Raw genomic sequence first — 56,775 nt, 5'->3', positions numbered from 1 at the left:
CCGGGCTGAGCAGGGCGACGGCCCGGCGGTTCCTGCTCACGCTCGAGGACCTGGGATACGTGCGCAGCGACGGGCGGCTGTTCGCGCTCACGCCCCGGGTGCTCGAGCTGGGGTACGCGTACCTGTCGAGCCTGTCGCTGCCCCAGGTCGCCGATCCCCACCTGGAACGCCTCGCCGCCGAGGTGCACGAGTCGGCCTCGGTCGCGGTGCTGGACGGGGAGGACGTCGTGTACGTGGCCCGGGTGGCGACGGCCCGGATCATGCGCGTGACGATCAGTATCGGGACCCGGTTCCCGGCCTACTGCACGTCGATGGGGCGGGTGCTGCTCGCCGCCCTCCCACCGGACTCGCTGGACGCCTATCTGGAGCGCGCCTCGCTGCGCCGGCTCACCTCCCACACGATCGTGCTGCCCGCGGCGTTGCGCGCGGAGCTGGGCAAGGTGCGCGGGCGGGGGTGGGCGATGGTGGACCAGGAGCTGGAGGAGGGGCTCCGCTCGATCGCCGCGCCCATCCGCGACCGGTCCGGCCGTACGGTGGCCGCGGTGAACGTCTCGACCCACGCCAGCCGCACGACTCTCCAGGCGGCCCGGCGCGACCTGCTGCCCCCGCTGCTGGCCACGGCCGCCAAGATCGAAGCCGACCTCGCGGCCCTGTCGGCCGCCCGCGCCTGACCGGCCTCTTGCCCGCGCCCCGTCCCCCTGATGGTGGGCACGTTGGCGTCGGCGTGGCGTCCTTCCGCACCCTCTCCCTCCGGGGGGACAGCAACCACCGACGGCGGGAAGAGTCAGCGGTTGCGGTAGCGGTCCGTGGCCTCGCGGGTCGCGCGGATGGCGGCGTCGGCCGAGTCGTACGTCCGCTGCGCCAGCCCCACGAAAATGCAGTCCACGATCAGCAGCTGGCTGATCCGGCTGGCCAGCGCCCCCGGCCGGAAGGCCGTCTCCCGGCCCGCCGACACCAGCGTGTGGTCCGCCAGCTCGGCCAGCGAGGACCGCGGGTTGTTGGTGATCGCCACGATCAACGCCCCGGTCTCGGCGGCCGTCCGAGCGGGCACCAGCACGTCAGGCGTCTCACCGCTGCAGCTGATCGCGACGGCCACGTCCCCTTCCCGGAGCAGCGCGGCGCTGGTCAGAGCCAGGTGCGCGTCGCTGAACGGATGGCTCGACAGCCCGATCCGCAGCAGCTTCTGCGACATGTCCGCCGCCACAAGCCCGGAGGCCGCGACCCCGTACACGTCCACCCGCCGCGCCAGCGAGATCGCCTTGACCACCTCGCCCAGCTGATCGGGATCGAGCTGCGCGGCGGTGTCGGCCAGCGCCTCGGACTCGGCCCGCGCCACCTTGGCGATCACGTCCGTCAGCGGGTCGTCGGGCGCGAGGTCGCCGGGCACGAGCCGCTCCGGCTCCTTGGCCACGGCCGCCGCCAGCGCGAAGCGCATCTGGGAGTACCCCGAGAAGCCCAGCGCGCGGGCGGTCCGGACGATGGTGGCCTCGCTCGTCCCGGAGACCGCGCTGAACTCGGTGATCGTGCTCCGCACCACCAGCCCGGGATCGTCCAGGATGATGCGGGCGATGCCCTGCGCCGCCGGCGTGAGCGACGGCAGCACGGCGCGTACGGCGGCGACCGGGTTGGCGGGTTCGGCGGTCACTGAGTCAGCCATTCGGCCGCGGCCTGCGCGGACACGCGGGAGATCCCGTGAGTGGCCACGTGTACGGCCGCACCCGGGGGCGCGGGCACGCCGGTGTCCACCACGATCGCGTCGGGCCGCATCGCCAGGGCCCTGGTCACCGTCGAGCGCACCCAATCGTGCCGGGCTGCGTCGTGCACCACCAGCACGACCGGCCGTTCGTCGCTCGCGAGATCCGGCAGCTCTCCCGAGGTGTCCAGCTGCAGGCGTGCCGTGTTCGGCAGCAGGGCGGTGAGCGCCGCCGTGATGCCGGTCGGCGTGGCGGCGTCGACGGCCTTGCTGAAGCGGGTGTTGACCTCGACCACCAGCGGCGCCCGGTCCAGGGTGGCGGTGCCCGAGGTGGTCAGCGCCGCCCTGGCCGCCGCCAGGCCCACGCTCTCGTCCACGTCGCCCCTGGCCTTGTCGCGCAGCGCCGCCTGCGCGCCGTACCACTCGGAGAGCGCCAGCACCCTCGCGGCCGCCTCGGCGAGCCGCTCCTCGGGCAGTTCCCCGGAGCGCACGGCGGCGACGATCGCGTCGCGCATCTCGTACACGATCTCCTCGGAGCCCTGCCCCACGCAGATGGCGTCCACGCCCGCGTTCAGCGCTCGCACCGCGATCTCGCCGGGGCCGAACATGGCGGCCACCGCCTGCATGTCGATCGAGTCGGTGACGAGCATGCCGTCGAAGCCGAGCTCGCCCCTGAGGAGCTCGGTCATCGCGGTACGGCTCAGCGTCGCCGGCATCGACGGATCGAGAGCGGGAATGAGCAGGTGGCCCGACATGACAGCGCGCACCCCGGCGTCGATCGCGGCCCGGAACGGCGGGAGGTCGCGCGAGAAGAGCACCTCGCGGGAGGCGTGCACGGTCGGCAGCGCCAGGTGGGAGTCGGTGACCGTGTCGCCGTGGCCGGGGAAGTGCTTGGCGCACGCGGCCACGCCCGCGCCCTGCACGCCGTTCACGTACGCGACCGTGTGGCGGGAGACCAGCTCGGGGGAGGGGCCGAACGAACGGACGCCGATGACCGGGTTGGCCGGGTTGGAGTTCACGTCGGCGTCTGGCGCGTAGTTGAGCGTGATGTCCAGCTCCGCGAGCATCCTGCCGATCTGGCGGCCCACCCGCTCGGTGAGCGCCACGTCGTCCACCACGCCCAGCGCCCGGCTGCCGGGAAAGGAGCTGCCGTCCTGGACCTCCAGGCGGGTGACCGTGCCGCCCTCCTCGTCGATGGCGATGACGGCCGCCGGGTTCTCGGCGCGTATGTGCCGTACGAGCTGTGCGTCGATGGCGTTGCGGGAGAACAGGACGACCCCGCCGAGACCTTCGCCCAGGGCGCGCCGCAGCCAGTCGGGAGTGGAGACCCCCTCGTACCCTGGATGCAGCACGGTCATCGCCAGTCTGGACAGGTCACCGCTCATCGGCATTTTCCTTCACGGTTGTTGATCTGAAGGTAATTTTCTGTCATCGTCGCCTTCGATACAACCACTTTCGAGAGGCCACCCCCCAATGCCCAGCAGAAGGACTCTCCTCAAGGGTCTCGCGCTCGCCGCCGCCTCCGTCGCCGTCCCGCTGCCCGCGTTAGCAGAGGCGGCGGACTACGTTCCGCCGCTGCACCAGATGCGCGGCATGTGGATCGCCTCCGTGGTCAACATCAACTGGCCCTCGAAGCCTGGGCTGACCGCGGAGCAGCAGAAAGCCGAGTATCTCGCCTGGCTGGACGTGGCTCAGCAGCGCAAGCTCAACTCGGTGTTCGTGCAGATCAGGCCGACCGCGGACGCGTTCTGGCCGTCGCCGTTCGAGCCCTGGTCACAGTACCTGACCGGCACCCAGGGGCAGAACCCCGGCTACGACCCGCTCGGGTTCGCCGTGGAGGAGACGCACAAGCGCGGCCTGGCCTTCCATGCCTGGTTCAACCCGTACCGCGTCTCGATGCAGGCCGACCCCGCCAAGCTGCACCCCGACCACCCCGGGCGCAAGCACCCCGACTGGATCCTGCCGTTCGGCGGCAAGCTCTACTACAACCCGGGCCTGCCGGAGGTGCGGAAGTTCTGCCAGGACGCGATGATGGACGCGGTCACCCGCTATGACATCGACGGCCTGCACTTCGACGACTACTTCTACCCGACCAACACCACGGCCTTCGACGACAGTGCCGCGTTCGCCAAGTACGGCGCCGGCTTCCCCGACCTGGCCTCCTGGCGGCGCAACAACGTCGACCTCATGGTCCAGGAGATGCAGCAGCGGGTCCTCCAGGCCAAGCCGGACATCGCGTGGGGCATCAGCCCGTCGGGCATCTGGCGCAACAAGGCCAGCGACCCGCTCGGGTCCGAGACCAGCGGCGGCCAGTCGTACGACGGCCTGCACGCCGACACCCGCGGCTGGGTCAAGAAGGGCTGGCTCGACTACATCGCGCCGCAGCTCTACTGGTACATCGGGCAGCCGCCGGCCGACTACTCCAAGCTTGTCCCCTGGTGGTCGGACGTGGCGAGCGGCACGAACACCCAGCTCTGGATCGGCCAGGCCGCCTACAAGGCGGGCGACCCGGCGCAGGCGGCCCAGTGGCAGGCCCCCGGCGAGCTGTCCAGTCACCTGACCCTCAACCGGGACCACCCCGAGGTCGGCGGCGACATCTGGTACAACGCCAACGACGTCAAGGTCGACAGGATCGGCTCCATCACGACCGCCGTCAACGACCACTACCAGCGGCCGGCGCTCGCTCCCGTGCTGCACAGGCTGGCGGACGGCGAGCCGCCGCACCGGCCCGTGCTGGCGTACGCGCTGCGCCGCTCCGGCGGGGTCGAGGTGCGGGCCGTGGCCACCGGCAGGAAGGAGCCGTTCCTGTTCGCGATCTTCCGCTTCGACGGGCACGCCTCCCTGGAGGCGTTCGCCGACGCGCGCAACCTCGTCGCGATCGTGCCCGGCGACCGTCAGGTCCGCTGGACGGACCCCGACGGGAAGCGCGGCGACCACTACTACGTGGTGGCGGTGGACCGGGCCAACCGGACCAGCAAGCCGAGCAACGGCTTCAGGGTGATCTGAGAGCGCACTGCGCCTGGATCTGAGAGCGCGCTACGCCTGCTCGCGTCGCCGGCCGGTTCTCCCGGCCGGCGACCTGCCCGCCGCCCGTGAATTTTGCGGGGGCACGGTGGTTGCACCAGGGGTTCCGACGCTGCCGGAACCCCTCGCCGAAGCCCCGGTCGCGACCCGGTCCCTAAGAACCGTTCCTGAAGAAGCCCGTCCTCAAGATGCCCTTCGCCCAGCCGCCGATGGCTGCTCGGTCGAGGTGCCCGACGACCGCTGTGGTGGCACCACGGGGGTCGGGCGTACCAGACCGAGCGCGACGACCTCGTTGGCGAGGCGCGTGCGCCGGTTGGTGCCCTCGGGGATCCTGAACTTCTGGTAGAGCCGCAGCAGATGCTGCTTGACCGCGGCCTCGGTCACGACCAGGTCGTCGGCGATCTCGCGTGCGGTCGCCGGAGCGACGAACGCCTCGTCCGACAGCGCCGGCCTGCAGAGCGAGGTGAGCACGTCGACCTCGCGTCTGGTCAGCTCGGGCGCCGCCGCCCTGCGCAGCTCGACCTCAGGGGTGAAGTCCTCACGGGGGACTCCACCGATGCGACCCCGCGCCGCGCCGAACGAGACGACGTCGCCGTCGTCAAGGACCCTCCGGGCGATCGGCCTGCCGTTCACCCGCGTGCCGTTCCTGGACAGACCCAGGTCGACGACGTACAGGTAGGGTCCTCGTCTGACGAACTCGGCATGGAGCCGGGACACGCTGGGATCGGTGAGCCGGATGTCGACTCCCCGGCCCCTCCCGACCGTCGTGATCTCGGGGCGCAACGGGACCACCTCGCCAGTGTCCTCGATGCGTATGAACGGCCCCTCCACTGGCGGTTCCTCCCCTTGTGAGGCAGCGTATGAACGGCACGCCTCCTCCTGGGCACGGCAGTTCCTCCCCAGGTAGCCCGCCGTAACTATTACTACAGCTCCGGCTTACCCAAACGAGGGGATGCGGAATCGCCTTTGCTGAAAGGAGAATCCGGCGTGAAATTGGTCTGGACCTTTGCGGACGGTTTTGCCTGCTCACGGGTAGACTTCGGACGAAGATAAGCGGAGGAAACACTCATGGCGGACAAGCCCACGAAAGGTCTGGCCGATGTCGTAGCGGCGTCCACCGCGCTGAGCGACATTGACGGAAAGGCCGGCCGGCTCTTCTACCGTGGATACGACATCCACGACCTGGCCGGACGTGCGACGTTCGAGGAGACCGCACACCTGCTCCAGCGTGGCAAGCTGCCCAACCGGTCCGAGCTCGGCGCCTACGGCGAGGAGCTGGCGCAGGGCCGGGAGCTGGGCGCCCTCGTCTCCGCGAACATCGCCGAGATCGCCGAGAAACAGAAACCGATGGAGGCGCTGCGCTCGCTGGTGTCGCTCTCCGGCGCGGACGACCCCGACAAGGACTCCATCGCCCCCGACGCCAACCTGCGCAAGGCGGCCCGGCTGACCGCGCAGCAACCCCTCCTGGTGGCCCGTTACCACGCCGCCCGCACCGGCGGCAGCGTCCCCGAGCCGGACCCGTCCCTGAGCATCGCCGCGAACTTCCTGCACGAGATCACCGGCCGCGTTCCCGACCCCCGTGAGGTCGAGATCTTCGACGAGTGCCTGGTGCTCCACGCCGACCACACCATGAACGCCTCCACGTTCGCCGCCCGAGTCTGCGCCGCGACCCTCTCCGACATGCACTCCGCGATCGTCGCGGCCATCGGCACCCTCAAGGGCCCCCTGCATGGCGGCGCCAACGAGCAGGTCATGAAGACGCTGGAGTCGATCCCGTCCGGCCAGGTGGCCCAGACCGTACGCGACAAGCTCGCGGCCCACGAGAAGATCATGGGCTTCGGTCACCGCGTGTACAAGACCGAGGACCCGCGCGCTACCCACCTGCGCAGGATGTCCGCCGAACTGGCTGAGGCGAGCGGCGACGACACCTACTATCGGATGTCCAAGGAAATGGAGGAGGTCGTCTTCGAGACCAAGGGCCTCTATCCGAACGTCGACTTCTACGCGGCTTCGGTCTACCACTATCTCGGCATCCCGACGGACCTGTTCACGCCGGTCTTCTCGGTCAGCCGGATGTCCGGCTGGACGGCCCACGTCATCGAGCAGCATGCGGACAACAGGCTGATCCGGCCCGACAGTGAGTACATCGGAGAGACCGACCAGAAGTGGAAGCCGATCGACGAGCGATGAGCCTGGGCCGGAGAGAGCGAGGCACGATGCCAACGGAGGCCCGCAGCGAATGCGACCATCGGCACGCGCGTTGAGCGAAAGCGTCGAGAGTTGAGCGATCATCGGACTGAGCGCGACAGCTGGGGACCGTACCCGTTGATACTGGCGGGTGCGGTCATCGGCGTGCTCGTGATCCTTCTCGTGGACCTGAACTGGGGCGGGTTCGTGCTGGGCGGCGTGATCATGTTGGCCGCCGCCCTCCGCTTCGCCGGCTACGGCGGGCCGCTGTCGGTGCGCAGCAAGAGGATCGACGTCATCACCCTTGCCGGGTTCGGGTTCGTGTTGGTCCTGACGTCACTCTTGCTTTACAACAACGAGCTCAAGGCGCTGATCCTGTCCCTTTTCGCCCGTTGACCGGACGGTCCGATAGCCTCAACGCATCGATTCATTGAAGGGGAACCATTCGCATGCCCAAGATCAAGGTGGAGGGTCCGGTCGTCGAGCTTGACGGCGACGAGATGACCCGGATCATCTGGCAATTCATCAAGGACCAGCTGATCCTTCCCTACCTCGACGTCGACCTGAAGTACTACGACCTCGGCATCGAGCACCGGGACGCGACGGACGACCAGGTCACCATCGACGCCGCCAACGCCATCAAGAAGTACGGCGTCGGTGTGAAATGCGCCACCATCACCCCGGACGAGGCGCGGGTCGAGGAGTTCGGTCTCAAGAAGATGTGGAAGTCCCCCAACGGGACCATCCGCAACATCCTCGGCGGCGTGATCTTCCGTGAGCCGATCATCATGTCCAACGTGCCGCGCCTCGTGCCCGGCTGGACCAAGCCGATCGTCGTCGGCCGTCACGCGTTCGGCGACCAGTACCGCGCCACCGACCTGAAGATCCCGGGCGAGGGCACGCTGACCCTGACGTTCACGCCGAAGGACGGCTCCGAGCCGATCGAGCTCGACGTGTACGACTTCCCCGGCAGCGGCATCGCGATGGCGATGTACAACCTGGACGAGTCGATCCGCGACTTCGCCCGCGCCTCGATGCGCTACGGCCTGGCCCGCAACTACCCGGTCTACCTCTCCACGAAGAACACGATCCTCAAGGCCTACGACGGCCGCTTCAAGGACATCTTCGCCGAGGTCTTCGAGACCGAGTTCAAGGCCGACTTCGAGAAGGCCGGTCTCACGTACGAGCACCGCCTCATCGACGACATGGTCGCCGCGGCGCTGAAGTGGGAGGGCGGCTACGTCTGGGCCGCGAAGAACTACGACGGCGACGTGCAGTCCGACACGGTGGCCCAGGGCTTCGGCTCGCTCGGCCTGATGACCTCGGTCCTGATGACCCCCGACGGCCGGACCGTCGAGGCCGAGGCCGCGCACGGCACCGTGACCCGCCACTACCGCGAGCACCAGAAGGGCAACCCCACCTCCACCAACCCGATCGCCTCGATCTTCGCGTGGACGCGCGGCCTTGCCCACCGCGGCAAGCTCGACAACACCCCCGCCGTGACCGAGTTCGCGAACAAGCTGGAGGAGGTCTGCGTCGAGACCGTCGAGGGCGGCCAGATGACCAAGGACCTGGCGCTCCTGGTCGGCGGCGACGCCAAGTGGCTCACCACCCAGGACTTCCTGGCGGCGCTGGACGAGAACCTCAAGAAGAAGATGTCTGCCTGAACGCCGAAAACGGCCTCTACCTGCGGTTACGCCGCTAGGTAGGGGCCGTTTCGCATGCCTGGGCCGTTATGGCTTCGGATCGGGCGCGAACACGGCGGCGACGGCGTTCCACGTCCGCTCCTGGCTGCTCGGCATGAGGTCGGTGTAGGTCCGTGGGGCGAACCCCCGGGGAGTGGTGCCCGAGATGCTCGCTGAGGGACTTGATGTTCTCCCCGGCGTCCAGGGGCACCGAGGCGTAGAGCGGGGCAGGTGCCTCCGATACCGGAGGTGCGTCGTGCAGCTCGGCGGGCGACGAGCGTGTTCCTTCGCCTCTCCCGGGAGTACAATAGTATTATTGTGTCTGGAGGGCGGATGGCATATCGACTGGTGTTGACCACCCAGGTACGCGACTGGCTTCACGAGTTGCGCACTGGAGACTCGGTGACGCGGAGGCTGGTGGCCGAGGCCATCGACCGGCTCTTGGATGAGGGCCCGGCCCTAGGGTGCCCCTTGGTGGATTCGGATCAGCGGCTCCGACCTGCACAATCTCAAAGAGTTGCGACCCGGGTTCAGCGGAACCAGCGAAGTACGGATCCTGTTCATCTTCGATCCCCTCCGCAATGCGGTCCTGCTGATTGCGGGCGACAAGTCCGGACAATGGAGCCAGTGGTACCGGCAAGCCATCCCGCTGGCTGAGCAGTGGTATGAGGCGTATCTGAAGGAGTTGCCATGAGCACCGAGTTTCACTCCTACACGCGTGAGGAGTTCATCGCCGAGTTCGTCCACCCCGACGACCGCCAGGCGTTGCAGGAGGCGCGGGAGCGCCGGGTGGCCCAGGTACGCGGGGGGTTCCTGGCCGACATGCGCAAGAAGGTCGGGCTGACCCAAGCCGAGGTGGCCCAGGCGATGGGGGTGTCCCAGCAGCGCGTCTCGGCGATCGAGAACGGGTCCATCGCCGAACTGGCCACCCTCAGTCTGTACATCCATGCCCTGGGCGGAGAAATGAAGGTCATCGCCGACTTCGGGGACACCTGGCAGCGCGTCGCCTGACCGGATCTGGTGGGCGTAGGCCCGCAGGGTGCACCCCGGATCGTGGTGCCCGAGATACTCGCTGAGGGTCGCAGATTCGGATCAGCGCCATCCGGGCAGTACGGCACGTTTCCGAACGATCATGCGACCGCCTGTCCGCGACGGAGCTTTCGCTTACGACGCTTGGCCTCAGCAGCGGCACTGGCCTGCATCTCTCGCCTGTGCTCCTCTTCATGAAGGACGAGCAGCGCCTGCCAGATCTGGCGCGCCTGGCGGTACAAGCCCCTGGCTGCCTCCTCGTAGCGGCCAGGTTCCTGGGAGCGGAGGATCAGGAACTGCCCGCCCTGGCAGGCCCATTCGTACGCGCCGCAGCAGGAGGTTTCCGTGATTCGGATGCGATCCCTAGGTGGGCGCTGGTAGGGCTCCCACCGCAGTCCGGGGATCTCGATCTCAGGAGGCTGACTCAAGGGTCGCGCTCCTCTCGGCGTACTTCTCCAGGTAGCGGTAGACCTTGCGGCGGCTGCGTTGCCATGTGCACTTGTAGGCCAGGTGGAGAGGTGAGTCGGCGACCAGCTCCGTCTGGATGTCATAGGCGATCTCTCCGCGTGTCAGCTTGGGGAGTGGCCTCGCGTGCCATCTGCCGGCGGAGTCGCGCCAGACGTAGAACCGCTTGAAGGCCCCACGCAGGTCAGGAGCGGACAGGGCTTTGCGTGCAGTAGTCATGTGAGATTGCGTCCTCTGTCACCGTTTCGGATACTTGGTGCGCCGAAAATCTTCTCTGTTGAACGTTTGCCCACGTAGATGCTAGGGCCTCATGGCCACAAGCCTCATGGCAATATAGCCCTGTGACACTTGTGTGCTGTGATCGACTACAGCTCTGGGGTGCCGGTCTACCGACAGGTCGCCGCTGCGATCCGCGACGACATCACGGCTGGCCGCTACCAGCCCGGAGCGTGGCTGCCCTCCGAGGCTCAACTGGCGCAGAAGTACGAGGTTGGCCGCGACACAGTTCGCGAGGCGCTGGCCTATCTGCGGGCAGAGGGGCGGATCACGACGGTTCGCAAGCGAGGCTCCATGGTGGCCGTTGAGCCGACGCGGGAGCCGTACGACGTGCCGGACGGAGCCCGGGTGATCACTCGCATGCCGACGCCGGACGAGCGGCGGGAACTGGCGACCTCAGGAGAGCTGCGGGAGTTCGGCGGCATCCCCGAAGGGGTACCGGTCTTCGAGATCATCCCTGGGCCGCGCAAGCACCGTCGAGTGCTCCGTGGCGACCGCATCGAGCTGGTCGTTCGGTGCCCTGGAGGCGACGAATAGCGCTGGACGTTTCTGTGGAATTCTGCGGATTGGGCCGGCTTACGTAGGAGCGTGGCCCTGCCCGGAGGCCGACCTGTGCACTTTCCCTCAGGGGAACGATTCTGCGGATTCTGCGCATAGACGACGCTGAGCGGCGTAGGCGGTCGGCATGGCGAGAGGTGGACGCCGCGGAGCTGCCCTCACCCAGCAACGAGGGCACTGACAAGGACGGCCCAGCGTTCCAGCTCCGAGCGTGATACTCACCGAGCGCTTCCTGATCAGGCCAAGAATCATGATCAAGTTCGGCGGTCCGGCATAGCGGCCGTGATCAACAGCCATCGGACCACGCGCCCGTTCATCCGGTACGTCGCACTCCGTGCCGATCTGATGTCGAAAATCGCTCTTGTAGCAAGATCTTTGCAAAGTTACGCTTTGCCCGTTTGGTAACTGCTCCGAGCCGCACGAGTCAGGGCGCGCGTTCCTGCCGGGTGGGGTGGAGCGACGTCTGGCACCCCTCGTGGGTGCCCCTCGTTGTGGGTCGGAGTGTGACGGCGTATGCGCCGGTATTTGTCGTGGGCTCGTTCTGGGTGGACGTCTGCCGTGGTGGCGGCGATCCTGGTGAGTCTGGTGTCCGGGCTGCTGAGTTTGCAGCCTTTACCAGCGGTTGCCGATGCGGCTGAATCGGTTGCGGCCGTCGGTTTCCATGGCGCTCCGGAGACGCCGAAACAGGCTTTCGGGTCCGCGAAGACCTTGCCGACGCTGGTTTCGTCCCAGGCAACCAAAGCCGTCGATAGATCGGCCAAACGGGATCCGAAGCGACCCAAGGGCGCATTGCCGCTGGAAAGTCCTCACGTTGTGACTGAGGAACCCGCTAAGGGTGGGTTGAAGACGCCCCCACCGTTGACCTGGGAGCCGAAACCTTCTGCCCGGGAGAAGCACGGTGCTGGGGTCTCTCCGGAACCAGCATGGGCGCAGAGTTCCGCAGCAAACACAGCAACTTCCAAGGCGCCATCCACATCGCCGGCCAGCGCCGCGGGGCTGCCACGGCCTGTCATGGCAGTCCGAGCGGCTGGTGAACGGCATTTGCGGCTAACCGTCGATGAACCGACGGTGTCGTCGTTGAATGCGACGCCGGGGCAGTTGGCGTCGGGGGTGTGGGCGTTGTCGGGGACGTCGCCGTTGTTCAGTGCGGCGGTGTCGTATCCGAACAATGAGCCGTATTTTGGTTTGGGTGTTGAGGTGGAGCATGATCCGTCGGCGGCGGGTCAGGGTTCCGGGTTGATCTGGTCGGCGCAGACGCCGGTGACGACGAGCCAGGTCAACAGTGTGATTACTTCGCCGGCGGTGCCGTCAGGGAAGTTGCAGGACGGCTGGCTGATTCGGTGGCGAGTACGTGGCTTGGCGGGTGATAACGGCACGACTTCGCCGATAACGGGCCCGTGGTCGGAGTGGCAGGCGGCGCGGATCGATATCAACAAGCCGACGGTGTCGTCGTTGAATGCGACGCCGGGGCAGTTGGCGTCGGGGGTGTGGGCGTTGTCGGGGACGTCGCCGTTGTTCAGTGCGGCGGTGTCGTATCCGAACAATGAGCCGTATTTTGGTTTGGGTGTTGAGGTGGAGCATGATCCGTCGGCGGCGGGTCAGGGTTCGGGGTTGATCTGGTCGGCGCAGACGCCGGTGACGACGAGTCAGGTCAACAGTGTGATTACTTCGCCGGCGGTGCCGTCAGGGAAGTTGCAGGACGGCTGGCTGATTCGGTGGCGAGTACGTGGTCTGGCGGGTGATAACGGAACGACTTCGCCGATAACGGGCCCGTGGTCGGAGTGGCAGGCGGCGCGGATCGATATCAACAAGCCGACGGTGTCGTCGTTGAATGCGACGCCGGGGCAGTTGGCGTCGGGGGTGTGGGCGTTGTCGGGGACGTCGCCGTTGTTCAGTGCGGTGGTGTCGTATCCGAATAATGTTCCGTATTTTGGTTTGGGTGTTGAGGTGGAGCATGATCCGTCGGCGGCGGGTCAGGGTTCGGGGTTGATCTGGTCGGCGCAGACGCCGGTGACGACGAGTCAGGTCAACAGTGTGATTACTTCGCCGGCGGTGCCGTCAGGGAAGTTGCAGGACGGCTGGCTGATTCGGTGGCGAGTACGTGGCTTGGCGGGCGAGAACGGAACGACTTCGCCGATAACGGGCCCGTGGTCGGAGTGGCAGGCGGCGCGGATCGATATCAACAAGCCGACGGTGTCGTCGTTGAATGCGACGCCGGGGCAGTTGGCGTCGGGGGTGTGGGCGTTGTCGGGGACGTCGCCGTTGTTCAGTGCGGTGGTGTCGTATCCGAATAATGTTCCGTATTTTGGTTTGGGTGTTGAGGTGGAGCATGATCCGTCGGCGGCGGGTCAGGGTTCGGGGTTGATCTGGTCGGCGCAGACGCCGGTGACGACGAGTCAGGTCAACAGTGTGATTACTTCGCCGGCGGTGCCGTCGGGGAAGTTGCAGGACGGCTGGTTGATTCGGTGGCGAGTACGTGGCTTGGCGGGCGAGAACGGAACGACTTCGCCGATAACGGGCCCGTGGTCGGAGTGGCAAACGAGCAAGATTGAGATCAGCAAGCCCGCAGGCTCAGGCCTAGGAGCGATACCGGCAACCCAGAGCTCAGACGCCTGGACCTTTTCCTCGCTGACCCCGCAGTTCTACATGAAGGTGGTCTCTGCTAACGGTGCAGCGTCCTATCTTGCTGCGGAGGTCGAATACGACCCTCTTAGTGGTCAGGGATCGGGCCTGATCTGGTCGGGCAAGGGTACGACCGCGTATGCGTCGGGCTCCAACGCCTGGGTGCAGGTGCCAACCGGCAAGCTGGTGGATGGCATGCTGATCCGCTGGCGGGTTCAGGGTGTTACCACCAATGGCGTGGCTGGTGTCTGGTCGGACTGGCAATCATCCAAGGTTGACCTGAAGAAGCCCACAGTGGCGGGTCTCGGAGTCACACCGGGTACGCAAAGCGCGGGCTTGTGGACGGTCTCGTCGTTGACGCCATGGGCATATGCGCAGGTCACCGACCCAGAAAGCCGCTCGTCGTACCTCAGCGTGCAGGTCGAGCATGACCCGAGCATGCCTACTCAGGGCACTGGGCTGATCTACGCCGGCGCTGGCACGCAGGCCGCTGACTCGGGTTCGAAGGCGTGGGTGCAGATCCCGGCCGGCAAACTGCAGGACGGGTGGCTAGTGCGCTGGCGAGTGCAGGGCAAGACCACCTCCGGCGTGACCGGCCCGTGGTCGGACTGGCAGACCACCAAGATTGACCTGAAAAAGCCCACTGTGGAGGGGCTGGGCATGGATCCGGCCGTCCGCGGAACGGCATCGTGGACCGCGGGCACCTTGACGCCTTGGCTGTATGCGAAGTTCACCGACCCGGAAAACCGGCAGATGAAGCTAGACGTCGAGGTGGAGCACGATCCAGCCGTTGCGAGCCAGGGGACGGGTCAGATCTGGGCCGGCTCATCCGATAAGGAGTACGCGACTGGGACGAATGCCTGGGCGGTCGTGCCGACCAACAAGCTGAAGGACGGCTGGTTGATTCGGTGGCGAGCACGTGCAACGACCGCCTCTGGGGTCAGTGGGGTGTGGTCAGATTGGGTGTACGCGCGTATCAGTGCGCTGCCGTTTGAGACCTTCGCACCTGAGAACAACTCCCAGGTCGGCAGCCTGACCCCGACGTTGTCGGCGCACGCCCGGCCGATCAACGAGGCGCCGGTGCAGTACTGGTTCCAGGTGTGTGAGGGCACCCAGCCGAACTGGACGTGGTGTGAGAGCTCTCCCAACTGGACGACCACGGGCGCCTGGCAGGTGCCCGATGGCAAACTGACGTGGGGTAAGACGTATTGGTGGATGGCCAAGGCGGCGACCAGTACCACCGAAGTGACCTCGGCCTGGCGGACGTTCACTCCGGCGCCGGAGCAGGGCACCATCAACTCGATGCTTGCCGGCGGTACTCAGAACCGCGACTTCAACTACTCCTCCGGTAACTACGCCACCACGGCCACGGATGTGTCGATGCCGGTGGTGGGTCCGCCGTTGTCGGTGACGCGCACCTACAACAGTCTGGACCCGCGAAGCACGGGCGTGTTCGGTGCGGGCTGGTCGACGCGGTGGGATATGCGGCTGGAGCCGGAGCCACAGACCTCCAGCCTATTGATTACCTACCCGTCCGGTGAGCAGATGCGCTTCGCCGCCAAGAGCGACGGTAGCTACGCATCACCTGCGGGCACTTTCGCCACTCTGGCCGCGCAGACGGGGGGCGGCTGGCGGCTGATGGATAAGTCCGCCACCTCCTACTGGTTCAATTCGGCGGGCCGCCTCACCAAGATCACCGATAATCGGGGGCGCAGCCAGGATCTGTCTTACGGTGCGGACGGCAAGTTGGCCAAGGCCACCGCCACTGGCGGCCGATCGCTGACCTTCACCTGGACCGGCGCCCACGTCACCAGCGTGTCCACCGATCCGGTCAACGGCACTCCGATCACCTGGAGCTACAGCTACGACGGCGACAAGCTGGTCAAGGTCTGCCCGCCCACCTCCAGCACGGCCTGCACCGTCTACGCCTACACCGACGCCTCCCGCTACCGCAGCGCCGTCATCGACACAGCACCGGAAGGCTACTGGCGCTTGGGCGAGACCGCGACGGCCACTGGCACGAAGATCGCGAACTCGGCCGGATGGAACATCACCAGCGAAGAGGCCAAGCTCACCGGCGCTACGGCTGATCTGGTTGCCCAGGTGCCGGGTGCGCTGAGCAGCTCGCCGGATACGGCGATGCGTTTCAAGGGCACGACCAGCTCCACCTATGTGGCGCTGCCGCAGGCGACGCTCAGCGGCAAGGGTGGTTACCTGTCGGTGGAGGCGTGGTTCAAGACCACCACGTCCGGCACCGTGATCGGGGAGCAGAACTCGGCCTCCAACACCCCCTCGGCGTTCACCCCTGTGGTGTATGTGGGGACGGATGGGAAGCTGCGCGGTCAGTTCTATACCGGCGCGCATACCCCGATCACCTCGGCCGCCACGGTCAATGACGGCCAGTGGCACCATGTCGTCCTGTCGGGTGCGTTCAACACCCAGACGTTGTTCCTGGACGGCCAGATTGCCGGCACCCTGGCGGGTGAGATCAAGCAGGGCGACCAATGGGAGACCAGGATCGGGTCCGGGTATGGCTCGTCGTCCTGGCCGTACACGACCAGTTCCACGGCGATCTTCCCGTTCAACGGCGACATCGACGAGGTGGCGGTCTACGGCAAGCCGCTGGGCGCGGCCGTCGTCGCCACCCACTACGCGGCCCGGTTGCCGCAGCCTCAGCTGACCCAGGCCACTCTGCCGTCCGGGCGGGTGGATGCGAAGAACACCTACAACGCCGACGGTGGGCGCCTGACCGCGCACACCGACAGCAACGATGGGACGTGGAAGCTGTCGGCGCCGGTCTACATCAAGGAGACCACGGTTTCCACGTTTGCCACCGTCACCGTGACCGATCCGCTGAACGGGACTATCACCTACGTCGCTGACGCCGATCGCGGCAACCGGCAGGTCTCGACGACCGATCAGCTCGGGATGAAGACCAGCTACGGCTACGACACCGGCGGCTATTTGGCCAAGGTGTATGACCCGAATGACAACGTGGTGGAGATGGCCTCCGACGCGCGCGGCAACTTGCTGTCCAAGAAGACATGTCGTACGGCGGGCGTCTGCGCCAGCGAGTACTTCTCCTACTACGTCAACGCCGAGGACCCGTTCGACCCGCGCAACGATCTCAAGATTAGGCATCGCGATGGCCGATCGGCGTCGGCGAGCGATGAGACCTACATGACCAGCTGGTCCTACAACAGCTTCGGCGAGCAGACCAAGGAGACCACCCCGGCCACGGCGGACTTTCCGAACGGCCGCTCGGTCGCCGTCACCTACACCGACGGCACTGAGCCGGCGGTCGGCGGTGGCACCACGCCGGCTGGCTTGATCGCCTCGCAGACGGACCCTAGGGACAACACGTGGACTTACCGCTATACGGCTGCCGGTGATTTGGCTGAGCAGCGCGACCCCGAAGGGCTTCTGGTCAAGCTGAGTTACGACGCGCTGGGTCGGCTGCGGGAGAAGTCGGAGGTGTCGCAGGCCCATCCGGATGGGGTCAAAACCGCCATCACCTACGACGAAGTGGGGCGAGTGGTAACGCAGACCGAGCCGGGTGTGAAGAACGAGGTGTCCGGCGTCACTCACACCAAGCGCACCACGTACGGCTATGACCCGGATAACAACAGGCTCAGCGAAACCATCAGCGACCTGACCGGCGGAGACGTCGAGCGCGCCACCGCCTACACCTACGACACCCACGGCCGAGTCGAAACCGCCACAGACCCCGAGGGCGGTGTCGTCCGCCAGAGCTGGAACGCCATCGGCGGCTTGGCAACGGTGACCGACGCCAAGGGTGCGGTGGTCGAATACGGCTACAGCAAGCGTGGTGAGCTGGCGTCGAAGACGCTGAAGGAGTGGACCGGTAGCCCGGTCAATCCGGAGCCGGCCAAGGACGTGGTGCTGGAGTCGTTCAGCTATGATCCCGGCGGTCGCCTGGCCGCGCACTCTGATGCCATGGGCCGCAAGACCACGTTCACCTACTTCGACAACAACCTGCTGGCCCAGAAGACCGCTACCGCTGTCAAGCTGAACGGCTCCACCACCGCTGCACGCGATGTGGTCCTGGAGGACCACACCTACGACGACGCCGGGAACCAGACCAAGCTGGTCACGGGCGGCGGAAAGGTAACGACCGGCTCCGTTTACGACGCGGCCGGTCGCTTGACCTCGCAGACCCTTGACCCCAGCGACCTGAACCGCAAGACCGTCTTCACCTACGACGCCAACGACAACACGATCAAAACCACCCGTACTGGCACCGGATCCACCCGTACCGAGATCACCGAGTACGCCTACAACAAGACGAACCTGCTCACCAGGACGACCGTCGAAAACGGCGACGTGGACCTCGTCTCCACCGTCACCTACGACGACCGCGGTCTAGCCACCGCCTCCACCGACCCTCGCGGAAACGCTGACGGCGCCAACAAGGCCGACTTCACCACCGAGATGCGCTATGACGCGCTGGGACGTCTGGTCGAGGCCACAGGTCCGCAGGTCAAGGTGGAAAAGGCTGGTAAAGCTACCGACGCACGCCCCACGGTCCACTTCGGCTACGACACACTCGGTGCCAAGACCAACGAGACGGACGCCGAAGGCCGTACCGTAACCTCCGTGTTTGATAAGGCCGGACGTCTGACCGGCCGACGCGCTCCCAGCTACACTCCACCCGGCGGCACCGCGGTCACTCCCACCACTTCGTACTCCTACGACGCTGCCGGGCAGTTGATCTCCTCTACCGATCCGCGCGGCTACACGACCACGTTCGACTACGACAAGCTCGGCCGCCAAGTCCGCATCACCGACCCTGCTCCGGAGGGGCAGACGGCGGGCACGTGGGTGAGCGAGTACGACCTGGCTGGGGAGAAGCTGGCCACCGTCGACCCGACTGGCGCACGCAGCGAGGCCACCTACGACGATCTCGGCCGGCAGATCACCGCCACGCAGATCGAACGCAAGCCCGCCAGCGCCGCTTACACCACGGCCATGGAGTACGACGACGCCGGCCGCCTGGTCAAGCAGACGGCACCGGGCAGCAAGGCAACGTCTTATACCGTGAATGCCGCGGGCGAGGTCAAAACCGTGACGGACCCGCTGACGAACAAGACCAGCATGGACTACGACCTGGCTGGCCGTCTGATCAAGACCACCGATCCGAACCGTAACGCCATCACCGCCGAATACGACCTGGCCGGCCGCAAGACCGCGGTCAAGGACCTGGACTCAACCGGCGCGGTGTTACGCGCCTTCGGCTACGGCTATGACGCGGCGGGCAACCAGATCAGCGCCACATCGCCCGAGGGCCACGTCACCACCCAGACCTTCGACGCGCTGGACCGGACCACCTCACTCATCGAACCGGTCTCGGCCAGTGAACAGATCACCACAAGCTTCGGCTACGACGCCACGGGCGCACGCACCCGGCTCACCGACGGCCGCGGCAACGCCACCTGGACCAGCTACAACACCCTCGGCCTGGTCGAAACGGTGACCGAACCGTCCACCGCCACCCACCCGAACCCGGCGGACCGCACCTGGACCCAGATCTACGACAAGGCAGGCAACCAGGTCGCCACTGTCCAGCCCGGCGGCGTACGCATCGACCGCACCTTCGACCACCTGGGCCGCCTCACCAAGGAAACCGGCGCAGGCGGCGGCGCCACAACAGCGGAGCGCACCTTCGGTTACGACCTGGCCAACCGCCCAACGACTGCCGGCGATTTGACGGTCGACTTCAACGACCGTGGCCTGCCGTTGAAGGTTTCCCGCGGCACCACACAGGAGACGGCCTACGGATACGATGAACTCGGCAACCCCAACCAGCGCATCGACGCCGCAGGTACCTCCACCTTCACCTGGGACAAGGCCAACCGCCTCGAAACCGCCACTGACCCGGTCACCGGCCGTACTCTGACCTACGGCTACGACCCGGCCAGCCGGCTGAAGACCATCACCGCCACCAGCGGCACGGCCAGCACCCAGACTATCGACTACGACAACATGGACCGCGTCACCGGCCAGACGCTGAAGAACGGCTCCGGCACTCAGCTCGCCCAGATCACCTACGGGTGGGACAAGGACGACAACCTCACCACCAAGACCACCACGGGCCTGGCCGGGGCGGGCACCAACACCTACGGCTACGACCACGCCGGACGCCTCACCTCCTGGACCGCCCCCGGCGGCGCCACCACCGCCTATGAGTGGGACGCCGCCGGCAACCGCACCAAGGCCGGTAACGCGACGTTCACCTACGACGAGCGCAACCGTCTCACCAGCGGCGACGGCACTGACTACACCTACACGCCGCGCGGCACCCTGGCCACCAGCACCAAGGCGGGCGCCACCACCAACTACACCTTCGACGCCTTCGACCGGCTCATCGCCGACGGCGACAGCCTCTACAGCTACGACGCCCTCAACCGGACGACCAGCCGCATCCGCGGCACCACCAAGCAGACCTTCGCCTACGCCGGGCTGAGCAACGACCTGGCCGCCATCATCGATAGCAGCGGCGCCGTCCAGGCCAAGTACGCCCGCGATGCCGGCGGCGGACTGCTCGGTCTCAAGGAAGGCACCAGCGCGGCAGTGGCGGCGCTCAGCGACCTACACGGTGACCTGGTGGCCACCTTCACCACCAGCCTGCAGACCTCTACCGCCTACGACCCGTTCGGCACGGTCACCGCCCAGACCGGCACCAAGGTCGGCCTCGGCTACCAGGGGGAATACACCGACCCAGATACCGGCAAGGTCAACATGCACGCCCGCTGGTACCAGCCCAACACCGGCACCTTCACCAGCCGCGACACCGCCGCCCTCAACCCCAACCCCTCCATCCAGGCCAACCGCTACACCTACGCCAACGCCTCACCCCTCACCGGCATCGACCCCACCGGCCACTACACCGTCATCGACAGCGGCTCGCTCGCCGGATCTGGCTACGGTGGCTCCAGCTACTCCGGATCGAATGGTAGCTACACCACCATCCCTGCAGGCGGCTACAGCAGCTCCGGCTCGTTGGGAGGCGGACAGTGCATCGGCCCCTGCGGCAGAGAAGAAATCGGGGGTGGGGCTGTGGCCTGCGACATCTGGGGCTGTGCTGGCGCCGTCGTCGATCCAAGCTGGTCCCACATGATCCAACTGGAGAACGAAAAGAAATTCTGGCTTGGCGACGACGAAATCGCGAGGTTGGGCATGAGAGTCATGCCCAACGGCCGGCCCGTGCCGAAGAGGGCGGACGGGCTGGTCATCGACTTTTGGGACGCCAACTGGGCAGCTCAGCTCGACTTCATGAGCAAGTATGATCCGAGCGTCGACGATGAAGCTCTCGGAGTTATGTGGGCAATTACTGCCGCATATCACAACCAATTTCCGACACACCCAGACGGCTGTTATATAACTTGCGCGGAGGGTCCCCCGGTCAGCACTTCGAAATCGGCTGAGCATCGAGCGGCCGATGAGTTTGCGCGCCTTTGGGCGAAGGTGGAGGGGCCGGAGTGGACCAGCTGGGATGCGGCCAAGTATAAAAACTGGTTGATGATCGGCAGTAAGGAGAAGGCTCGTAAGTACGTGACGGATTTCAAAGAGAGATGGATCAAAGCGTACAAGAATGTCATTGCTGGTGCGGCCGCCTACTGGGGCGTGCCGGGCTATGTTCTCGCTGGTATTGCCTATCAAGAAGTAGGCGGGGCGCCTCCGCTCGATCGGCAGGCTTTCAATATTCGAACGCTCACGGGCAACAAAGAGGCGGCTTTGAATACATCTTTTGGTCCGCTCTCCATTCAGTTCAGGCTCGCGAAATCTCTCTTGGGCTATAAATCAGTGGATGCGACCCTGGCGGAGCAGATCATGGATCTGCTTGAGAGTCCGGCGGGGGGTCTGTTCCTTGCCGCTAAGAATTTGAGGAACCTGCACGACCAAAAGGGCGGCGCCTGGACGGAGTCGGAGCTGCGCCGAGTTGCAACGGCCTATAATGGCTCCGGTCCGGACGCACGTGCGTATGGTGATCGCTTCATGAAGTCCTTGCCGACTGTAAAGCACCTTATCTACGGTGCCACTGTGAGCATCTGAGGAGGGTTATGTGACTACGCCTGTTAACGGGATTCGACCCGGCGGTACCGCAGGGTTGGTCGTCTGGAGAGTCCTCTGGGTGTTGCTTTTTTTGGTGGCTTCTCTGCTCGCCGTATCCAGCCAGCTAATTCCCGTTTACGAATATGCATGGTGGGATGACATGTCTCCAGGCAAGATAGACGAGGATATGCTAATAATCGTCCGTTGGATGCTGCAGTCGGCCTATATTCCTGCAATTGTCTCTTGTGCTCTGCCGGTTCGATCGCGCGTCATGCAGATTTTTTCGGCTATCTTGGGTATCGCTATTTCGGGGCTTCTATTCGTGCTTCCTGAATAGGCTGTGATTGCCGGTCTGGTTGCCCGCAGGAGTCTCACCCAGGGGCTCCCGCGGCACCGTGCGTAACCGTCTTCTATCGCAGGGTTCTTGTCATCCTTAGGGCCTGCAGCGGAATAACCCGTAGCTTTCCGGGATCTCGATCGTTGCTGCGGTATGGGTGTGGCAGCAGAGACGGTGACGATGCTGCTGTATCTGCGCCAGGAGTCCAGCGCGCACGTCCGCGCATACCTGTGGGAGGGTCGCTTTTGGGCCCGCTCCTACTACACCGACTCCACCGGCGAAATGCGCCACCAGCGTCGGTGGCGAGGTGCTGGCGGCCTACGGGTGTGGACCGGCCGGCGGCTCTTGGGGCGGCATGATCGCCGATCGGATCCGCGTCCCGTTCGCCGACCACATGCTCGTCCCGGTCCCCGACGGCATCCCCGCCGCACGCGTCGCGGCGGCCAGTGACAACCTCGCCGACGCCTGGCGGGCCGTCGCCCCCTTGGCCCGGGACGGCGGCACGGTGCTGATCCTGGGCGGCGGCGCCAAGAGCATCGGCCTGTATGCCGCGGGGCTGGCCGTGGCCCTCGGCGCGGACCTCGTCGACTACTTCGACGACGACCCCGCGCGACGGCGCATCGCCGAGTCCTTCGGCGCGCGGGCCCACGCCGGCAGCCGGCCGCGCCGGGCGTACGACGTCGTCGTGGAGGCGATCTCACGGGCCGGCGGGCTCCGGACGGCGCTGCGCTCGCTGGCGCCCGGCGGGGTCTGCACCGCGGTCGGTTACTACCTGGCCACCGGCACCCGCCTGCCTCTCATGCGCATGTACGCCACCGACGCCACCCTCCGCGTCGGCGTCTCCCACGCCCGCGCGAACCTGCCCGCCCTGCTCGACTTCGTCCACCGCACCGGCTTCCCCGCCGAACGCGTCACCACCCTGACCGCCGACTGGGACGACGCCCCGACCGCATATGCCGCGAAGACCACCAAACTCATCCTGGCCCGCGACCCCCTCCCTGACCTGCGTGGTTCCCAGACCATCTCTTGACGGTGGCGCGGCGTGCCGTAGTTGATCAGCTGGGTAAGAGCCCCCACAGCAACAGTCGTACGTGTCTCGGGGGGTTCGGATGCGACTGCGTATTCTCAGTGGACTGGGCCTGCTGGCCGCCGCGGCGAGCCTGACCGGGTGCGACTCGCAGCCCAGCACCGTCAAGATGGCCGACACCAAGGTCGACGCCGCGGCGAAGCTCAAGGCGGCCAAGGTCGCCAAGGCCCAGTTCGCCGCCAAGGTCAAGGCGAACGAGCTGGGGCAGATCCCCGTGCTCATGTTCCACCGGGTCATCGACAAGCCGTCCACGACGGACGACAGGACGCCGCAGCAGTTCCGCGCGGACCTGGAGCGGCTGGCTCGGGAGGGGTACGTGCCGATCACGGCCACCGAGATGGTGACCGGCAAGATCGACATCCCGGCCGGCAAGCACCCCGTGGTCCTGACATTTGATGACTCGTCCCCTTCGCAGCTCACCCTCAACGAGGTGGGCGTTCCCGCGCCCAACACGGCCGTCGCGATCCTGAAGGACGTGGCCGCCAAGAACCCTGGCTTCCGCCCGAAGGCGACGTTCTACGTGACCCGCGACATGTTCGGCAAGACCGTGCGTGAGGAGCAGGCCGAGACGCTGGGCTGGCTCAAGGAGAACGGCTTCGACATCGGCAACCACACCCGCGACCACATCAACCTGCGCGGGCGCTCGCACAAGGAGGTCGAAGAGCAGATCGGCTCGATCGCCAAGCAGATCAACTCCCTGACCGGCATCAACCCGACCACGATCGCCCTGCCGTACGGCAACGCGCCGACCCAGAGGGAGTGGGCCATGCACGGCGGCAAGGAGTACAACCACCAGGGCGCGTTCCTGGCGGGGTACACGCCCGCGGCGTCGCCCTTCAGCAAGGCGTTCGACCCGGTGGCGATCCCGCGGATCAAGGTCATGGAGAAGAAGGGCGACTGCAAGCAGTTCTGCTCGGAGGCCTGGCTGGACTGGCTCAAGAGCAACCCGGACATGCGGTACACCTCGGACGGGGACGTGACCACGGTGGCGTATCCGAAGTTCAAGACGCCGTATCTGCGCAAGACGTTCGCGAAGTGGGGCCTGCCCTACTGACGGACGCGCGCGTTCCGGGTGGTGAACGTGATGCCCGCCGCGCGCAGCCGGTCGATGAGCGGCTGCCCCATGGCCGAGGCCGTCGTGAGCGGGCCCGCCCGGTCCGGCAGGTCGTCGAAGGCCAGGCACAGGGCCGACTCGGCGAACATCTTCGCCGTGTCGCCGTAGCCGGGGTCGCCGCCCGCGACCTCGGTCACCACGCGCTCGCCGCCGCCCTCGCCGAGGAACGTGACCTTGAACCAGTTCCGCGCGCGCTGCTCTGCTGAAGGGCCGTCGCCGGGCCGTACGCGGCTCTGGATCCAGCCGCGTACGGGCGGGATCTGGGCGAGCGCGGCGAAGGCGCCCGCACCGGCCGCCGTGGCCAGGGCCGCGGGGAGTGTCCTGACGGCGTAGTGCTGGCGATAGGTGAAGTCCGGGCCGTAGCGGTCGAGGAGGCGGGCGGAGTAACCGACGATGAACGGGTCCACGGTCGGCATCGGAAGCGCCCAGCCGCCCACGTAACGGACGCCGCCGGGCAGGGAGCTCACCTTGCGGCCGACGGGCCTGGGCTCGGCGGAGCGGCGCTGTGTGCCCTGCTCCACCGCCTGCCGGGCGCGGCCGACGATGGACGCCATGGTGGCCAGCGTGCCGCCCGACGGGCTCATCCGCGCCCGCAGGAAGCCCCGCACCTTGAGCGGGACGCCTTCGGGCAGATGGCCGACGGTGTGGAGCACGCCCAGGTCGAACGGGATCGAGTCGAAGCCGCAAGCGTGCACGAGCTTGGCGCCGCTCCTGGCCGCCCTGTCGCCGTAGCGGACGTAGACCAGGTCCACGAACTCGGGCTCGCCCGTCAGGTCCAGGTAATGCGTGCCGGCCTCGGCGCAGGCCGCCACCAGCGGCTCGCCGTACGTGACGTAGGGGCCGACCGTGGTGGCCAGGACGCGCGTCTGACGGGCGAGCCCGGCCACCGAGGCCGGATCGGTGGCGTCGGCGAGCAGGATCGGCACGTCGAGCCCGAGCCGCTCCAGCTTGGCGCGGTCCCGCCCGGCCAGCGCCCACCGCGTGCGGGGGCCCGCGGCGGCGGCAAGGTAGGCGGCGGTGAGCGCGCCGGTGAAGCCGCTCGCTCCGAAGAGCACGATGTCGTACGGGCGGTCCATGATCCTCACCCTGCCACGTAGATCGGCCGGACACCCGACGAGTCGAGTAAAACCGTGACGTCACGAACGGTTAACGGATCCCTGAGAAGTTGCTGACCGTCGTAAAGTTTGCGTGATTGGGGTTCAGCACACGTGGGGATGACGAATGCCGCAAATCTCGCCGCTGGTCACCGGCGATCCCGCCCATCTGGGGTCCTTCCGGTTGTCCGGACGGATCGGAGAAGGCGGTCAGGGCATCGTTTACCTGGGCGTCAACGACAAGGGGGAGCGCGCCGCGATCAAGCTCCTGCATGTCAAGTTCAGCGGTGACACGATCGCCAGGTCGCGTTTCGCGAGGGAGCTGAAGGCGGCGCAGCGGGTGGCGTCGTTCTGCACGGCCCGGGTGATGGAGGCCGATCTCGACGGCAACACGCCGTACATCGCGAGCGAGTACATCGACGGCCGGCCGCTCAGGGAGATCATCGAGACCGACGGGCCGCTCACCGGCACCGTGCTCGACCGGCTGGCCATCGGCACCGCCACCGCGCTCACCGCGATCCACCACGCCTCGATCGTCCACCGGGACTTCAAGCCCGACAACGTGCTGATCGCCGCCGACGGGCCGCGCGTCGTGGACTTCGGCATCGCCCGGATCATCGACTCCACCGGCACGATCACCAGCCGGGCCATCGGCACGCCCGCCTACATGGCGCCGGAGCAGATCGCCGGCGACGACGTGGGGCCGTATACGGACGTGTTCTCGTGGGGCGCCACCATCGCGTTCGCGGCCACCGGGAAGCAGGCGTTCGAGGGCAACTCCATCGCGGTGGTGCTCAACCGCATCCTCAACCACCAGGTCGATGTCGGCATGATGCCGGAGCCGCTGCAGGGCGTGGTGCGCTCCGCGCTGGCCAAGTCGCCGGCCGACCGGCCCTCCGCCGACCAGATCCTGCTGCGGCTGCTCGGCCAGCCGTCCACGGTGGGGGCGTCCACGGCGGTGCTCACCAGGGGCGTGCAGGTGGCCAGTGACGACACCACGCCGTTCAGCAGGGTGTCCGCCGGGTCGATCACGGACCTGCCCTCCCGGAAGGACGCCGCCCCGGCGGCGCCGCCCTCCCCCAACCAACCCGCCCCCAACGAGCCGGCACGTAACCAACCCGCCCCCAACGAGCCGGCACGTAACCAACCCGCCCCGAACGAGCCCGTACGTGGCGAGCCCGTGCGTAACGAGCCCGGGCGTAACGAGGCGGCCGTGACGACGCCGCCGGAGGCCGCGCCGTACCAGCTGACCGAGCCCGCCGCCCCCGCGCGGTCGCGCCGCGCGAAGGTGTGGATCGCGCTGGCCACCGCGATCGTCCTGCTCGCTGCGGCGGCCGTCGCGCTGGCGATGAAGGGCTGGCCCCTGGCGTTAGGCGAGCAGCCGGAGCCGAGCGAGACGGCCAATCAGGAGGTTCCCGGCACGTTCGCCACAGTTGTCGACAAGGTTGCACAGACCGGCAAAATCGCGATCGGCGTCAAAGCCGACCTGCCCGGCGTCGGCCTGCTGGACAGCGGCGGCTTCGAGGGCTTCGACGTCGAGGTCGCCAGGCGCATCGCCGCGGAGTTAGGGGCGAAGGATCCTGAGTTCGTCCAGGTCACCAGGGACACCCGGGCCAGTGCCCTGGCCGACGGCGAGGTCGACCTGGTCGTGGCCACGTACTCGGTCGACAACAGCGAGACGCAGTTCGCCGGGCCGTACTACCTGGCGCACCACGACGTCCTCGTCCGCGCGGGCAGCGGCATCGACTCCCTCGACGACCTGGAGGGCAAGAAGCTCTGCGCGCCCGACAGCCCGTCCGTCGGCGAGGTACAGGACAAGGTGAAGGTCGAACCCGTCAGCGCCGGCAACTACGCCCTCTGTATGGACCGGCTCAGGAGCGGCGAAGTGGACGCGGTCCCCGGCGACGACCTGATCCTGGCCGGGTTCGCCGCCCGCGAGAACATGCGTTACAAGATCCTCGGCGCCAAGCTCGACAACGAGCGTTACGCCGTCGGCATCAGGAACGGCGACGTCAAGACCTGCAAGGCGGTCAAGGCCGTGATCGCCGACCTCTACCGTACGGGCTTCATGAAGCAGCTCCTCACCAGGCATTTCGCCAGGGTCGACTTCAAACCCGAGCTGAAGGTCCCCGCGATGGAAACCTGCTGATGACAAGCGGGTAACATCCCAAAGCGTCAGCGAATATCCCGCGAGTGAGGGGAAGGCCATGGGGCCCGTCAAGGTGACCGTCACCGGAGCAGCCGGCCAGATCGGCTACGCACTGCTGTTCCGCATCGCGTCGGGGCAGCTGCTCGGTGCCGACGTCCCGGTCAAGCTCAGCCTGCTGGAGATCCCGCAGGCGGTGAAGGCCGCTGAGGGCACCGCCATGGAGCTCGACGACTGCGCGTTCCCGCTGCTGTCCGGCATCGAGATCACCGACGACCCCAACGTCGCCTTCGACGGCGCCAACGTCGCCCTGCTGGTCGGCGCCATGCCGCGCAAGGCCGGCATGGAGCGCGGCGACCTCCTCGGCGCCAACGGCGGCATCTTCGGCCCACAGGGCAAGGCGATCAACGACCACGCCGCCGACGACATCAAGGTCCTGGTCGTGGGCAACCCGGCCAACACCAACGCCCTCATCGCCCAGCAGAACGCGCCCGACGTGCCTGCCGACCGCTTCACCGCGATGACCAGGCTCGACCACAACCGCGCGCTGTCCCAGCTGGCCGCCAAGCTGCAGGTCCCGGTCACCGAGATCAAGAAGATGACGATCTGGGGCAACCACTCCGCGACGCAGTACCCCGACCTGTTCCACGCCGAGGTCGGCGGCAAGATCGCGGCCGAGCAGGTCGACCCCGAGTGGCTGCGCGAGACGTTCATCCCGACGGTCGCCAAGCGCGGCGCCGCCATCATCGAGGCCCGTGGCGCCTCCTCGGCCGCCTCGGCCGCCAACGCGGCCGTGGACCACGTCTACGACTGGGTCAACGGCACCGACTGGACCTCCGCCGCCGTCGTCTCCGACGGCTCCTACGGGGTTCCTGAGGGGCTCATCTCGTCGTTCCCCGTCCGTGCGGCGAACGGCAAGTTCGAGATCATCCAGGGGCTCGAGATCGACGCGTTCTCCCGCGACAGGATCGACGCCAGCGTGCGCGAGCTGGCTGAGGAGCGCGACGCGGTGAAGGAGCTCGGCCTGATCTGATGCCCTGCCCGCCCCCCGCGCAGAGAGCGGGGGGCTTCAGGGTGGACAGGACACGCGCTGCTCGGCGGGTGCGGCCTGCGGCGTGGCGAAGATCACGCCCGCGGAGGCCAGCAGGCTACCGGTCACGATGAGGACACCGAAGAGCAGCTTCGTGACCCTTGGTGAAAAGTTCCTCACATTTCGGTATCACAGCACATTTCTGGGTGCCGTATCACGCATTTGCGGAAAGCGCGTCCCACGCGTCGGACACGATGTCGCGTAGCGACGGCCGCTCGGCCTTCCAGCCCAGCTCGCGCTGGATCCTCGCGGACGACGCGACCAGCACGGCCGGGTCGCCGGGGCGGCGGTCCGCGACGACGGCCGGGATCTCGTGCCCGGTGACCTCGCGGCAGACGGAGATCACCTCCTGCACGCTGAACCCGCTGCCGCTGCCCAGGTTGTAGATCTGGTGCCGGCCTGGCACGATCGCCTCCAGCGCCAGCAGGTGCGCCCGCGCGAGGTCGACCACGTGGATGTAGTCGCGCACGCAGGTGCCGTCGGGCGTCGCGTAGTCGGTGCCGAAGACGCTCACGGACTCCCGCTCGCCGGTCGCCACCTTCAGGACGTTCGGGATGAGGTGGGTCTCGATCGTGTGCCGCTCGCGGTAGCGGCCGTAGGCCCCGGCCACGTTGAAGTACCGCAGGCTCACCGCTCCCAGGCCCCGGATCCCCGCGAACGCGCTCAGCGCGGTGTCCACGGCCAGCTTGGAGGCGCCGTAGGGGTTGGTCGGGCGCGTCGGGTCGTCCTCCTCGATCGGGGAGCGTTCGGGCTCGCCGTACGTGGCCGCCGTCGAGGAGAACACGATCCTGCCCACCCCCTTGTCCCGCATGGCGTCGAGCAGGGCCAGCGTGCCGCCGAGGTTGTTGGACCAGTAGAGCCCCGGCTTCTCCACGGACTCGCCCACCAGCGACTTGGCCGCGAAGTGCAGCACCGCGTCCATGCCGTCGAGCGCGTCATGCGCCTCCGTGATGCTTTTTTGGACAAATCTGGCACCTTCCGGGACCGCGTCCTGATGTCCCGTTGACAGGTCGTCGAGTACGGTCACGTCGTGCCCTGCCTCGATGAGCTGTGCCGCGACGACACTGCCGACGTATCCGGCACCTCCGGTGACCAGTAGCCTCATGTGCGCTCCTGTTCAAATATGTTTGATTTTGTACGGCTTGCCGTTCAGCATACGCGGGAAAGTCGCCGAGTACGCTGCCAACCACCATGTTTGACACCGTCGCGGCCAACATCGCCCTGGTTCTGCTGTTCATCCTGATCGGGGGCTTCTTCGCCGCCGCCGAGATCGCGATGGTCTCCCTCCGGGACAGCCAGGTTCGCAAACTCTCGCAGCGGGGCCGACGGGGCGAGCGGGTGGCCAAGCTCGCCCGTGACCCCAACCGCTTCCTGTCCGCCGTCCAGATCGGCGTCACCGTGGCCACCATGCTGTCGGCCGCGTTCGGCGCCGACCGGCTCTCCGGGCAACTGGTGCCCCTGCTCGAGCAGTGGCGGGTGCCCGCTGCCGTCGCGCCCGTGCTCGCGCTCGTGCTGGTGACGCTGGCGATCTCGTACACGTCGCTGGTGCTGGGCGAGCTGGCGCCCAAGCGCCTGGCGCTGCAGCGGGCCGAGGGCCTGTCGCTGTACGTGGCCCCGTTCCTCGACCGGATCGCGTCCCTGTCGCGGCCGATCATCTGGATGCTGTCGAAGTCCACCGACCTCGTGGTCCGGTTGCTCGGCGGTAACCCGGAGGCCGGCCGTGAGGAGGTCACCACCGAGGAGCTGCGCGACATGGTGGTCGGGCACACCGATCTCACCGCTGACGAGCGCAAGCTGATCGCCGAGGTGTTCGCGGCGGGGAAGCGGCAGCTCAGGGAGGTGATGCTGCCGCGTACCGAGGTGGAGTTCATGGACGCCGACACGCCGCTGGACGATGCGGCCCGCCTGGCCGCCGGGCTGCCGCACTCGCGCTTCCCCGTCTACCGGGACACGTACGACGAGGTCATCGGGTTCGTGCACGTACGGGACCTGCTGGACCCCGAGCTCAACGGGCGGACCGAGCCGATCAGCGCGGTGGTGCCGATCCGGCCGGCGAAGTTCGTGCCCGCGTCGAAGCGGCTGCTCAGCACCCTGAACGAGATGCGCGACGAGGGGCAGCACCTGGCGATCGTGGTGGACGAGTACGGCGGCACGGCAGGCATCGTGACCATGGAGGACCTGGTCGAGGAGCTGATCGGGGACATCAGGGACGAGTACGACGTCGAGGAGGACGTCGTGATCCTGCCCGCCGGGGAGATCGAGATCGACGGCCTCACGAACCTCAACGACTTCGCCGGCGAGACCGGCCTCCGGCTGCCGGACGGCCCGTACGAGACGCTGGCCGGGTTCGTCATGGCGATGCTGGGGCATGTGCCAGCCGTCGGGGAAAAGGTGGAAATAACGGGATTTGAGATGACAGTAACCGAGCTGGACGGCCGCCGTATCTCCAGGGTTAGAGTGAAACGACGTTCCGTGACCGAGTCGCCGCCTGAGCGGGATTCCTGACACAATTGGCTGCTATGGCCAGACCTCGTGTTCTCTCCGGCATCCAGCCCACAGCGGACTCCTTCCACCTGGGCAATTACCTGGGTGCGGTCCGCCAGTGGGTCACGCTGCAGGAGACCCACGACGCCTTCTACTGCGTGGTCGACCTCCACGCGATCACGGTGCCGACCGAGCCCGCCGCGCTGCGCCGCCGCAGCCGCGTGGCCGCCGCCCAGCTCTTCGCCGCCGGCCTCGACCCGGAGCGGTCCACCGTCTTCGTGCAGTCGCACGTACGCGAGCACACCGAGCTCGCGTGGATCCTGATCTGCCTCACCGGCATGGGCGAGGCGGGCCGGATGACCCAGTTCAAGGACAAGTCGGCCAAGTTCGGCGAGAGCGCGGCCAGCGTCGGCCTCTTCACGTACCCGATCCTGCAGGCCGCCGACATCCTGCTCTACCAGGCCGACCGCGTCCCCGTGGGGGCCGACCAGAAGCAGCACCTGGAGCTCACCCGCGACCTGGGCCAGCGCTTCAACCACCGCTTCGGCGAGACGTTCACGCTGCCGGAGCCGTACATCCTCAAGGAGGTCGAGAAGATCACCGACCTCCAGGACCCGACGGCGAAGATGTCGAAGAGCTCCTCGAGCCCCGCCGGCATCCTCGACGTCCTGGAGCAGCCCGGCCCGCTGCGCAAGAAGGTCATGCGGGCGGTCACGGACACCGGCTCCGAGGTGATCTTCGACGAGGAGAACAAGCCCGGCATCTCCAACCTGCTCCGCATCCAGTCCGCGCTGACCGGCACGCCCATCCCCGAGCTGGTGGCCCGCTATGAGGGGCAGGGGTACGGCACGTTCAAGAAGGACGTGGCGGAGGCGGTGGCCGACACGTTCACGCCCATCAGGGAGCGCACGGAGAAGCTGCTGTCGGACGAGGCGGAGCTCGACCGCCTGCTCGCCATCGGCGCGGAACGCGCGTCGGCGGTGGCCAGGCAGACCATGGCCGACGTCCGCGACAAGGTCGGCTTCCTCCCCACGCTGTAGGTCGCGCGGCTCCACCCACCCGTTGCCCTGTTACCGGGTGAGCCTGCTGGAGCCCGCCCCGAGCGGTCCTCGCTGTCGCTCGGGCTGCCCTCCCTCAGGCGGCCTTCGGCCGCGCTATCGCCCAAGGCCGCCCTGTCGCCCGAGGAGATCGGCGGCCCACTCTTCATCGCCGGAACGGCCAGGAACCAAGGCAGGTTCTATCCCAGGTTCGACCATGTCATCTTGTTCAGCGCACCCCTTGAGGTGATGCTCGAGCGCATCGCCACCCGTGAAACCAACCCGTTCGGCAAGACCCTCGACGAACGCGAGAGGATCATCAAAGACACGGCCGAGGTCGAGCCGCTGCTCCGCGCATCGGCGACGATGGAAATCGACACACGTCAGCCGCTCGCCGACACTGTAAGGCAGTTGAGGGATCTCATCGGCCAGGTCAAGACCGGCAAGTCCGCGGCATGTGAGTAAATGTGCAGGACCTGCTGGATCGCTGACCTGGTCACGTGGGGCGGCATAGGGCGCGTTCGGCGGCGTCGGCCAGCAAAGTGGCGACGGCGTCGGTCGGCAGTGACCGTCCGCTGAACAGCAGGTCGAAGGCGTCGAAGCTGGTGTGAAGCCAGAGCAGGTGACCGGCGTGGTCCACGGTGACCTCGTCGCGGAGCGCGCCTTGATCGTGGAGGCGTCGGGCCAGATCGTTCATGCCTTGGGCGCGGCCGTCCTCCAGGCGGCGTACGGTGCCGCCGACGGCGTCGGCGTCGAGTTGCGCCATGGAGAACAGGGTGCGTAGTACGTCGCGGTGCGCGGCGTACATGTGCACGTTTCCGGTGATCCCGTCGCGAAGTCCGCGCCGGGCGTCAGGTTGCAGTACGGCGTTGACCATGTCGGCGAAGCCTCCGCGGTGGAGCAGGTCCATGCCGAGCGCATCGAACAGCCCCGCCCGTGATCCGAACACGGTGTAGATCGTCGAGCGGGACACTTCGGCGAGCTTGGCCACCGTGTCCATGCCGACCTGCTCTGAGGGGGCCTCGATCAAGCACTGGTAGACGGCGTCCAGGATGCGCCGCCGGGTCTGGTCGGCGGCCTTGGCCCGTAGCCGCTGCTCGTATTTGCGGGTGGGAGGCATGCATAGGAGCCTACCACTTCACTTGACAGTATGTTCATCGAAATACATCATGTCCATCGAAAGACATGCTGTCCGATGAAATATGGCATGAGCCCGTCCTGCCTTCGGGAGTCCCTCCATGCGCGTGATGATCACCTACACCGTTCGGTCCGAACTGGTCGACCACAGCCTCGAGCTGCTTCGACAGGTCTATGCGGACCTGGAACGCTACCGACCGCCACGGCTGCGTTATGAGACCTTCCGTTTGGAGGGCACCGGCCAGTTCATGGCCATCATCGAGTCCGACGGCGGTCCGGCCGAAGCCGCCCACCACCACCTGCCCTCCTTCCGGCGCTACCGGGCCGCGCTGAACGAGATCTGTGCCCAACCGCCGACCGTGAACCACCTGGAGCACGCCGGCGCCTACCAGTCCCGGTGAAGCCGCTCCACCACCAGCCCATGGAGACCTTGATGATCCGCATCGCCCTTGTCGTCGGCAGTACCCGCCCCGGCCGTCGCGGCACCGCCGTGGCCCGCTGGGTCCTGGACACGGCCGCCACCCACCCAGCCGTCGCGGGTGGCCGCGCCGTCCTCGACCTCCTCGACGTGGCCGACTTCCAATTGCCGCTGCTGGACGAGCCGGTCCCGGCCGCCTTCGGCGCCTACACCCGCCCGCACACCCGCCGCTGGGCAGCGGCGGTCGCGGCGTTCGACGCGTTCGTGTTCGTCACCCCCGAGTACAACCACTCCTTTCCTGCCGCGCTGAAGAACGCCCTGGACTACCTGTACGCCGAATGGCAGGACAAGGCCGCCGGGTTCGTCGGCTACGGCACCAGCGGCGGCACCCGCGCCGTGGAACAGCTACGCCAGGTCATGGGAGAGCTGAGAATCGCTGACGTGCCCACCCAGGTCGCGCTGTCGATGTTCGCCGACTTCACCTTCACCGACCCGACCGACCCGACCCAGCCGGGCACCTGTACTCCCGCCCCGCACCACGCCGACGCGTTGAGCCGGATGCTGGAGGAGATCATCGCCTGGTCTGCGGCGCTGGCACCGCTGCGTGCCCAAGCCCAGCCGCTGCCCGCCTGACCCCTGACACTCGAACGGAAACGGAGCGGCCGAGGACTACATCAACCACCACCCCTATCTCCATGACGGAAGGAGATCGATCTCCGGAACCCACACCCGCGCGTCGGACGGCGCCGGCAAGGCCGGCGTACGTAGCTGTCGTAGAAACGTACGCAGCAGTGGTCGCGGATTGTGCCGGTGCCAGACCACCGACCAGGGCATGAGCGGTGTCGGATCGACGATCGGGATGCGCCGCAGGCCGCTGTCCCCTGGGTCGATGCTCATCTCGCCCAGCCCCACCGCCGCCTTCTCCGCCAGGAACTGCTCCACCAGGTGCCGCTGGCCGATCGCCGGGGCGTTGAACCGCAACGGCACGTCGAAGCGGGCGGCCAGCCGTTCGAGATAGCGGCGCCACTCCACCGCGCCTGCCGGGTCGGGCATCGCGATGCCCGACTCCCGCAGATCGGCCGGTCGCAGGACGTCCCTGTCCGCCAGCCGATGGTCCTCAGGCACGAACGCGTGCAACGGTTCCAGATGTACGAGCCGGTAGGCCAGGTCGGTGGGCCAGGGCGCCGGTGTGTCGTGCACCCGGCCGAAGGCGGCGTCGATCTCCTGACGCCGCAACGCGGGCAGCGCCACCGAGAGTCCCTGCCGCATACTCAGCTCGACCCGTATCCGGGGGTCGAGTTCGCTCGCGCGGCGGACGATCCGCAACGGTGTGAATCGCTCGTCGTAGACATCAACCCGCAGCGGCTCGTCGGCCGGGCGCACCACCAGGACCGCCAGGTCGAAGGCGGACACCGCCTCGACGGCGTGCGGCAGCAGCCGCCGTCCCGCGTCGGTCAGTTCCACGGCGCGGGTGGTCCGCGCGAACAGCGGCGCCGCCAGTGCCACCTCCAGCCGGCGGATCCGTTTGGACAGCGCCTGCTGGCTGATGAACAGCCGCTCGCCGGCCCGCCCGAAGTGCAGTTCCTGCGCGGTGATGATGAACGCGCGCAAACCTTCGATGTCCGCCTCCATCTGCTGAGCGTGGATTCACCACCGTTGGTTGTCAATTCGGCCCCTATCGCTGTTGGACACCCCCGCCCCGTGGCGGGTTGGCTGGCTTCTGCTGAAAGGGGCCATGACATGAAAACGGTGGAGATCCGTCCCGACCTGTGGCTGCTCATGCTGGAGTTCGGCCAGTCCTATCTGTGGAACGACGCAGGCGCGCTCACCCTCGTCGACACCGGCATCGCCACCTCCGGCGGGGAGATCGCGGCCGCGATCGAGGAGCTCGGCCACCGCAAGAGCGACGTCAAGCGTGTGGTGCTCACCCATTTCCACGAGGACCACTGCGGCGGGGCAGCCGAGATCAGCGGCTGGGGAGAGGTGACTGTGCTGGCCCTCCGACTGGAGGCCGCGGTGATCCGGGGTGAGCAGCCCGCTCCGCCGCCGAACCTCACCGAGCAGGAGCGCGCCCTGCACCGCAGTCTCGGTGCCCACCTGCTGCCGGCCGCACCTGCCTGCCGGGTGGACGGCGAGCTGGAGGACGGCGACACGATCGACTTCGGCGGCGGAGCACAGGTGATTCACACCCCCGGCCACACCGACGGCAGCATCGCCCTCCACCTGCCCCGCGCCGGCGTACTGTTCACCGGGGACACGGTCGCGCACGTCAACGGGCAAGTCATGCCCGGGGTGTTCAATCTCGACACGGCGCAGATGCTTCGCTCCTTCCGCCGGCTCGCGGAGATCGACGTGTCGCTGGCATGCGTCGGCCACGGTGAACCCGTCCACAACGCCCACGCCGCCCTGGCCGCGGCGGTGGCCACCACCGGCTGAGTGCGTGCCGCGGTCACGGGATCGCCCCGGACCACGGCACGCTTACCTCCCGGGCGGTCGCGCTCGGAGACGAGGATCTCGTCCACAGGGCTCTCGCCACCGAGGCGGCTGGGGATACAGCCCGTCCCGAGCGGTCCTCGCTGTCGCTCAGGTGCCCTCCCTCGGACGGCCTTCGGCCGCCCTGTCGCCCGAGGAGACCGGCGGCCAGTGGGCGGGTCGTGATGGTGCCGCCGTCCTGCGCACGTTCGGCTGGGATCCCGCTCATGTTCTGGCTGCGCTGACCCGCTCAAGGGCATCGGCGGCATCGGTGCAGTGAGGCGAGTTCGGTGAACACCCGCGCAGCGCGAGCGAACAGGCCTCTTGCGGTCTCCTCGTAACCGCCGTCCACGGTCGGCCGGAGGGCGAAGAACTGGCCGCGCCAAAGGTGTGATTTCGCAGGCTGAGTCCGTTGCACGGCGGTAGAAGAGTGGTCCCGCCCGATCCGCCTATCCGTTCACGCGGCGATGTATCGTTCCCGTGCCGTGCCGTGGAGGTGTCCCGGCGGGAGCTTGCGGCCGTAGGCGGCCAGCAGGAGGTCCTGGGCGGCGCCGGTCAGGGGTGTGCCGGTGCCGAAGGACCAGTCGAGGTCGTCGGCGCGCAGTTCGACGCCGTCGAGATCGGCTCCGAAGAATTTGAGGGTCCGGGGAGTGACGTGCTCCAGGAGGAGGCGCACACGGTCTTCCGGGACGCGGCGTTCGATGCCGAGGGCGACGGTGATGTCCAGGCCGTGGATCACGTCGTGGCCCAGGGCGGCCGTGATGCCGCCGACCGGTGGTTTCCAGGGATGGTCTGCGTTGTCGCGGATCGCGCTGACCAACTCGGCCGTGGACAGGACGGCCGCGTCCTGGCGGGCTCGCCGGTCTGCCATCCGGTTGACGTCACCCCGCGCCTTGATGAGTTCGAGCACCATCCTGGGCAGCGTGTAGCGGAACCCCATCGACATGTGAGTCGCGACCTCTCGTACGCGCCATCCGGCGCACAAGGTCGGTGCGTCCCACTGGGCGGGTGCCAGGCTGTCCAGCATCGCCGCCAGTTCCCGGCGTTCGGTCGCGATTGCGGTGGTGATGTCCATGGTTGCGCTCTTTCTTGGGAGTTCAGTGCACCTACTGGCCGCTCCGTGATCGGTTGGCTCGCCACGATCAGCGGTGGCCAGGACCAGGTCGGCGGTTGCTCAGCCATCGAGGAGGAAGGTCAGCGCGTCTGACGCGAACCGCATCACGCCGTCCGTTCTGCCAGGTGGAGGGCGGCGGTCAAAACGGCACCCAGCTGGACGGCGACCAGTTTGCGCAACTCGACCGGCGGGCCGGGAGGGTCCGCTTCGGCCTGGCCGCACCACGTCTCAAAGCGCTCGACGAGCAGGCGTCGTTGCTCGCGGATGGCCGGAGTCAGGTTGCCCGCGGCGATCTCCGCGTCGAGCATGCGCAGGAATGTCCCGAGCAGGCGCAGCCGCATCAGGTGCAGCATCTGGCGGTTGCCGAACTCCTCGGCGACCGTGGCCGGGCGGTTCGGACCGGGCATGGTCTCTTCCAGTTCGCCGAGCTTGCGGAAGGTCTCCATGGTGTTCTCGGTCGAGCGGCGGAACGGCGAGCGCACAGTAAGGTCGCCGGCGACAGCCCGCATGCCCGCCTGGATGGTGTCGATCAGCGCACGCCGGGCCGCTGCTCCCTCGGCGAGGACCTGCCCGTAGGTGCGGCCGGTCGGGCTCTGGTCGGCCACGCGTTCGTCGGCCCACGTCGGCACCTCGGTGACCATGTGGAGCGCGCCGAAAGCGGCCGCATAGTCGGCGCTGCTGCCGCCCGCGCCAAAGGCCTTGCCCACCTGCGATCCGGGCGGGGTCAGGTAGACAGCGGGGACAATCGGTTCGGCGCCGGGCAGTTCCGGCTCGCCGTGGTGCAGGGAGAGGCCTTCCAGGCCGGGCAGGGCGGCCAGCCGCTGCGCCAGCGTCGCATCGTGACGGTCGAGGTAGAAGAACGCACCCTGGTACTCACCGTTGTGCAGCGAGCAGACCAGCGACGGGCGGACCTCGTCCATGAGGCGCATCAGCGCCTGTGTTTCCGGCAGTGGGCGGTCGAAGCAGTAGTCCCCTGTGGTCAGGGGGAAGGTCCATTCGACTTGGTCGGCCAGGTCGGGGCGGTAGAAGTGCTTGGCGTAGGCGCGGCGGTCGCCGGGCCTGCCGTACCAGCCCTCGTTCAGCCGGGCCCCGTCCGGATCCGCGCACGCCACGACGTGCCAGCGAAGGCCCAGCTTTGCCTGCAGTTTCGAGTCCTCGCAGAGCAGTTTGATCAACGTAAGGGCGGTCAAGGCCCCGACGGGCTCGTTGGGATGCGGCCCGGCGATGACCACCGCGTCCGCCGGCCCGTCGCCGACCGTGACAGCGTGCAGCGGCTCGCCCAGCCGCGAGGCGCCGATGCGGCGCGACCGCACAAGATCGGGATGGGCGGCTGCCAGTTCCTGCAGCTCGGCCTGGAGCGCGTCGACGGCCGGGAACACGGCACAGCCGGGGACACGGTTCATGTAATCAGCAACATTCATAACGAGATTACGGTAATAATAAGATTATGCGAAAGACAAGGGCTGAGGCCAAGGAGCACAACCGGCGGGCCCTGCTGGCCGCCGCGCGCCTGATCGTCGCCCGCGACGGCCACCGGGCCAAGCTGGAGGAGATCGCCGAGCAAGCCGGCCTGACCACCGGCGCCGTCTATTCACTGTTCGGTAGCAAAAACGGACTGCTCGTCGCCCTGGTCACCGACTATCTCGGTCCGCACTACGACGGCATTGAGCAGGCCGTCCCCGCCGGCATGGGCCTGATCGAGGCGGTGGAGGTCTTCGCCCGCCATTACCGCCGCCTGTGCGACGAGCCCGACGCGCTGCGGCACCTGTCGTTCGAGATCAGCCTGCAGGACCTGGCCCTGCGCGACCCCGAACTGGCCCCCAGGCTCGCCGCCTCCGTCCGGGCACACGAGGAGCGCCTGACCGCGCTGCTGACCGGCAGGCTCCAGGACGGGAACGCACTCACACCGCGCCAGGCGCAACGGCTGGCCACGGCGCTGCGCGCACTCCTGGTCGGCCTCAGCCAAGGTGTCATCCTCGGCCTCGCCGACGCCGCCCCCGGCGACTATTTCGCCGCCACCGCCCGCGCCCTGATCACCCCGGACGTGCTCGGACCGCCCTGACTTCTCCGCCCGAAGCGCGGGGAGCGGTCCGACGTAGCCGTGCCACCGATCACGCCGGCTGCTCGCACTCTGTCCTCGTCCCCTGCAACGGTCCCTCCGGTGGCAGCGCCCGACTCGGGCAGCGCCGCCGCGCCCAGCGGTCTGTCGAGATGTTCGGCGCCTTCTTCGGTGGGCGCGACATCGCCCTGGTCCGGCGGTAGATGATCCAGTCAGACCGCGTTCTGCTCGTCCAGGTCCAGGGGCTTGCTCGTGTCGAGCTCCAACTGGCCGTACAAGTGTGGACAGATGGTGGTCGCACAGATAGTCTCTGCGGAGATTAACTGGCCGGTTGAAAGGACGTCCCCCATGTGGACCTATGAGCACAGTGTCGAGACCAGCGCGAGCCCCGAGGCGATCTGGCAGAGGTGGGCGGATATAGCCGACTGGGGGTCCTGGAACACCGACATCGAGGACATCCAGATCAGCGGCCCGTTCGCCGCGGGCACCGAGATCACGATGACACCGCGCGGGCAGGACCCGGTGCGGCTGCGCATCGCCGAGGCGACCGTCAACGAACTGTTCGTCGACGAGGCCGACATCGACGGCCTGCTCCTTCGTACCGTCCACCGACTCGACTGCATCGACCAGCACCGCACACGAGTCGTGTACCGGATGGAGATCACCGGCCCCGCGGCCGACGAGATCGGCCCGCACATCGGCCCGGCCGTCACCGCCGATTGGCCTGAAACCATGGCAGCTCTGGTCAAGGTGGCGCAGGGCTGATGGCCCTCAACCCCGGCGACAGCCCCGGATTCCTGCTCTGGCACGCTACCCTGCGCTGGCAGCGCGACATCACCGCCGCCCTCAGCCCTCTTGGCCTGACCCATGTCCAGTTCGTCCTGCTCGCCTGCGCCTGGTGGCTCAACACTCACGGGGAGCAGCCCAACCAGCTGGTCCTGGCCCGTCAGGCCGGGACCGACGTCAAGATGACCTCCCAGGTGCTGCGTGCCCTCGAAGCCAAAGGTCTGGTCGAACGCGAGGTCGACCTCGCCGACACCCGCGCCAAACGGGTGCGTGTCACCGATGCCGGCGCCGAGCTGGCTCCGCGTGCCATCGCCGCCGTCGAGAGCGTCGACGCGTCCTTCTTCCAGCCGGTGGCACGTGACGACGCGTTGGCCTTGCTCAGCCGCCTGGCTCATCCGGACTCCTGAGGTCCCGAGCGCGCGGGCTCGTGCGCGCACACGACGCGCACGAGCCGCACCTCATCCTGAGATCATCCGGAGGTCATCGGGAGATCAGCTGAAGAGCCCGGAGAACATCCACCCCGGCGTGCCGGGAATCGGTCTGACGGGCTCGTGGAACGTCTGGACCTCGGCAGGCGGGACGGCCGGGCATCGGGCGCCCGGCGACGGCAGGGTCCGCGAGATCAGGTAGGCGTCGACGGCCTCGGTGACGCACGTACCGCGGCGGTAGGCGATGTGGCCCCAGCCCTCGTACGTGAGCAGCCGGCCCGAACGGCCCAGCTGGCCGGCGGTGCTCAGTGCCCACGGGTACGTGGTGGCCGGGTCGTGCAGGGAGTTGACCACCAGCACCGGCGTGTCCGTACGGACCTTCAGGCGATGCTGTGGGTTGGGGATCGGATCAGGCTGTCCGAGGCACGAGACGACCGGGCCGAGCGCCAGAGAGCTGTAACGCATGTCGGGCGCGATCTTCGCCAGCCGGCGCAGGTGCCTGGCGTACTCCTTGTAGTCGCGGACGGGCAGCCGGAAGTCCAGGCAGAAGATCTGGAACGGGTTGGGGCTGACCTCCTGCGTGGTGCCGACTGCCGTGGTGCCGACTGCCATGGGCAGAGCACCGGGGCTCGGCGCGCGGCCGCTGTCGAGATCGGCGAGCAGTTGCGAGAACGGCTGCCAGTTGGCCGGATCGTAGAAGTGGCCCCTGGCGGTGCTGATGAGCATGAACGCGGTCACCTGCGTGCCGGGCTCTCCCGGCATGGGCAACTCCCCGCGGTCGGCGCGGGCCAGCAGGCCTCTCCAGAACGCACGGACGTCCTTCCCGTGCTGCAGGCAGCGGCTGTCCCGGTCGCACCAGGCCACGAACTCGTTGAACGCGTCCTGCGCACCCCAGGTCTCGGTGTCCATGAACGCCTGCGTGCCCAGACTGTGGTCCATCGTGCTGTCGAGGACGAAGGCGCGGACCCGCTGCGGGTAGCGCTCGGCGTACAGCTGGCCGAGGAGGGTGCCGTAGGAACCGCCGTAGAAGGTCAGCTTCTCCTCGCCGAGCGCGGCGCGGAAGGCGTCGAGGTCGGCCGCGGTGCTGAGGGAGTCGACGTGGTCGAACAGCGGGCCGGTGCGGGCCCTGCAGTCGGCACGCAGGCGCTCGTTGTAGTCCAGTGCCCGGTCGAAGTCGGCCTGGCTCTTGAAGATCGGTTCCGGGGCCTGCGTGAGCAGGTCGGTGGAGCAGACCACGGGGTGGCTGCGGTTCGTGCCGCGCGGGTCGAGGCCGACGATGTCGAAGCGGCGCAGGACCTCGGGGGTGAGCATCCGTGTGCTCTGGAGGACCAGGTTCACCCCCGAGCCGCCGGGGCCGCCCGCCCCGAGGACGAGCGAGCCGATCCTGGCGGCCGGATCGGCGGCCTTGCGGCGAGCGACGCCCACGTCGAATGTGCCGCTCGCCGGCCGGCTCCAGTCGACAGGTACGGCGAGCGTCCCGCATTCGACGGCCGGGTCTTCCTGGCAGGGTGTCCAGGAGATCGTGTCCGAGGCGGCCGGCGCCGTGGCTGAGGCCACCGGGGTGAGAAGGGCGAGAGGGGCTATGAGCCCGAACAGTAATGCGGAGAATCTTCGCATGAACTGATCTTCAACCGGCTCCGAGCGGCTGAAAATCGGGCGGAAGTATGGATTGGCGGGTCCTTCGGGAGGATGACGGGAGTGGGCCTATGGTCCTAACCGCACCGCCTGCGAACCGAGGAGAATCCACCGGACGAGCAGTAGCCGCCATCCCTTAGCGATGCTAAGTTCACCTTAGCGTCGCTAAGGAGGTAGCTGGTGATCAAGGTGATGACGGCCGACGGCACCGAGGCGCAGGCTGTTGACGACGGACGGGGCCCGATCGTGCTCGTTCTCCACCCCGGCCTCGACGACGGCTCGTCCTGGCGGGACGTGGCCGCCCGGCTCACCACGCGCCACCGGGTCGTGCGGCTGCACCGCCGCCGGTACCGGCTCGATCTCGGCGGCGCGTCCTGCACGGTCGCTCAGGAGGTCGAGCACGTCCTGGCGGTGGTGGCGGCGCTGGGCGGCGGGCCGATGGTGCTCGTCGGGCACTCCTCGGGTGCCGTGATCGCGCTGGAGACCCTGGTGGCCGACCCGTCGGCGTTCGCGGGGGCGGTCCTGTACGAGCCGCCCACGGTGATCGGGGCGCCGCTCGGCGGGCCGCACGGTGAGGTTCACGAGCGGGCCAGGGCGGCGATCGCGGCGGGTCGGCCGGGGAAGGCGTTGAGTGTTTTCCTGCGGGGCTCCGTGCGGGTTCCCGCGTGGGTGGCGTTCCTGGCCGGGGTGTTCGTGACGGTGGTGCCGAGGATGCGGGCGCTCGTTCCGTCGCAGATCGAGGACAACGCGGGCATGGACTCGCTCGGGGTGCGGCTCGACGCCTACTCGGGGATCGAGGTGCCCACCGTGCTGCTCGGTGGTGATCGCAGTCCGGCGCATCTCGGTGAGCGGCTCGACGCGCTGGAGCGGGTGATGCCGCAGGTGGAGCGGGTGGTGCTGCGCGGGCAGGGGCACGCCGCCCAGGCCAAGGATCCCGGCCGGGTCGCCGCTGTCATCGACGCCTTCGCCGCCAAGGTGCTCGACCAACCCGGCCGTTGAGGTGCCGAAGTCGCCGCGTCCCTGCCGGCCGTTGAGGTGCCGAAGTCGCCGCGTCCCTGCCGGCCGTTGAGGGGTCGAAGTCGCCGAGCCCTCGCCGGCCGCTGAGGCTCCCCGGTCAGTTCCGCCGGGCCCCCCGGTGAAGCCGCAGCAGCGCGCGCAGGGCCGCCAGGGTGGACCGGGTGAGCCGGGTGTCCCCGTGGGTGGCGGTCCAGCCTGAATGATCCCGCTGGAACGACCACCCTGGGAACTCCCGCGTAGCCTCCTGGAGCAGTCGTTCCATGACGAAATCGGCACTCGGCGCACTGGTCATGAGCGCAGCGTGTCACTCCGGACCCGTTCCGTGACGAACTCGAGCAAGAGATCTCCCTGTTCGTCGAGGCCGAACTCCTAGTTCGCGATTAGTTCGCGATGTCGTGGCGTTCGGCGAGCTGACGGACCTCCGGCGCCCACGACGGCCGCGCCCGCCGGGCCAGCGAGCGCACCATCTCCCGCAGCAGGAGCTTGTGGTCCAGCTCCTCGGGGGACTCGCGCTCGATCCGCAGCAGGTGGAGCAGGCTGGCGGCGTCGTCGCCCACGTCCTCGCAGGCGCGGGCCACCTGGCTCAGGTGCGCGGTGCGCCGCTCGACGGAGGGCGTGCGCCGCAGGTCGATGTCGTCGGCGATCTGCAGCACCGCCTCCGGGCGGCCGGTGTCGCTCTCGATGCTGGCCATGTGGATGGCGACGTTGGTGGGTCCGAAGAAGGCCAGGTCGTAGACGCCGGACGCGTCATCCACGCGCTGCGCCAGCTGCGCCGCGGTCCCGCGTATGCGCTCCCTGGCCTCGTCGTCGTTGCCCCCGCGGGCCGCGCTGACCGCGGCGAGCAGGTGCAGCGCGCCGAGCGCCTTGATGTGGCGGTCGTCGCCGTCGGCGACGTGCGGCTCCAGGATCTCGAGGCCGCGCCGGGCGACGTCGTACGCGATCTGGTGCATGTCATCAGAAAGCATCGACTGTCCCAGATTCCAGTACGCCCACGCGCGGATCAGCGGATCCGCCGTCTCCTCCGCGAAGCGCATGGCCCGGTCGGCCGCGAGGTGCGCGAGGTCCACTCGCCGCAGGTGCTTGAGCACGCCCCTGGCCAGCATGTACGCGTCCGACGCCACGTTGTGCGCCTGCGGCGTGCCCTCGAGCGCGAGGTTCTCGGCGTCACTGATCAGGGACGGCAGGGCCGACATCAGGATCGAGTAGCGGCGCGTCGAGGTGAACCAGGCGTTGCGCGCCGACGCCACCCGTTCGGCGAGCTGGTCGGCGTCGGGCGGCTCGATGTCGGGCGCCAGCGAGCGGCACGTGAACAGGGCGCGCTCGATGTCGCTGATCTGCGGCCTGCTGGGCTCGTGGGAGTCGCGCGGCGCCTCTCCCAGGAGCACGGCCGTGCGCACGCCCAGCACTTTGGCTATCTCACGGAGGAGGGGGAGCGAGGGTGTCCGCTTGCCGTGCTCGATCAGCTCGATGTGCCTGGGGGTGCAGCCGGACTGGGTCGCCAGCGCGGTGGTGCTCATGCCTCTTCGTTCGCGCTGGAGCCGGATCATCTGCCCGGTGCTGATTTCGGCCATGGGCGTGGCGCCTCCTGGGTCGGTCCCGACGTCACATCAGGCTAGGGCTCCAGAAGATCGCCTGCCATGGATTCAGCCCTGCTCAGGGGAGCTGCCGCGGCCCGCATGGTGCTCCAGCAGGCGGGCCAGGAATCCCGAGAATTGCTCGCGTTCCGGTCGGCTCAAAGGGGCCAGAACCTCGTCCTGAAGTTCCGCGATGAGCTCCTGGAGTCGTCGTACCTGACCGAGGCCCTCCGGTGTGAGGGTGATGACGTTGCGGCGGCGGTCGGCGGGGTCCGGGGCGCGCTCCACGAACCCGCGCTCCGCCAGCTCGTTGATGACGGTGACCAGGTCGCTGCGGTAGATGCCGGTGCGCTTGCTCAGCTCGGCCTGGCTCGCCGGGCCGGCCTCGTGGAGCGCGACGAGCGCAGCGTAGTGCCACTTGCGGGCGTCGGCGCGGGCGAGACCCTCGGTCACCAGCCGGTCGGTGTGCATCGCGACCCCCGCCAGCATCCTGCTCGGCAGGCGGCGCAGCGAGGCCGGAGTGGCGGGTGTGTCGTCCCTCATGTCCCCGATCCTAGCCGGTTGCGTTAGTGCCACTAACGATGTACTTTTGTTAGTGCGACGAACGTTAGTAAGACTTACGAAATGAGAGATCATCATGCCTGAGATCGGCGTGCTCGACTCGACCATGTACTACGAGGACTCCCGCGGCTCCGGCCTGCCTTTCGTGTTCCTGCACGGGAATCCGGCCTCCTCCCACGCGTGGCGCAAGGTGCTGGCGGAGATGGAGGGCCGGCTGCTGGCTCCCGACCTCATCGGCATGGGGCGCTCCGGGAAGCCGGGCATCCCGTACCGGTTCGGTGACCATGCCCGCTACCTCGACGCCTGGTTCGACGCGCTCGGGCTGGACGAGGTGGTGCTGGTGGGGCACGACTGGGGTGGCGCGCTCGGGTTCGACTGGGCGGCCCGGCATCCGGAGCGGGTGCGTGGCGTGGCGCTCATGGAGACCTTCGTCCGCCCGATGAGCTGGGACGACCTGGGCGAAGCCCCGCGCGCCCGCGCCGAGTTGATCAGGAGCGCCAAGGGTGAGTCGCTGGTGCTCGATCAGAACTTCCTCGTGGAGACCGCGTTCACGGGTGGGGTGCTGATGAGCTTGAGCGAGGAGGAGCGGCAGCCGTACCTGGCACCGTACCCCACCAGGGAGAGCCGGCGGCCGCTGCTGGAGTGGGCGCGGTCGGTGCCGCTCGACGGCGAGCCCGCCGACGTGGCCGAGCGGCTGGAGGGCTACGGGAAGTGGCTGGCCGGCAGCGTCGAGGTGCCCAAGCTGCTGCTCACCTTCGACTCCTCACCGACGTTGCTGATCGGAGAGGAGCTGGCGGCCTGGTGCGCCGAGAACATCGCCGCCTTGGAGATCGAGCACTGCGGCCCGGCCGGCCACCACGCCCAGGAGGACCGCCCCGAGGCCATCGCGGCCGCGCTCAAGGCCTGGGCGGTCCGTCAGGGGTTGCGGGAGATGCGGAAGGGCTGATCGGCGGTAGCGGCGGCCGACGCGTGAGAGGACCTCGCTCAGCGGTAGCGGCGGCGGCCGACGTGGGCGAGGACCTCGCGGAGCGCGTCGGCCGCCTCGCGCACGACCTCGTCCGGGATCCCGGCCGCCACGTCGCCATGGGCCCTCCCGGCGGCCTCCATCGCGGCGTCCGTCACCCGCCGTCCCTCGTCCGTGAGCTGGACCCAGCGGCTGCGCGCGTCACCCGGGTTGGCCTCGCGTTCGACGTATCCCGCCGCCGTCAGGCGCTGCAGCACGTTGCTGATCCCGCCGGAGGTGTAGAACAGCGCCTTCGTCAGCTCGCTCGGCTTCATCCGGTGCGGCGGCTCCGCCCGGCTCAGCGCGGCCAGCACGTCGAACTCGGCGTACGTCAGCCCCAGCTCGGCCAGCTCGGCCTTGACCGCCTGCTCGAAGGCCAGATGGAGCCGCGACATCCGCTTGCCCAGCTCCAGGGCGGCGATGAGGGACGGCGACAGCCCTGCTTGCTCCCACCGAGGGACCATCGCGTCGATCTCATCGGGTTTCACGCCATCGAGCATACCGAGCAGCAGATTGCTTTTAAGAAAGCTTTTCTCTAAGCTTTTGGCCATGACATCGACCACCCTGATCAAGAACGGCGTCGTCGTCGACACCGAGCCCGAGCCCGTCGTGCTGGGCCGGGTGGACGTGCGCATCGAGCACGGCGTCATCGTCGAAGTGGGTCCCGGCCTGCCCGAGGTCCCAGGGGCGGAGGTGATCGACGCGACGGGGCGGATCGTGCTCCCCGGCTTCGTGGACACCCACCGCCACACCTGGCAGGCCGGCATCAGGGCCGTCGCGCCCGACATCGCGTTCGACGGCTACCTGCGCCGGATCCTCAACGAGCTCGCGCCCCGCTATCGCCCCGAGGACGTCTACGCGGGCAACCTGGCGGGCGCGCTGGAGTGCCTGGACGCTGGCGTCACCACGCTGCTCGACTGGTCGCACATCCAGTTCAGCCCCGGCCACACCGACGCCACCGTGCGGGCGCTGCGCGAGTCCGGCATCAGGGCCGTGTTCGGCTACTGCCACGGCGGTGACCCCGCAGAGCTGGCCAAGGAGACCCGGAGGGTGCGCGAGCTGCTCTCCGGCGAGTCCGGGCTGGTCACGATGGCGTTCGCCGCCCTCGGCCCGGAGATCGCGGGGGAGGAGCGGGCGCTGGAGGAGTGGCGCGTGGCCGCCGAGCTCGGCCTGCCGGTCACCGCCCATCTGGGCGGCCACGGCCCCGAGAGCGCCGCCCGGGGGCTCGCGTTCCTGGAGTCGAACGGGCTGCTCGCCACCCCGACGACCTTCGTGCACGCGCTGCACTACACCGACGAGGAGCTCAAGCGCATCGCCGCCGCCGGCGGCACCGCCTCGTTCGCCCCCGTGGACGAGATGAACCTCGGGCTCGGCTACCCGGCCGCGGGCCGTGCCAGGGCGGCGGGGGTCCCGGCGGGCCTCGGCGCCGACACGGTGGTGTGCTCGCCCGGCGACATGTTCAGCCTGATGCGGACCGTCCACCTGCTCGAACGCGGCCGCCCCGACGGCGCGGGCATGGGCTTCACCACCCGCGACGCGCTGCGCATGGCCACGATCGAGGGCGCCGAGGTGCTCGGCCTGGCGGACGTCATCGGTTCGCTGCGGCCGGGCAAGCAGGCCGACCTGGTGCTGCTGCGTACGGACACCCTCGGCATGGCCGCCGCCCACGACCCGATCGGCGCCGTCGTGCTGAACGCCGACACCGGCTCGGTGGACACCGTTCTGGTCGCGGGGCGTGTGGTCAAGCGTGGCGGGCAGTTGCTCCACCACGACCTGGCGGCGGTCGTCACGGCTCTTACAGAATCGGCGGGTGCGGTCGTGGATTCGTGATCGCCGGGTAGTGGGTGGCCAGGAGGCGTGATGGCGAGCTTGATGGGGCGGATCGAGGCGATCAAGGCATGGGGACTCGGCAAGGTGGACTCATGGCGGGTCCGCAGGCTGTGGCTCGACCATCTGATCAGAGCGGTCCAGCGCTATCAGCTCCAGAGGGGTGACCGGCTGGCGGGCGCGGTCACGTACTTCGCGTTCCTGTCGTTCTTCCCGCTGGTCTCCCTCTCGTACGCGGTGCTCGGGTTCGTGGTGGCGACCAGTGAGGCCACCAGGAAGGCCCTGGAGCAGGCCATCGTCGAACGGCTGCCCGGCATCGCCACCCAGCTCAACCTCGAGGCCATCGGCCAGGCGAAGGCGACCGCCGGGATCATCGGTCTGCTCGGCCTCCTCTACGCCGGGCTCGGCGCCCTCGACGCGCTGCGCGAGGCGCTGCGCGAGGTGTCGATGAGCACCACGCCGCCGCTCAACTTCTTCCTGGGCAAGCTGCGCGACCTGGCCTCGCTCATCCTGATCGGGGTGACGATGATCGCGTCCGTGCTGGTCGCGGGGTTCGCCACCACGGCCACGGACAAGGTCATGCACTTCGTCTTCGGCAGCGAGTCGATGCTGGCCGGCTACGGGTTGCGGGCCGCGGGCGTGGCGGCGAGCGTGGGGGCCGACTGGCTGCTGTTCCTGATCCTGCTGGGGTGGGTGGCCAGGCCGACCCGGCCGTTCCGGACGATCGCCAAGGGGGCGCTGCTGGGCGCGATCGGGTTCGGGCTGCTCAAGCAGGTGGCGACGCTGCTGCTCGGGCAGACGCTGAGCAACCCGATCTATGGCACGTTCGCCGTCATTGTCGGGCTGCTCCTGTGGATGAACTTCTCGGCCAGGCTGATCCTCTACGTCGCCGCCTGGACGGACACCGCCGGCTACTGCCCTCCGCCGGCCCCCACTCCGATCCCGTACTCGGGTGCGCGGGCGGGAGAGGCGCCGGAGGTGGGCGAGGCATGCGGCCCGGACCGGGCGCCGGGCACGCGGTCCCGCCCGGGCGGCTCAGACGCGTGAGCCGCCACGGCGACGGCGGCGGATGCCGTACCCGAGCCAGATCAGCCCGAACAGCAGCCCTCCGCCGATCACGGCGGCCCCGATCAGCTTGGTGGAGTCGCTCTGCTTGCGGCCGGCCGTGTCCAGCAGCGGCGGCTGGGCGGCCGGCGTGACGTGCGAGGCCGGCGCCGAAGCCCGCGGGATGGCCTGAGGGTCAGGGAGCGGGTCCACGAGCTTCCCGACCGGCGTGACCTTGCCCCTGACCGAGAAGCCCCAGTCGAGCAGCTTGGCCACCTCGTCCCAGAAGTAGCCCTCGTGCCGCATGATGCTCACCACGATCGTGTGCCCGTCGCGGGTCGCCGCGCCGACGAAGCTGCCCAGGGCCTTCGAGGTCCAGCCGTTCTTGATGCCGATCATGCCCTTGTAGCGCCAGAGCAGCTTGTTGTGGTTGCTGATCTCGTAGTGGCCCTTGGGTGCGGGGAAGTTGGCGGTCTTGGTGCTGATGTATCCCCGGAACGCGGGGTTGGCGAGGCCGGCCCGGGCGATCAGCGCCAGGTCGTACGCCGAGCTGCTCTGCCCGGGTTTGTCCAGCCCGCTGGGCGTCTTGGCCACGGTGTCGTACGCCTGCAACCGCTTGGCCTCGGCGTTCATGTCGCTCATGGTCCTGGCCACGCCGCCGTTCGTCTCGGCCAGCGCCATCGCCGCGTCGTTGCCCGACGACATCAGCAGCGCCCTGAACAGGTCGTCGACCTTGTACGTCGTCTTGGGCGACAGGCCGACCGCCGTGCCCTCCTGGTTACAGGCGTTGTCGCTGGGCCGGACCTTGCGGTTCTTGTCGAGCTTGGGAATGAGCGTGACCGCGGTCAGCGTCTTGAGCGTGCTGGCCGGCAGATACCGCCCGTGGGCGTCCTTGGCCGCGAGCACATCACCCGTGTCCACGTCCGCGATGACGAACGACGTAGCCTCGTTCTTGGGCGGCTTCTTGACACCTTCTGGCGCCACCAGACCGTGGCTGCCCAGCGCGTCGCCGCCGACGGGTGTCGTCGGTGCGGCGTATGCGGTCCCGCTGGTGAGCGAGGCCGAGGCGATGAGTGCCGTGACCGGCACGAGTTTCGTCCACATGGCGATCTCAGCGTAGCTTCGAGTGAATGCCCATGTGGCGACACATCCCCTGAAGATCCACCTTTGATGCTAGAGAGGCACAGATGTCGCGAAAGATCGCCGCATTCCTCATCATTCTCGGCGTATTTATGATCTTTGAATGGGTGAACCTGGGTTTTAACTTGGCCGACGGGCATCCGACCGGCTTCTACGTGGTGCACGGCATCCTGATCGCGGTGAACATCGTTCTTGCCGTCGTGTTGGGGATCATCGGCTGGCGCGGCCTCCGAGGGGCCGCGAAGCAGGGCGGCCCCGTCAGGGGCCGCACAGGAGACGCCGGGTGAGGGCGTGCAGTTCGTCCGCCTCCTCGCGTGAGTCGCCTATCGACGTGAAGCCCAGCTTGCCGTACTCGGGGATGGCCCCGAGCAGGTGGAAGACGTTCCCGGTGCGCCGCTCGGCGTCGAAGCCGACCCCGAGCCGCTCCGCCATGCGCACGACCTCACCCGGGGTGTGCCCGCGCAGGCAGGAGGACGAGCAGTTGTCGGTCGCGGTGTAGAACTTCGGCTGATCTCCGGTCATGAGCAGGCCGGTGGCCGGATCGTACGAGGCCCCGGTCGTCAGCACGGCCGCGCCGAACGGATGCGTGGTGCCGCCGATCCGCAGGTTGATCTCGCACAGCAGCGCCGCGTACCCGGCGTCGGCCTTCAGCGCGAAGAAGTCCATGCCGAAGAGTCCCACCACGCCCCGGTCCGCCAGGACGCGCGCGATCCGCTCGGCCGACGCGCCCACCTCGGCGCGGTACTCGGGCGCGGCGGGGAACGTGCAGCCCTGGTAGACGTGGCCGTTCGGCCCGCCGAGCACCTGGTCGTGCGTGGCGAGGACCTGCGCGTCGCCGCTGGGCGTGATGCAGGCCAGCGCGCTCGGGTAGTACAGCGGCCGGTGCTCGATGAACTCCTCGACCACCGCGCCGCGCTCCCGGATCTTCGCGGTGAAGCTGGCCCAGGTCTCGCCCGCCGCCGAGAAGCTGGTCTGCGACCTGTCGGCCTTGGTGACGATCACGTTGCCGAGTCCGGAGTAGCCGTCGTTCAGCTTGACGATCACCCGCTCGCCCGGCAGGGCCTCGATCGCCTCCTCGATCTCGATCGCGTTCCGCACGTCGCCGAAGCCGCGTGCCATCGGCACGCCCGCCTCGTGGCCGACCTCGCGCGCCCCGCTCTTGGAGCCGTAATAGGACAGGGAGGTGGCGGGACCGTAGAGGGGAACGTTGAGTAACGAGGCGAGCTCCTCCTCGAGCTCGCTCAGGACGAACGGCACCAGCCAGGCATCGCCTTCGATGGCACCGCGCAGCTGCTCCAGCGCGTCGGGACGGGCGAGCAGGGACCTGGTCAGCGGTTGGGACCAGGGATCGTCGAGGCTGATCAGCGTGAGCCTCTTGGCGGCGTCATCCGGGTCGGGCAGGAACCCGAAGTAGTAGTCGATGACGTCGGGATCGATGGGGGTCGAGGAGAGGTAGACCACCTTGACCCCGGGTTCGCGGAGGGTGAGCAGCAGGAACAGCAGGCGTTCCTCGTACGATCTGGCTGCCGTGATCCGGCGGAGCTCATCCTGCGGAAGGGAGAGCGAGGGTACGACCACCATGGTCCCCTCGCTCGGCTCGAAGATGCTCAAGCTGGCATACTTCTCCCCGAACGGGATATTAGTGATCATATTGCGAGTGAAACACGCATTCTTCTCAAATGCAGCCATCGCCGAAGTGTGATGACCATGACAGAAGGTGACAGGATTCGGAATCGCCGACCACGTTTGGAAGTGGCGACATCGGGTCACGATCTACTGATCCGTTGTAACTATTTCCGGATCACGCGTCTGCTCACGGAGCGTGGTCACCTGCGGTTTAGGGGCCATGCTGGGGGGAGTTTTTGGCATATCCCTCGGCGAGAACTCTCGCGGGGGCGATAAAGTCGAAGCATCGCCATCGGGCTCACGGCCGACCGCTGTGCTCCCGGGCTGCAGCGGCACTCGCGGCTGACGACGCGCTGGCCCATGCTGACGATCTCGCGCACCCCTACCAGGTGGGTGTGTTTTTTGGTTCGCCGAGCGGCCGCTCGACCGGGGGGCCACGGCGGACGGATGAGCTTCCACAGCGCATGAGCCGCGGTGGTCAGACATATTGGTGCGCGCGGCATGGACGGGATGGTGACTTATGAGGGGACGTGAGCTGCGGGGGGAACTCGACGCGTTCCTGGCGGAGACCGAAGAGGATCTCGTGGCGTTTCGCCGCGACATCCACATGCACCCCGAGCTGGCCTTCGCCGAATATCGCACGACGCAGCGGATCGCCGAGCGGCTCACCGCCGCCGGCCTGGCCCCTTCTGTGCTCCCGCGCGGCACCGGCCTGATCTGTGACGTGGGGAGCGGCGACGGCCCGACGATCGCGCTGCGCGCCGACATCGACGCGCTGCCCCTGCAGGACGAGAAGGACGTTTCGTACCGCTCGACCGTGGCCGGCGCCTGCCATGCCTGTGGCCACGACGTGCACACCACGGTCCTGCTCGGCACCTCGCTCTTCCTCGCGCAGCAGGCCGCGGCGGGGCTGCTGCCCGGCCGCGTGCGCCTGATCTTCCAGCCCGCCGAGGAGCTGCCCGGCGGCGCGCTCGAGGTCATGGCGCAGGGCGGCATCAGCGGCGTCGACCGCATTTTCGGCCTCCACTGCGACCCGCGCGTGGACGTCGGCCAGCTCGGGCTCAAGCCCGGCCCGATCACCTCGGCCTGCGACAGGCTGACCGTCAGGGTCTCGGGCCCCGGCGGCCACACCGCCCGGCCGCACCTGACGGCCGACCTGGTCTTCGCCCTGGCCAAGATCCTCACCGAGCTGCCCGCCGCCCTGTCGCGCCGGGTCGACCCCCGTTCCTCGCTCAGCCTCGTCTGGGGCCGGGTCGAGGCCGGCACGGCCGCCAACGCGATCCCCGACGACGGCGTCGCCGAGGGCACGGTCCGCTGCCTCGACGAGAACGCCTGGCACGCCGCGCCTGACCTGATCAAGTCCCTCCTGGAGTCGGTGGCCGGCGCCTACGGCGTGGAGGCGACGATGGACTACGCGCGCGGCGTGCCGCCGGTGGTCAACGACGAGGTCAGCGTCGAGATGCTGACCGAGGCCGCCGAGCGCGTGCTGGGCGCGGGCGCGGTGGTCCCGACCCAGCAGTCGCTGGGCGGCGAGGACTTCGCGTGGTACCTCGAGTCGATCCCCGGAGCGTTCGCCCGGCTGGGCACCCGTTCGCCGGGCGGCATGACGTACGACATCCACCAGGGCACGTTCGACATCGACGAGAAGGCGATCGCGATGGGCGTGCGGGTCATGGCGGCCACCGCGCTGACGGCGCTGTGGGAGATCGGCCCGCTCGACCCGGTCACCACCGCGCTGGCCTGATCCCCTGCTCCCGGCCCCCCGCCCCACTCCGGCGGGGGGCTTTTGTTGCGGAAAAGCGGCCTAGAGCTGCGGCATTCTGCCGAGAACGACGGGCAGGCGCAGCGACGAGCGCCCCGGCGAGACCGTGATCCGGGTGCCCGGCGGGTACCGCAGGGTGTAGTCGTAGTCGGTCGAGATGATCACCAGGCCCAGCCGGTGGCCCTTCTTGAACAGGTAGTCCGTGGGCTGGAAGTCCCAGGTGAAGGTGTACTCCTTGCCGGCGCGGAGTGCCTCCGTCCGGTCCGGGCGGTGCCGGTTGCGGACGTCCAGCCAGCCCCTCGTGACGATCTTGTACGGCGTCGTGGCCGTGCCGAGCCTCCTGAGCGTCGTGCAGCCCGTGTCACCCGGGATGCCCTGGCCGTAGCAGTAGGTCTCGCCCGTCGAGAGCAGGGTGCCGTTCGCACGGACGTCCGTGCCGTAGTCCACCAGCAGCGCCGTCAGGTACGGTGACGCGCCGTCCGTCAGCGAGGCCCGCACCGACACCGTGGGCGTGCCGGAGATCCGCACGTCGGCGGGCAGGTCGCCGGTCAGGTAGGCCAGCCGGTTCGGATCGGCCCCCGTGGCCTCCACCAGCTGCTCGGCCGTCCTGATCTTTTGGTCGGTGAACGTCTCCTTGGCCGCAAGCGGGTTCGGCGTCAGCCCCAGCTTCGAGCCGGAGCCGAGCCAGAGGGGCACCGTGGCCGAGCCGGACAGCGGCCAGGAGGCGTGCCGGCCCCACTGGCCGGGCGCGATCTCCACGTCCGCCTGCGGCTCGCGCATGATGCCCGAGTCCATCCCGTACAGCCAGTAGTCGAACCAGCCGTGCAGCTGGCGCAGCCACTCGGCGGTGCGGAAGTTGAACGGGCTCATGTGGGTGCCCTGGTGCAGCCAGATCTTGCGCGGGACGTGCCGCTTGGCCAGGGCGTTCCACCACTGCGCGAACTGCTTGGTCTTGACGTTCCAGTCGTTGAGCCCGTGCACGAGGAAGACGCTGGCCTTGACCTTGCCGACGTCGTTCAGGTAGTTGCGGGCGTCCCAGAAGGCGCTGTAGTCGCCCGTGAGGCGGTCCTGGGCCGTGGTGATCCGGTCGATCAGGGCGCCGCACGCATTCTGGCCGTTCTCCCTGGTCAGCACGTACTTGGCGAGCACGTCCAGGTCCTCGCCCTGGAACCCGCCGGGCGCGAGGACGCCGCCGTTGGCGCGGTAGTAGTCGTACCAGCTGGAGATCGACGCGATGGGGACGATCGTCTTCAGGCCCTCGACGCCCGTCGTGGCCACCGCGTTGGGCAGCGTGCCGTTGTACGAGACGCCGATCATGCCGACCTTGCCCGTGGACCAGGTGGCCTCGACGGGGTTTCCGTCGGCGTCGAAGCCCTTGGCGCGGCCGTTCAGCCAGTCGATCGCGGCCTTCGGCCCGGCCGTCTCGTTGCGGTCGCCGGAGGTGGGGCAGCCGGTGGCGCGGCCGCTGCCGAGGTTCTCCACCAGCGCGACGGCGTACCCGCGGGGCAGGAAGTAGTTGTCGTAGTAGCCGTCGAACGGCTCGGCGGCCACCTTGTCCGCCATCGCGGTCATGGCGGGCAGCGGATGGCCGGTCGCGTCCACGTCCACGGGGTGGTTGGCGACGTCGTTGCCGCCGGCGAAGTAGGGGCTGGCCTCCATGATGACCGGGACCTTCAGCCCCTGGTCGGTCTCCTTGGGCCGCAGGATGTCCACGGCGACCCGGTCGGGCCGGCCGTCGTTGTCGCTGTCGATCCCCTCGACCTCGACGAACACCGTCTGCTTGACGGCGTCCGCGCGGGAGAAGACCGGCTGGGTGGCGTTGTTCTCGATCTTGACGGCCGGGGTGTCGGCCCTGGCGGGTGCGGTGCCGCTCAGAGCCACGACGAGCAGCGCGGCCATGGGCATGGATAAGGCCTTCCAAGGGTGCATTCAGTGCTCCGAGATAAGACTTCCACCGTCTGTCGGAATCTCCGTCATGATCGGGCCCGGCACAAGAGGTCAAAGTTGGGCAAATCTTTCTTGGTGCCTACATACGTGTCCGAATCGTGCCTCAGGTCACGGACGCGAGTGATGTCGATAACGGAGCGGTTTCGACCCTGTGCGCCAGTTTGGTTCGCCCTGGTCAAGCAACTATCTTCCGTGCAGGTGCCGTACGTTCTTTGGGCCTGACAGCGGCGAGGACGACGGGGAAATGGAAGGGAGTCGCCTTGCTCGGCAAGCGATTCAGCAGGATGGCGATCGGCTCCGTGGCCGGCGTCATGCTCATGGCAGCGGCGGCCTGCGGTGGCAGTGGTGGGGGTACCACGGCCAGCGAGGCGCCCAGCGCCGGCGCCGGCAGCGAGGCGCCGAAGGGCGGCCTCAAGGTGGGTCTGGCGTTCGACGTCGGCGGCCGGGGTGACAAGTCGTTCAACGACGCCGCCTACGCCGGTCTGGAGAAGGCCAAGACGGACCTGAACGCGGACATCAAGGAGCTGAGCCCGGCGGCCGACGGCTCCAACCGCGGCGACCTGCTGCGCCAGCTCGCCGACGCGGGCTACAACCCGATCATCGGCGTCGGCTTCGCGTACGGCGACGACATCAAGAAGACGGCGGCCGAATATCCGGACATCCAGTTCGCGGTCGTGGACTCCGCCTCCAACGGGCCCAACGTGACCGGCCTGCTGTTCGCCGAGGAGCAGGGCTCCTACCTGGCGGGCGTCGCGGCGGCCACCAAGTCCAAGACCAACCACGTGGGCTTCGTCGGCGGCGTCGAGAACGACCTGATCAAGAAGTTCGAGGCGGGCTTCGTGGCCGGCGTGAAGTCGGTCAAGCCGGACGACAAGATCGACATCAAGTACCTCACCCCTGACGGTGACTTCTCCGGCTTCAAGGCCCCCGACAAGGGCAAGGTCGCGGCCGAGAAGATGTACCAGGACGGCGCCGACATCGTCTACCACGCCTCCGGCGACTCGGGCCTCGGCGTGTTCCAGGCGGCGGCCGCGGCCAAGAAGAAGGCCATCGGCGTCGACTCCGACCAGCGCCAGACGGTCAAGGAGACCGACCTGCAGCCGGTCATCATGACCTCGATGCTCAAGCGCGTCGACGTCGGTGTCTTCGAGTTCATCAAGGCCTTCCAGGGCGGCGCCAAGGGTGGCACCAACATCACGTACGACCTCAAGGTCGACGGCGTGG

48 protein-coding genes (2 of these 48 running past the window's edge) are annotated in these 56,775 nt (G+C 68.1%); 30 read left to right on the top strand and 18 right to left on the bottom strand.

Features of this window, described 5'->3' with window-relative positions:
- Positions 1-671, top strand: partial view of an IclR family transcriptional regulator gene (locus tag ABD830_RS34915; RefSeq protein WP_344997329.1) — the 3' portion only. The gene continues 100 nt to the left of window position 1, outside the view; the window shows 671 of its 771 coding nt (coding positions 101-771); the start codon falls outside the window, past its left edge; it ends in the stop codon at positions 669-671.
- 113 nt (positions 672-784) lie between these two features.
- On the opposite strand, the gene ABD830_RS34910 is transcribed toward ABD830_RS34915, so the two are convergent.
- Together ABD830_RS34910 and ABD830_RS34905 are read right to left on the bottom strand one after the other, a co-directional pair.
- Positions 785-1,657 carry a MurR/RpiR family transcriptional regulator gene (locus tag ABD830_RS34910; RefSeq protein ID WP_344997327.1) on the bottom strand — a complete coding sequence of 291 codons (873 nt, stop codon included), beginning with the start codon at positions 1,655-1,657 and terminating at the stop codon, positions 785-787.
- On the bottom strand, positions 1,642-3,078 hold the full coding sequence (locus tag ABD830_RS34905; RefSeq protein WP_344997325.1) for a glycoside hydrolase family 3 protein: 1,437 nt from the start codon (positions 3,076-3,078) through the stop codon (positions 1,642-1,644). The genes ABD830_RS34910 and ABD830_RS34905 overlap by 16 nt, the downstream gene beginning before the upstream one ends.
- An 88-nt stretch (positions 3,079-3,166) precedes the next feature.
- Between ABD830_RS34905 and ABD830_RS34900 the strand changes: the two genes are divergently transcribed.
- The gene (locus ABD830_RS34900; protein ID WP_344997323.1) at positions 3,167-4,699 is read left to right on the top strand and encodes a glycoside hydrolase family 10-like protein; all 1,533 of its coding nucleotides are present in this window, start codon (positions 3,167-3,169) and stop codon (positions 4,697-4,699) included.
- Positions 4,700-4,900: 201 nt separating this feature from the next.
- Here the strand turns inward: ABD830_RS34900 and ABD830_RS34895 are convergent, their stop codons facing one another.
- Positions 4,901-5,548 carry an FHA domain-containing protein gene (locus tag ABD830_RS34895; RefSeq protein ID WP_344997321.1) on the bottom strand — a complete coding sequence of 216 codons (648 nt, stop codon included), beginning with the start codon at positions 5,546-5,548 and terminating at the stop codon, positions 4,901-4,903.
- Between the two features lie 237 nt (positions 5,549-5,785).
- Here ABD830_RS34895 and ABD830_RS34890 point away from each other — a divergent pair, with 237 nt between their 5' ends.
- The 5 genes from ABD830_RS34890 to ABD830_RS34870 all read left to right on the top strand — a co-directional run bounded on the left by ABD830_RS34890 (position 5,786) and on the right by ABD830_RS34870 (position 9,600).
- Positions 5,786-6,907, top strand: a complete 1,122-nt coding sequence (locus ABD830_RS34890) for a citrate/2-methylcitrate synthase (RefSeq protein WP_344997319.1) — start codon at positions 5,786-5,788, stop codon at positions 6,905-6,907.
- 90 nt (positions 6,908-6,997) lie between these two features.
- Entirely contained in the window at positions 6,998-7,300 is a 303-nt protein-coding gene (locus ABD830_RS34885) for a DUF3017 domain-containing protein (RefSeq protein ID WP_344997317.1), read from the top strand.
- Positions 7,301-7,353: 53 nt separating this feature from the next.
- Positions 7,354-8,571, top strand: a complete 1,218-nt coding sequence (locus ABD830_RS34880; protein ID WP_344997315.1) for an NADP-dependent isocitrate dehydrogenase — start codon at positions 7,354-7,356, stop codon at positions 8,569-8,571.
- Positions 8,572-9,106: 535 nt separating this feature from the next.
- Positions 9,107-9,283: a type II toxin-antitoxin system RelE/ParE family toxin gene (locus ABD830_RS34875; protein WP_344997313.1), complete on the top strand. Its 177-nt coding sequence runs from the start codon at positions 9,107-9,109 to the stop codon at positions 9,281-9,283.
- Complete coding sequence (locus ABD830_RS34870; RefSeq protein ID WP_344997311.1) at positions 9,280-9,600, top strand: helix-turn-helix domain-containing protein; 321 nt, start codon at positions 9,280-9,282, stop codon at positions 9,598-9,600. The genes ABD830_RS34875 and ABD830_RS34870 overlap by 4 nt, the downstream gene beginning before the upstream one ends.
- Positions 9,601-10,029: 429 nt before the next feature.
- Here ABD830_RS34870 and ABD830_RS34865 read toward each other — a convergent pair whose 3' ends face one another.
- Positions 10,030-10,302: a hypothetical protein gene (locus tag ABD830_RS34865; RefSeq protein ID WP_344997309.1), complete on the bottom strand. Its 273-nt coding sequence runs from the start codon at positions 10,300-10,302 to the stop codon at positions 10,030-10,032.
- Positions 10,303-10,440: 138 nt separating this feature from the next.
- On the opposite strand from ABD830_RS34865, the gene ABD830_RS34860 reads away from it, so the two are divergent.
- From ABD830_RS34860 to ABD830_RS34840, 5 genes are all read left to right on the top strand, one after another.
- Positions 10,441-10,896 carry a GntR family transcriptional regulator gene (locus ABD830_RS34860; RefSeq protein WP_344997307.1) on the top strand — a complete coding sequence of 152 codons (456 nt, stop codon included), beginning with the start codon at positions 10,441-10,443 and terminating at the stop codon, positions 10,894-10,896.
- 579 nt (positions 10,897-11,475) lie between these two features.
- Positions 11,476-21,612 (top strand): RHS repeat-associated core domain-containing protein, encoded by a 10,137-nt coding sequence (locus ABD830_RS34855; RefSeq protein WP_344997305.1) that lies wholly within the window; start codon positions 11,476-11,478, stop codon positions 21,610-21,612.
- Between the two features lie 10 nt (positions 21,613-21,622).
- Positions 21,623-21,949 carry a hypothetical protein gene (locus ABD830_RS34850; RefSeq protein WP_344997303.1) on the top strand — a complete coding sequence of 109 codons (327 nt, stop codon included), beginning with the start codon at positions 21,623-21,625 and terminating at the stop codon, positions 21,947-21,949.
- A gap of 355 nt (positions 21,950-22,304) precedes the next feature.
- Complete coding sequence (locus ABD830_RS34845; RefSeq protein WP_344997301.1) at positions 22,305-22,979, top strand: zinc-binding dehydrogenase; 675 nt, start codon at positions 22,305-22,307, stop codon at positions 22,977-22,979.
- A 79-nt stretch (positions 22,980-23,058) separates the two neighbouring features.
- Positions 23,059-24,090 carry a polysaccharide deacetylase family protein gene (locus tag ABD830_RS34840; RefSeq protein WP_344997299.1) on the top strand — a complete coding sequence of 344 codons (1,032 nt, stop codon included), beginning with the start codon at positions 23,059-23,061 and terminating at the stop codon, positions 24,088-24,090.
- On the opposite strand, the gene ABD830_RS34835 is transcribed toward ABD830_RS34840, so the two are convergent.
- On the bottom strand, positions 24,084-25,226 hold the full coding sequence (locus tag ABD830_RS34835; protein WP_344997297.1) for a saccharopine dehydrogenase family protein: 1,143 nt from the start codon (positions 25,224-25,226) through the stop codon (positions 24,084-24,086). The two genes, ABD830_RS34840 and ABD830_RS34835, sit on opposite strands and share 7 nt — an antisense overlap.
- Positions 25,227-25,371: 145 nt before the next feature.
- On the opposite strand from ABD830_RS34835, the gene ABD830_RS34830 reads away from it, so the two are divergent.
- Complete coding sequence (locus ABD830_RS34830; RefSeq protein ID WP_344997295.1) at positions 25,372-27,393, top strand: serine/threonine-protein kinase; 2,022 nt, start codon at positions 25,372-25,374, stop codon at positions 27,391-27,393.
- A 58-nt stretch (positions 27,394-27,451) separates the two neighbouring features.
- The gene (locus ABD830_RS34825; RefSeq protein ID WP_344997293.1) at positions 27,452-28,423 is read left to right on the top strand and encodes a malate dehydrogenase; all 972 of its coding nucleotides are present in this window, start codon (positions 27,452-27,454) and stop codon (positions 28,421-28,423) included.
- Positions 28,424-28,634: 211 nt separating this feature from the next.
- Here the strand turns inward: ABD830_RS34825 and galE are convergent, their stop codons facing one another.
- Positions 28,635-29,585: a UDP-glucose 4-epimerase GalE gene (gene galE, locus ABD830_RS34820; RefSeq protein ID WP_344997291.1), complete on the bottom strand. Its 951-nt coding sequence runs from the start codon at positions 29,583-29,585 to the stop codon at positions 28,635-28,637.
- Positions 29,586-29,671: 86 nt separating this feature from the next.
- Between galE and ABD830_RS34815 the strand changes: the two genes are divergently transcribed.
- The 3 genes from ABD830_RS34815 (at position 29,672) to ABD830_RS34805 (ending at position 32,466) form a co-directional block, all read left to right on the top strand.
- Entirely contained in the window at positions 29,672-30,985 is a 1,314-nt protein-coding gene (locus ABD830_RS34815; protein WP_344997289.1) for a hemolysin family protein, read from the top strand.
- A gap of 14 nt (positions 30,986-30,999) precedes the next feature.
- Positions 31,000-32,004: a tryptophan--tRNA ligase gene (gene trpS / locus ABD830_RS34810; protein WP_344997288.1), complete on the top strand. Its 1,005-nt coding sequence runs from the start codon at positions 31,000-31,002 to the stop codon at positions 32,002-32,004.
- A 222-nt stretch (positions 32,005-32,226) separates the two neighbouring features.
- Positions 32,227-32,466, top strand: coding sequence for a hypothetical protein (locus tag ABD830_RS34805; RefSeq protein WP_344997286.1), 240 nt, complete (start codon positions 32,227-32,229; stop codon positions 32,464-32,466).
- 31 nt (positions 32,467-32,497) lie between these two features.
- On the opposite strand, the gene ABD830_RS34800 is transcribed toward ABD830_RS34805, so the two are convergent.
- The gene (locus ABD830_RS34800; RefSeq protein WP_344997284.1) at positions 32,498-33,121 is read right to left on the bottom strand and encodes a TetR/AcrR family transcriptional regulator; all 624 of its coding nucleotides are present in this window, start codon (positions 33,119-33,121) and stop codon (positions 32,498-32,500) included.
- A gap of 118 nt (positions 33,122-33,239) precedes the next feature.
- On the opposite strand from ABD830_RS34800, the gene ABD830_RS34795 reads away from it, so the two are divergent.
- Both ABD830_RS34795 and ABD830_RS34790 read left to right on the top strand, forming a co-directional pair.
- Positions 33,240-33,539, top strand: a complete 300-nt coding sequence (locus tag ABD830_RS34795; RefSeq protein WP_344997282.1) for a hypothetical protein — start codon at positions 33,240-33,242, stop codon at positions 33,537-33,539.
- A 32-nt stretch (positions 33,540-33,571) separates the two neighbouring features.
- Positions 33,572-34,189 carry an NADPH-dependent FMN reductase gene (locus ABD830_RS34790; RefSeq protein WP_344997280.1) on the top strand — a complete coding sequence of 206 codons (618 nt, stop codon included), beginning with the start codon at positions 33,572-33,574 and terminating at the stop codon, positions 34,187-34,189.
- Positions 34,190-34,243: 54 nt separating this feature from the next.
- Here ABD830_RS34790 and ABD830_RS34785 read toward each other — a convergent pair whose 3' ends face one another.
- The gene (locus ABD830_RS34785; RefSeq protein WP_344997278.1) at positions 34,244-35,188 is read right to left on the bottom strand and encodes a LysR family transcriptional regulator; all 945 of its coding nucleotides are present in this window, start codon (positions 35,186-35,188) and stop codon (positions 34,244-34,246) included.
- 108 nt (positions 35,189-35,296) lie between these two features.
- Between ABD830_RS34785 and ABD830_RS34780 the strand changes: the two genes are divergently transcribed.
- Positions 35,297-35,992, top strand: coding sequence for an MBL fold metallo-hydrolase (locus tag ABD830_RS34780; RefSeq protein WP_344997276.1), 696 nt, complete (start codon positions 35,297-35,299; stop codon positions 35,990-35,992).
- 493 nt (positions 35,993-36,485) lie between these two features.
- Here ABD830_RS34780 and ABD830_RS34775 read toward each other — a convergent pair whose 3' ends face one another.
- On the bottom strand, positions 36,486-37,103 hold the full coding sequence (locus tag ABD830_RS34775) for a maleylpyruvate isomerase family mycothiol-dependent enzyme (protein WP_344997274.1): 618 nt from the start codon (positions 37,101-37,103) through the stop codon (positions 36,486-36,488).
- Between the two features lie 143 nt (positions 37,104-37,246).
- Positions 37,247-38,545, bottom strand: coding sequence for a M14 family zinc carboxypeptidase (locus ABD830_RS34770; RefSeq protein WP_344997272.1), 1,299 nt, complete (start codon positions 38,543-38,545; stop codon positions 37,247-37,249).
- A gap of 44 nt (positions 38,546-38,589) precedes the next feature.
- Here ABD830_RS34770 and ABD830_RS34765 point away from each other — a divergent pair, with 44 nt between their 5' ends.
- The 3 genes from ABD830_RS34765 (at position 38,590) to ABD830_RS34755 (ending at position 40,394) form a co-directional block, all read left to right on the top strand.
- Positions 38,590-39,204 carry a TetR/AcrR family transcriptional regulator gene (locus ABD830_RS34765; protein ID WP_344997270.1) on the top strand — a complete coding sequence of 205 codons (615 nt, stop codon included), beginning with the start codon at positions 38,590-38,592 and terminating at the stop codon, positions 39,202-39,204.
- Positions 39,205-39,549: 345 nt separating this feature from the next.
- On the top strand, positions 39,550-39,966 hold the full coding sequence (locus ABD830_RS34760) for an SRPBCC family protein (RefSeq protein ID WP_344997268.1): 417 nt from the start codon (positions 39,550-39,552) through the stop codon (positions 39,964-39,966).
- Positions 39,966-40,394, top strand: coding sequence for a MarR family winged helix-turn-helix transcriptional regulator (locus ABD830_RS34755; protein ID WP_344997266.1), 429 nt, complete (start codon positions 39,966-39,968; stop codon positions 40,392-40,394). The genes ABD830_RS34760 and ABD830_RS34755 overlap by 1 nt, the downstream gene beginning before the upstream one ends.
- Positions 40,395-40,478: 84 nt before the next feature.
- On the opposite strand, the gene ABD830_RS34750 is transcribed toward ABD830_RS34755, so the two are convergent.
- Positions 40,479-42,032, bottom strand: a complete 1,554-nt coding sequence (locus tag ABD830_RS34750) for an alpha/beta hydrolase (protein ID WP_344997264.1) — start codon at positions 42,030-42,032, stop codon at positions 40,479-40,481.
- Positions 42,033-42,230: 198 nt separating this feature from the next.
- Here ABD830_RS34750 and ABD830_RS34745 point away from each other — a divergent pair, with 198 nt between their 5' ends.
- Positions 42,231-43,049, top strand: a complete 819-nt coding sequence (locus ABD830_RS34745) for an alpha/beta fold hydrolase (protein ID WP_344997262.1) — start codon at positions 42,231-42,233, stop codon at positions 43,047-43,049.
- Between the two features lie 115 nt (positions 43,050-43,164).
- Here ABD830_RS34745 and ABD830_RS34740 read toward each other — a convergent pair whose 3' ends face one another.
- The 3 genes from ABD830_RS34740 to ABD830_RS34730 form a co-directional block, all read right to left on the bottom strand.
- On the bottom strand, positions 43,165-43,359 hold the full coding sequence (locus tag ABD830_RS34740; RefSeq protein ID WP_344997260.1) for a hypothetical protein: 195 nt from the start codon (positions 43,357-43,359) through the stop codon (positions 43,165-43,167).
- Between the two features lie 88 nt (positions 43,360-43,447).
- The gene (locus ABD830_RS34735) at positions 43,448-44,638 is read right to left on the bottom strand and encodes a helix-turn-helix domain-containing protein (protein WP_344997258.1); all 1,191 of its coding nucleotides are present in this window, start codon (positions 44,636-44,638) and stop codon (positions 43,448-43,450) included.
- Between the two features lie 72 nt (positions 44,639-44,710).
- On the bottom strand, positions 44,711-45,184 hold the full coding sequence (locus ABD830_RS34730; protein WP_344997256.1) for a MarR family winged helix-turn-helix transcriptional regulator: 474 nt from the start codon (positions 45,182-45,184) through the stop codon (positions 44,711-44,713).
- A 94-nt stretch (positions 45,185-45,278) separates the two neighbouring features.
- On the opposite strand from ABD830_RS34730, the gene ABD830_RS34725 reads away from it, so the two are divergent.
- Positions 45,279-46,148 carry a haloalkane dehalogenase gene (locus ABD830_RS34725; protein WP_344997254.1) on the top strand — a complete coding sequence of 290 codons (870 nt, stop codon included), beginning with the start codon at positions 45,279-45,281 and terminating at the stop codon, positions 46,146-46,148.
- Between the two features lie 38 nt (positions 46,149-46,186).
- Here the strand turns inward: ABD830_RS34725 and ABD830_RS34720 are convergent, their stop codons facing one another.
- Entirely contained in the window at positions 46,187-46,693 is a 507-nt protein-coding gene (locus tag ABD830_RS34720; protein WP_344997252.1) for a MarR family winged helix-turn-helix transcriptional regulator, read from the bottom strand.
- 61 nt (positions 46,694-46,754) lie between these two features.
- On the opposite strand from ABD830_RS34720, the gene ABD830_RS34715 reads away from it, so the two are divergent.
- On the top strand, positions 46,755-48,035 hold the full coding sequence (locus tag ABD830_RS34715; protein WP_344997250.1) for an amidohydrolase family protein: 1,281 nt from the start codon (positions 46,755-46,757) through the stop codon (positions 48,033-48,035).
- 30 nt (positions 48,036-48,065) lie between these two features.
- Positions 48,066-49,079, top strand: coding sequence for a YihY/virulence factor BrkB family protein (locus ABD830_RS34710; RefSeq protein WP_344997248.1), 1,014 nt, complete (start codon positions 48,066-48,068; stop codon positions 49,077-49,079).
- On the opposite strand, the gene ABD830_RS34705 is transcribed toward ABD830_RS34710, so the two are convergent.
- Entirely contained in the window at positions 49,068-50,180 is a 1,113-nt protein-coding gene (locus tag ABD830_RS34705; protein WP_344997246.1) for a D-alanyl-D-alanine carboxypeptidase family protein, read from the bottom strand. The two genes, ABD830_RS34710 and ABD830_RS34705, sit on opposite strands and share 12 nt — an antisense overlap.
- A gap of 83 nt (positions 50,181-50,263) precedes the next feature.
- Between ABD830_RS34705 and ABD830_RS34700 the strand changes: the two genes are divergently transcribed.
- Positions 50,264-50,503: an SCO4848 family membrane protein gene (locus ABD830_RS34700; RefSeq protein WP_344997244.1), complete on the top strand. Its 240-nt coding sequence runs from the start codon at positions 50,264-50,266 to the stop codon at positions 50,501-50,503.
- Here ABD830_RS34700 and ABD830_RS34695 read toward each other — a convergent pair.
- Entirely contained in the window at positions 50,475-51,866 is a 1,392-nt protein-coding gene (locus ABD830_RS34695; RefSeq protein ID WP_344997242.1) for a peptide ligase PGM1-related protein, read from the bottom strand. The genes ABD830_RS34700 and ABD830_RS34695 overlap by 29 nt on opposite strands.
- A gap of 496 nt (positions 51,867-52,362) precedes the next feature.
- Here ABD830_RS34695 and ABD830_RS34690 point away from each other — a divergent pair, with 496 nt between their 5' ends.
- On the top strand, positions 52,363-53,586 hold the full coding sequence (locus ABD830_RS34690; RefSeq protein WP_344997240.1) for a M20 family metallopeptidase: 1,224 nt from the start codon (positions 52,363-52,365) through the stop codon (positions 53,584-53,586).
- 60 nt (positions 53,587-53,646) lie between these two features.
- On the opposite strand, the gene ABD830_RS34685 is transcribed toward ABD830_RS34690, so the two are convergent.
- Positions 53,647-55,509 carry a Xaa-Pro dipeptidyl-peptidase gene (locus ABD830_RS34685; protein WP_344997238.1) on the bottom strand — a complete coding sequence of 621 codons (1,863 nt, stop codon included), beginning with the start codon at positions 55,507-55,509 and terminating at the stop codon, positions 53,647-53,649.
- Between the two features lie 302 nt (positions 55,510-55,811).
- Here ABD830_RS34685 and ABD830_RS34680 point away from each other — a divergent pair, with 302 nt between their 5' ends.
- Positions 55,812-56,775: the 5' portion of a BMP family lipoprotein gene (locus ABD830_RS34680; RefSeq protein WP_344997236.1), read on the top strand. Its footprint extends 104 nt past the window's final position; the window shows 964 of its 1,068 coding nt (coding positions 1-964); it begins with the start codon at positions 55,812-55,814; its stop codon lies beyond the right edge, outside the window.

Origin of the sequence: Nonomuraea helvata (genome assembly GCF_039535785.1) — a bacterium.
Classification (GTDB): domain Bacteria; phylum Actinomycetota; class Actinomycetes; order Streptosporangiales; family Streptosporangiaceae; genus Nonomuraea; species Nonomuraea helvata.
This window is presented reverse-complemented; position numbering and strand designations above follow the sequence as displayed.

What these genes read in the sequence shown, in the direction of transcription:
- ABD830_RS34910 (WP_344997327.1), bottom strand. Translation starts at nt 1,657, where the DNA reads ATGGCTGACTCAGTGACCGCCGAACCCGCCAACCCGGTCGCCGCCGTA.
- ABD830_RS34905 (WP_344997325.1), bottom strand. Translation starts at nt 3,078, where the DNA reads ATGAGCGGTGACCTGTCCAGACTGGCGATGACCGTGCTGCATCCAGGG.
- ABD830_RS34900 (WP_344997323.1), top strand. Translation starts at nt 3,167, where the DNA reads ATGCCCAGCAGAAGGACTCTCCTCAAGGGTCTCGCGCTCGCCGCCGCC.
- ABD830_RS34890 (WP_344997319.1), top strand. Translation starts at nt 5,786, where the DNA reads ATGGCGGACAAGCCCACGAAAGGTCTGGCCGATGTCGTAGCGGCGTCC.
- ABD830_RS34880 (WP_344997315.1), top strand. Translation starts at nt 7,354, where the DNA reads ATGCCCAAGATCAAGGTGGAGGGTCCGGTCGTCGAGCTTGACGGCGAC.
- ABD830_RS34870 (WP_344997311.1), top strand. Translation starts at nt 9,280, where the DNA reads ATGAGCACCGAGTTTCACTCCTACACGCGTGAGGAGTTCATCGCCGAG.
- ABD830_RS34865 (WP_344997309.1), bottom strand. Translation starts at nt 10,302, where the DNA reads ATGACTACTGCACGCAAAGCCCTGTCCGCTCCTGACCTGCGTGGGGCC.
- ABD830_RS34845 (WP_344997301.1), top strand. Translation starts at nt 22,305, where the DNA reads ATGATCGCCGATCGGATCCGCGTCCCGTTCGCCGACCACATGCTCGTC.
- ABD830_RS34840 (WP_344997299.1), top strand. Translation starts at nt 23,059, where the DNA reads ATGCGACTGCGTATTCTCAGTGGACTGGGCCTGCTGGCCGCCGCGGCG.
- ABD830_RS34835 (WP_344997297.1), bottom strand. Translation starts at nt 25,226, where the DNA reads ATGGACCGCCCGTACGACATCGTGCTCTTCGGAGCGAGCGGCTTCACC.
- ABD830_RS34830 (WP_344997295.1), top strand. Translation starts at nt 25,372, where the DNA reads ATGCCGCAAATCTCGCCGCTGGTCACCGGCGATCCCGCCCATCTGGGG.
- ABD830_RS34825 (WP_344997293.1), top strand. Translation starts at nt 27,452, where the DNA reads ATGGGGCCCGTCAAGGTGACCGTCACCGGAGCAGCCGGCCAGATCGGC.
- galE (WP_344997291.1), bottom strand. Translation starts at nt 29,585, where the DNA reads ATGAGGCTACTGGTCACCGGAGGTGCCGGATACGTCGGCAGTGTCGTC.
- ABD830_RS34815 (WP_344997289.1), top strand. Translation starts at nt 29,672, where the DNA reads ATGTTTGACACCGTCGCGGCCAACATCGCCCTGGTTCTGCTGTTCATC.
- trpS (WP_344997288.1), top strand. Translation starts at nt 31,000, where the DNA reads ATGGCCAGACCTCGTGTTCTCTCCGGCATCCAGCCCACAGCGGACTCC.
- ABD830_RS34800 (WP_344997284.1), bottom strand. Translation starts at nt 33,121, where the DNA reads ATGCCTCCCACCCGCAAATACGAGCAGCGGCTACGGGCCAAGGCCGCC.
- ABD830_RS34795 (WP_344997282.1), top strand. Translation starts at nt 33,240, where the DNA reads ATGCGCGTGATGATCACCTACACCGTTCGGTCCGAACTGGTCGACCAC.
- ABD830_RS34790 (WP_344997280.1), top strand. Translation starts at nt 33,572, where the DNA reads ATGATCCGCATCGCCCTTGTCGTCGGCAGTACCCGCCCCGGCCGTCGC.
- ABD830_RS34785 (WP_344997278.1), bottom strand. Translation starts at nt 35,188, where the DNA reads ATGGAGGCGGACATCGAAGGTTTGCGCGCGTTCATCATCACCGCGCAG.
- ABD830_RS34780 (WP_344997276.1), top strand. Translation starts at nt 35,297, where the DNA reads ATGAAAACGGTGGAGATCCGTCCCGACCTGTGGCTGCTCATGCTGGAG.
- ABD830_RS34775 (WP_344997274.1), bottom strand. Translation starts at nt 37,103, where the DNA reads ATGGACATCACCACCGCAATCGCGACCGAACGCCGGGAACTGGCGGCG.
- ABD830_RS34770 (WP_344997272.1), bottom strand. Translation starts at nt 38,545, where the DNA reads ATGAACCGTGTCCCCGGCTGTGCCGTGTTCCCGGCCGTCGACGCGCTC.
- ABD830_RS34765 (WP_344997270.1), top strand. Translation starts at nt 38,590, where the DNA reads ATGCGAAAGACAAGGGCTGAGGCCAAGGAGCACAACCGGCGGGCCCTG.
- ABD830_RS34760 (WP_344997268.1), top strand. Translation starts at nt 39,550, where the DNA reads ATGTGGACCTATGAGCACAGTGTCGAGACCAGCGCGAGCCCCGAGGCG.
- ABD830_RS34755 (WP_344997266.1), top strand. Translation starts at nt 39,966, where the DNA reads ATGGCCCTCAACCCCGGCGACAGCCCCGGATTCCTGCTCTGGCACGCT.
- ABD830_RS34750 (WP_344997264.1), bottom strand. Translation starts at nt 42,032, where the DNA reads ATGCGAAGATTCTCCGCATTACTGTTCGGGCTCATAGCCCCTCTCGCC.
- ABD830_RS34740 (WP_344997260.1), bottom strand. Translation starts at nt 43,359, where the DNA reads ATGACCAGTGCGCCGAGTGCCGATTTCGTCATGGAACGACTGCTCCAG.
- ABD830_RS34735 (WP_344997258.1), bottom strand. Translation starts at nt 44,638, where the DNA reads ATGGCCGAAATCAGCACCGGGCAGATGATCCGGCTCCAGCGCGAACGA.
- ABD830_RS34730 (WP_344997256.1), bottom strand. Translation starts at nt 45,184, where the DNA reads ATGAGGGACGACACACCCGCCACTCCGGCCTCGCTGCGCCGCCTGCCG.
- ABD830_RS34725 (WP_344997254.1), top strand. Translation starts at nt 45,279, where the DNA reads ATGCCTGAGATCGGCGTGCTCGACTCGACCATGTACTACGAGGACTCC.
- ABD830_RS34715 (WP_344997250.1), top strand. Translation starts at nt 46,755, where the DNA reads ATGACATCGACCACCCTGATCAAGAACGGCGTCGTCGTCGACACCGAG.
- ABD830_RS34710 (WP_344997248.1), top strand. Translation starts at nt 48,066, where the DNA reads ATGGCGAGCTTGATGGGGCGGATCGAGGCGATCAAGGCATGGGGACTC.
- ABD830_RS34705 (WP_344997246.1), bottom strand. Translation starts at nt 50,180, where the DNA reads ATGTGGACGAAACTCGTGCCGGTCACGGCACTCATCGCCTCGGCCTCG.
- ABD830_RS34700 (WP_344997244.1), top strand. Translation starts at nt 50,264, where the DNA reads ATGTCGCGAAAGATCGCCGCATTCCTCATCATTCTCGGCGTATTTATG.
- ABD830_RS34695 (WP_344997242.1), bottom strand. Translation starts at nt 51,866, where the DNA reads ATGATCACTAATATCCCGTTCGGGGAGAAGTATGCCAGCTTGAGCATC.
- ABD830_RS34690 (WP_344997240.1), top strand. Translation starts at nt 52,363, where the DNA reads ATGAGGGGACGTGAGCTGCGGGGGGAACTCGACGCGTTCCTGGCGGAG.
- ABD830_RS34685 (WP_344997238.1), bottom strand. Translation starts at nt 55,509, where the DNA reads ATGCCCATGGCCGCGCTGCTCGTCGTGGCTCTGAGCGGCACCGCACCC.